Origin of the sequence: Methyloterricola oryzae, from assembly GCF_000934725.1 — a bacterium.
Classification (GTDB): domain Bacteria; phylum Pseudomonadota; class Gammaproteobacteria; order Methylococcales; family Methylococcaceae; genus Methyloterricola; species Methyloterricola oryzae.
The window spans coordinates 56,716-112,454 of record NZ_JYNS01000010.1; the positions used below are offsets into that span (position 1 = coordinate 56,716).

At 61.2% G+C, this 55,739-nt stretch carries 59 protein-coding genes and 2 tRNA genes (1 of these 61 running past the window's edge); 14 read left to right on the forward strand and 47 right to left on the reverse strand.

Features of this window, described 5'->3' with window-relative positions:
- The first annotated feature begins 51 nt into the window (after nt 1-51).
- The 3 genes from EK23_RS13870 to EK23_RS13880 all read left to right on the forward strand — a co-directional run bounded on the left by EK23_RS13870 (nt 52) and on the right by EK23_RS13880 (nt 4,189).
- Nucleotides 52-1,464: an aldehyde dehydrogenase family protein gene (locus tag EK23_RS13870; RefSeq protein WP_045225983.1), complete on the forward strand. Its 1,413-nt coding sequence runs from the start codon at nt 52-54 to the stop codon at nt 1,462-1,464.
- Between the two features lie 278 nt (nt 1,465-1,742).
- On the forward strand, nt 1,743-3,362 hold the full coding sequence (locus EK23_RS21815; protein WP_145998664.1) for an EAL domain-containing protein: 1,620 nt from the start codon (nt 1,743-1,745) through the stop codon (nt 3,360-3,362).
- 71 nt (nt 3,363-3,433) lie between these two features.
- Entirely contained in the window at nt 3,434-4,189 is a 756-nt protein-coding gene (locus tag EK23_RS13880) for a MinD/ParA family ATP-binding protein (protein WP_045225984.1), read from the forward strand.
- Between the two features lie 19 nt (nt 4,190-4,208).
- On the opposite strand, the gene EK23_RS21820 is transcribed toward EK23_RS13880, so the two are convergent.
- Together EK23_RS21820 and EK23_RS13890 are read right to left on the reverse strand one after the other, a co-directional pair.
- Complete coding sequence (locus EK23_RS21820; protein WP_052808180.1) at nt 4,209-4,895, reverse strand: cyclic nucleotide-binding domain-containing protein; 687 nt, start codon at nt 4,893-4,895, stop codon at nt 4,209-4,211.
- Between the two features lie 61 nt (nt 4,896-4,956).
- A complete protein-coding gene (locus tag EK23_RS13890; protein ID WP_200892162.1) occupies nt 4,957-6,246 on the reverse strand; it encodes an arginase in 1,290 nt (429 codons plus the stop codon).
- 94 nt (nt 6,247-6,340) lie between these two features.
- Here EK23_RS13890 and EK23_RS13895 point away from each other — a divergent pair, with 94 nt between their 5' ends.
- The gene (locus tag EK23_RS13895) at nt 6,341-6,814 is read left to right on the forward strand and encodes an ATP-binding protein (protein WP_052808181.1); all 474 of its coding nucleotides are present in this window, start codon (nt 6,341-6,343) and stop codon (nt 6,812-6,814) included.
- 30 nt (nt 6,815-6,844) lie between these two features.
- Here EK23_RS13895 and EK23_RS13900 read toward each other — a convergent pair whose 3' ends face one another.
- The 3 genes from EK23_RS13900 to EK23_RS13910 all read right to left on the reverse strand — a co-directional run bounded on the left by EK23_RS13900 (nt 6,845) and on the right by EK23_RS13910 (nt 9,768).
- Complete coding sequence (locus EK23_RS13900; protein ID WP_045225985.1) at nt 6,845-7,180, reverse strand: STAS domain-containing protein; 336 nt, start codon at nt 7,178-7,180, stop codon at nt 6,845-6,847.
- Between the two features lie 195 nt (nt 7,181-7,375).
- Complete coding sequence (locus EK23_RS13905) at nt 7,376-8,263, reverse strand: alpha/beta hydrolase (RefSeq protein WP_045226085.1); 888 nt, start codon at nt 8,261-8,263, stop codon at nt 7,376-7,378.
- Between the two features lie 323 nt (nt 8,264-8,586).
- The gene (locus tag EK23_RS13910) at nt 8,587-9,768 is read right to left on the reverse strand and encodes a pyridoxal phosphate-dependent aminotransferase (protein WP_235282069.1); all 1,182 of its coding nucleotides are present in this window, start codon (nt 9,766-9,768) and stop codon (nt 8,587-8,589) included.
- 279 nt (nt 9,769-10,047) lie between these two features.
- Here EK23_RS13910 and EK23_RS13915 point away from each other — a divergent pair, with 279 nt between their 5' ends.
- The 8 genes from EK23_RS13915 to EK23_RS13950 all read left to right on the forward strand — a co-directional run bounded on the left by EK23_RS13915 (nt 10,048) and on the right by EK23_RS13950 (nt 25,116).
- The gene (locus EK23_RS13915) at nt 10,048-10,968 is read left to right on the forward strand and encodes an NAD(P)-dependent methylenetetrahydromethanopterin dehydrogenase (RefSeq protein WP_045225987.1); all 921 of its coding nucleotides are present in this window, start codon (nt 10,048-10,050) and stop codon (nt 10,966-10,968) included.
- A gap of 201 nt (nt 10,969-11,169) precedes the next feature.
- Complete coding sequence (locus EK23_RS13920; protein WP_082054192.1) at nt 11,170-12,306, forward strand: glyceraldehyde 3-phosphate dehydrogenase NAD-binding domain-containing protein; 1,137 nt, start codon at nt 11,170-11,172, stop codon at nt 12,304-12,306.
- 433 nt (nt 12,307-12,739) lie between these two features.
- Nucleotides 12,740-19,000 carry a cupredoxin domain-containing protein gene (locus EK23_RS13925; RefSeq protein ID WP_045225988.1) on the forward strand — a complete coding sequence of 2,087 codons (6,261 nt, stop codon included), beginning with the start codon at nt 12,740-12,742 and terminating at the stop codon, nt 18,998-19,000.
- 108 nt (nt 19,001-19,108) lie between these two features.
- A complete protein-coding gene (locus EK23_RS13930; protein WP_045225989.1) occupies nt 19,109-19,735 on the forward strand; it encodes a hypothetical protein in 627 nt (208 codons plus the stop codon).
- A gap of 3 nt (nt 19,736-19,738) precedes the next feature.
- Nucleotides 19,739-21,625: a YncE family protein gene (locus tag EK23_RS13935; RefSeq protein ID WP_045225990.1), complete on the forward strand. Its 1,887-nt coding sequence runs from the start codon at nt 19,739-19,741 to the stop codon at nt 21,623-21,625.
- The gene (locus EK23_RS21825) at nt 21,625-22,209 is read left to right on the forward strand and encodes an SCO family protein (protein ID WP_052808184.1); all 585 of its coding nucleotides are present in this window, start codon (nt 21,625-21,627) and stop codon (nt 22,207-22,209) included. Before EK23_RS13935 ends, EK23_RS21825 begins: the two co-directional genes overlap by 1 nt.
- Nucleotides 22,206-23,615 carry a cytochrome c/ABC transporter substrate-binding protein gene (locus tag EK23_RS13945; RefSeq protein ID WP_045225991.1) on the forward strand — a complete coding sequence of 470 codons (1,410 nt, stop codon included), beginning with the start codon at nt 22,206-22,208 and terminating at the stop codon, nt 23,613-23,615. Before EK23_RS21825 ends, EK23_RS13945 begins: the two co-directional genes overlap by 4 nt.
- Nucleotide 23,616: 1 nt before the next feature.
- Complete coding sequence (locus tag EK23_RS13950; protein WP_045225992.1) at nt 23,617-25,116, forward strand: hypothetical protein; 1,500 nt, start codon at nt 23,617-23,619, stop codon at nt 25,114-25,116.
- 80 nt (nt 25,117-25,196) lie between these two features.
- On the opposite strand, the gene rplQ is transcribed toward EK23_RS13950, so the two are convergent.
- The 35 genes from rplQ to EK23_RS21830 form a co-directional block, all read right to left on the reverse strand.
- Nucleotides 25,197-25,568: a 50S ribosomal protein L17 gene (gene rplQ / locus EK23_RS13955; RefSeq protein WP_045225993.1), complete on the reverse strand. Its 372-nt coding sequence runs from the start codon at nt 25,566-25,568 to the stop codon at nt 25,197-25,199.
- A 37-nt stretch (nt 25,569-25,605) separates the two neighbouring features.
- Nucleotides 25,606-26,589: a DNA-directed RNA polymerase subunit alpha gene (locus tag EK23_RS13960; protein ID WP_045225994.1), complete on the reverse strand. Its 984-nt coding sequence runs from the start codon at nt 26,587-26,589 to the stop codon at nt 25,606-25,608.
- Nucleotides 26,590-26,608: 19 nt separating this feature from the next.
- On the reverse strand, nt 26,609-27,229 hold the full coding sequence (gene rpsD / locus EK23_RS13965; protein ID WP_045225995.1) for a 30S ribosomal protein S4: 621 nt from the start codon (nt 27,227-27,229) through the stop codon (nt 26,609-26,611).
- A gap of 17 nt (nt 27,230-27,246) precedes the next feature.
- Nucleotides 27,247-27,633 (reverse strand): 30S ribosomal protein S11, encoded by a 387-nt coding sequence (gene rpsK / locus EK23_RS13970; protein ID WP_045225996.1) that lies wholly within the window; start codon nt 27,631-27,633, stop codon nt 27,247-27,249.
- A gap of 19 nt (nt 27,634-27,652) precedes the next feature.
- Nucleotides 27,653-28,009 (reverse strand): 30S ribosomal protein S13, encoded by a 357-nt coding sequence (gene rpsM, locus EK23_RS13975; protein ID WP_045225997.1) that lies wholly within the window; start codon nt 28,007-28,009, stop codon nt 27,653-27,655.
- Between the two features lie 79 nt (nt 28,010-28,088).
- A complete protein-coding gene (gene rpmJ, locus EK23_RS22560) occupies nt 28,089-28,202 on the reverse strand; it encodes a 50S ribosomal protein L36 (protein ID WP_082054193.1) in 114 nt (37 codons plus the stop codon).
- A gap of 36 nt (nt 28,203-28,238) precedes the next feature.
- Nucleotides 28,239-29,567, reverse strand: coding sequence for a preprotein translocase subunit SecY (secY, locus tag EK23_RS13980; protein WP_045225998.1), 1,329 nt, complete (start codon nt 29,565-29,567; stop codon nt 28,239-28,241).
- Entirely contained in the window at nt 29,568-30,002 is a 435-nt protein-coding gene (gene rplO, locus EK23_RS13985) for a 50S ribosomal protein L15 (RefSeq protein WP_045225999.1), read from the reverse strand.
- 2 nt (nt 30,003-30,004) lie between these two features.
- Nucleotides 30,005-30,190 (reverse strand): 50S ribosomal protein L30, encoded by a 186-nt coding sequence (gene rpmD / locus EK23_RS13990; protein ID WP_045226000.1) that lies wholly within the window; start codon nt 30,188-30,190, stop codon nt 30,005-30,007.
- Nucleotides 30,187-30,705 carry a 30S ribosomal protein S5 gene (gene rpsE, locus EK23_RS13995; protein ID WP_045226001.1) on the reverse strand — a complete coding sequence of 173 codons (519 nt, stop codon included), beginning with the start codon at nt 30,703-30,705 and terminating at the stop codon, nt 30,187-30,189. Before rpsE ends, rpmD begins: the two co-directional genes overlap by 4 nt.
- Nucleotides 30,706-30,714: 9 nt before the next feature.
- Nucleotides 30,715-31,068 carry a 50S ribosomal protein L18 gene (rplR, locus tag EK23_RS14000; RefSeq protein ID WP_045226002.1) on the reverse strand — a complete coding sequence of 118 codons (354 nt, stop codon included), beginning with the start codon at nt 31,066-31,068 and terminating at the stop codon, nt 30,715-30,717.
- A gap of 9 nt (nt 31,069-31,077) precedes the next feature.
- The gene (rplF, locus tag EK23_RS14005) at nt 31,078-31,611 is read right to left on the reverse strand and encodes a 50S ribosomal protein L6 (RefSeq protein ID WP_045226003.1); all 534 of its coding nucleotides are present in this window, start codon (nt 31,609-31,611) and stop codon (nt 31,078-31,080) included.
- A 24-nt stretch (nt 31,612-31,635) separates the two neighbouring features.
- Nucleotides 31,636-32,031 (reverse strand): 30S ribosomal protein S8, encoded by a 396-nt coding sequence (gene rpsH, locus EK23_RS14010; RefSeq protein WP_045226004.1) that lies wholly within the window; start codon nt 32,029-32,031, stop codon nt 31,636-31,638.
- Between the two features lie 61 nt (nt 32,032-32,092).
- Nucleotides 32,093-32,398, reverse strand: a complete 306-nt coding sequence (gene rpsN / locus EK23_RS14015) for a 30S ribosomal protein S14 (RefSeq protein WP_045226005.1) — start codon at nt 32,396-32,398, stop codon at nt 32,093-32,095.
- 9 nt (nt 32,399-32,407) lie between these two features.
- Entirely contained in the window at nt 32,408-32,947 is a 540-nt protein-coding gene (rplE, locus tag EK23_RS14020) for a 50S ribosomal protein L5 (protein ID WP_045226006.1), read from the reverse strand.
- A 21-nt stretch (nt 32,948-32,968) separates the two neighbouring features.
- Entirely contained in the window at nt 32,969-33,286 is a 318-nt protein-coding gene (gene rplX, locus EK23_RS14025; RefSeq protein WP_045226007.1) for a 50S ribosomal protein L24, read from the reverse strand.
- 15 nt (nt 33,287-33,301) lie between these two features.
- Nucleotides 33,302-33,670: a 50S ribosomal protein L14 gene (gene rplN, locus EK23_RS14030; protein ID WP_045226008.1), complete on the reverse strand. Its 369-nt coding sequence runs from the start codon at nt 33,668-33,670 to the stop codon at nt 33,302-33,304.
- 40 nt (nt 33,671-33,710) lie between these two features.
- Nucleotides 33,711-33,968 carry a 30S ribosomal protein S17 gene (gene rpsQ / locus EK23_RS14035; protein WP_045226009.1) on the reverse strand — a complete coding sequence of 86 codons (258 nt, stop codon included), beginning with the start codon at nt 33,966-33,968 and terminating at the stop codon, nt 33,711-33,713.
- Nucleotides 33,969-33,973: 5 nt separating this feature from the next.
- On the reverse strand, nt 33,974-34,159 hold the full coding sequence (rpmC, locus tag EK23_RS14040) for a 50S ribosomal protein L29 (protein WP_045226010.1): 186 nt from the start codon (nt 34,157-34,159) through the stop codon (nt 33,974-33,976).
- On the reverse strand, nt 34,159-34,572 hold the full coding sequence (gene rplP / locus EK23_RS14045) for a 50S ribosomal protein L16 (RefSeq protein ID WP_045226011.1): 414 nt from the start codon (nt 34,570-34,572) through the stop codon (nt 34,159-34,161). The genes rpmC and rplP overlap by 1 nt, the downstream gene beginning before the upstream one ends.
- Nucleotides 34,573-34,583: 11 nt before the next feature.
- The gene (gene rpsC / locus EK23_RS14050) at nt 34,584-35,249 is read right to left on the reverse strand and encodes a 30S ribosomal protein S3 (RefSeq protein ID WP_045226012.1); all 666 of its coding nucleotides are present in this window, start codon (nt 35,247-35,249) and stop codon (nt 34,584-34,586) included.
- Nucleotides 35,250-35,260: 11 nt separating this feature from the next.
- The gene (gene rplV / locus EK23_RS14055) at nt 35,261-35,596 is read right to left on the reverse strand and encodes a 50S ribosomal protein L22 (protein ID WP_045226013.1); all 336 of its coding nucleotides are present in this window, start codon (nt 35,594-35,596) and stop codon (nt 35,261-35,263) included.
- Between the two features lie 18 nt (nt 35,597-35,614).
- On the reverse strand, nt 35,615-35,887 hold the full coding sequence (rpsS, locus tag EK23_RS14060; protein ID WP_045226014.1) for a 30S ribosomal protein S19: 273 nt from the start codon (nt 35,885-35,887) through the stop codon (nt 35,615-35,617).
- A 24-nt stretch (nt 35,888-35,911) separates the two neighbouring features.
- Nucleotides 35,912-36,733, reverse strand: coding sequence for a 50S ribosomal protein L2 (gene rplB, locus EK23_RS14065; protein ID WP_045226015.1), 822 nt, complete (start codon nt 36,731-36,733; stop codon nt 35,912-35,914).
- Between the two features lie 58 nt (nt 36,734-36,791).
- Nucleotides 36,792-37,085, reverse strand: coding sequence for a 50S ribosomal protein L23 (gene rplW / locus EK23_RS14070; RefSeq protein ID WP_045226016.1), 294 nt, complete (start codon nt 37,083-37,085; stop codon nt 36,792-36,794).
- Nucleotides 37,082-37,702 (reverse strand): 50S ribosomal protein L4, encoded by a 621-nt coding sequence (rplD, locus tag EK23_RS14075; RefSeq protein ID WP_045226017.1) that lies wholly within the window; start codon nt 37,700-37,702, stop codon nt 37,082-37,084. Before rplD ends, rplW begins: the two co-directional genes overlap by 4 nt.
- Nucleotides 37,703-37,714: 12 nt before the next feature.
- On the reverse strand, nt 37,715-38,353 hold the full coding sequence (gene rplC / locus EK23_RS14080; RefSeq protein WP_045226018.1) for a 50S ribosomal protein L3: 639 nt from the start codon (nt 38,351-38,353) through the stop codon (nt 37,715-37,717).
- 28 nt (nt 38,354-38,381) lie between these two features.
- Nucleotides 38,382-38,693 (reverse strand): 30S ribosomal protein S10, encoded by a 312-nt coding sequence (gene rpsJ, locus EK23_RS14085; RefSeq protein WP_045226019.1) that lies wholly within the window; start codon nt 38,691-38,693, stop codon nt 38,382-38,384.
- A gap of 6 nt (nt 38,694-38,699) precedes the next feature.
- Nucleotides 38,700-39,890, reverse strand: coding sequence for an elongation factor Tu (tuf, locus tag EK23_RS14090; protein ID WP_045225224.1), 1,191 nt, complete (start codon nt 39,888-39,890; stop codon nt 38,700-38,702).
- Between the two features lie 38 nt (nt 39,891-39,928).
- Nucleotides 39,929-42,022: an elongation factor G gene (fusA, locus tag EK23_RS14095; protein ID WP_045226020.1), complete on the reverse strand. Its 2,094-nt coding sequence runs from the start codon at nt 42,020-42,022 to the stop codon at nt 39,929-39,931.
- A gap of 48 nt (nt 42,023-42,070) precedes the next feature.
- Nucleotides 42,071-42,541 carry a 30S ribosomal protein S7 gene (rpsG, locus tag EK23_RS14100; protein ID WP_045226021.1) on the reverse strand — a complete coding sequence of 157 codons (471 nt, stop codon included), beginning with the start codon at nt 42,539-42,541 and terminating at the stop codon, nt 42,071-42,073.
- Nucleotides 42,542-42,560: 19 nt separating this feature from the next.
- Nucleotides 42,561-42,935, reverse strand: coding sequence for a 30S ribosomal protein S12 (gene rpsL, locus EK23_RS14105; RefSeq protein ID WP_045226022.1), 375 nt, complete (start codon nt 42,933-42,935; stop codon nt 42,561-42,563).
- A gap of 228 nt (nt 42,936-43,163) precedes the next feature.
- Nucleotides 43,164-43,239 (reverse strand) — tRNA-Asn (locus EK23_RS14110).
- 63 nt (nt 43,240-43,302) lie between these two features.
- A tRNA-Arg gene (locus EK23_RS14115) sits at nt 43,303-43,379 on the reverse strand.
- A 76-nt stretch (nt 43,380-43,455) separates the two neighbouring features.
- Nucleotides 43,456-47,385, reverse strand: coding sequence for an EAL domain-containing protein (locus EK23_RS21830; RefSeq protein ID WP_145998666.1), 3,930 nt, complete (start codon nt 47,383-47,385; stop codon nt 43,456-43,458).
- A gap of 177 nt (nt 47,386-47,562) precedes the next feature.
- On the opposite strand from EK23_RS21830, the gene rnd reads away from it, so the two are divergent.
- Nucleotides 47,563-48,726 (forward strand): ribonuclease D, encoded by a 1,164-nt coding sequence (rnd, locus tag EK23_RS14125; protein ID WP_045226023.1) that lies wholly within the window; start codon nt 47,563-47,565, stop codon nt 48,724-48,726.
- 70 nt (nt 48,727-48,796) lie between these two features.
- Nucleotides 48,797-50,293, forward strand: a complete 1,497-nt coding sequence (locus EK23_RS14130; RefSeq protein ID WP_158002508.1) for a bifunctional aminoglycoside phosphotransferase/ATP-binding protein — start codon at nt 48,797-48,799, stop codon at nt 50,291-50,293.
- Here the strand turns inward: EK23_RS14130 and EK23_RS14135 are convergent.
- From EK23_RS14135 to nqrE, 7 genes are all read right to left on the reverse strand, one after another.
- Nucleotides 50,290-51,270, reverse strand: coding sequence for a YVTN family beta-propeller repeat protein (locus EK23_RS14135; protein ID WP_045226024.1), 981 nt, complete (start codon nt 51,268-51,270; stop codon nt 50,290-50,292). The two genes, EK23_RS14130 and EK23_RS14135, sit on opposite strands and share 4 nt — an antisense overlap.
- On the reverse strand, nt 51,271-51,804 hold the full coding sequence (locus EK23_RS14140; RefSeq protein ID WP_235282071.1) for an SRPBCC family protein: 534 nt from the start codon (nt 51,802-51,804) through the stop codon (nt 51,271-51,273).
- A 63-nt stretch (nt 51,805-51,867) separates the two neighbouring features.
- Entirely contained in the window at nt 51,868-53,310 is a 1,443-nt protein-coding gene (gene sbcB, locus EK23_RS14145) for an exodeoxyribonuclease I (protein WP_045226091.1), read from the reverse strand.
- Nucleotides 53,311-53,340: 30 nt separating this feature from the next.
- Nucleotides 53,341-53,736: a CBS domain-containing protein gene (locus EK23_RS14150; RefSeq protein WP_045226025.1), complete on the reverse strand. Its 396-nt coding sequence runs from the start codon at nt 53,734-53,736 to the stop codon at nt 53,341-53,343.
- Between the two features lie 66 nt (nt 53,737-53,802).
- Nucleotides 53,803-53,994 carry a (Na+)-NQR maturation NqrM gene (gene nqrM, locus EK23_RS14155; RefSeq protein WP_045226026.1) on the reverse strand — a complete coding sequence of 64 codons (192 nt, stop codon included), beginning with the start codon at nt 53,992-53,994 and terminating at the stop codon, nt 53,803-53,805.
- A 155-nt stretch (nt 53,995-54,149) separates the two neighbouring features.
- Nucleotides 54,150-55,370, reverse strand: a complete 1,221-nt coding sequence (gene nqrF / locus EK23_RS14160) for an NADH:ubiquinone reductase (Na(+)-transporting) subunit F (RefSeq protein WP_045226027.1) — start codon at nt 55,368-55,370, stop codon at nt 54,150-54,152.
- A 12-nt stretch (nt 55,371-55,382) separates the two neighbouring features.
- Nucleotides 55,383-55,739, reverse strand: the 3' portion of a protein-coding gene (nqrE, locus tag EK23_RS14165) for an NADH:ubiquinone reductase (Na(+)-transporting) subunit E (RefSeq protein ID WP_045226028.1). 252 nt of this gene lie beyond the right edge of the window; the window shows 357 of its 609 coding nt (coding positions 253-609); its start codon lies off the right edge, out of view; it ends in the stop codon at nt 55,383-55,385.

A 55,739-nucleotide genomic window follows, 5' to 3' on the forward strand; every position in this document is an offset into this window, starting at 1 on the left:
CGCACCCAGCGCAACGACGCTTGCTAAATCCCCATTTCGACGAGGCCTAGCATGAACAACCCAATAGGCGAACACGCCGCCGAAATCGGCGCATTGGTAGCGCGTGCCCGCAAGGCGCAAGCGGGCATCGAGCACTACTCCCAGGAGCAGGTGGACGCGCTCACCACGGCCATCGCCTGGTCCGTCGTGCGGCAGGACCGCGCCGAGACTCTGGCGCGACTGGCTGTGGACGAGGGGGGATTCGGGAACTACCCGGACAAGGTGCTCAAGATCCGCAACCGCATCATGGGCACCTTGGCGGACATGGCGGACGTCAGGACCGTGGGCGTGGTCGAAGAAAGCCCCGACAAGGGCTTGATCAAGATCGCCAAGCCGGTGGGCGTGGTGGCCGCCCTGATCCCCACCACCGGCCCCGATGCCACTCCGCCATTGAAAGCACTTCTGGCCCTGAAGGGACGCAACGCCATCATCGTCGCCGCCCATCCGCGCACCCAGAAGACATCGGCCCTGGTGGTGGATTTCATGCGAGCCGCATGCGAACAGGTGGGCGCTCCGGCGGACCTGATCCAGTTGATCGAAAAACCCTCCCTGGCCAAGACCCAGGAACTGATGCGGCAGGTGGACCTGATCGTCGCCACCGGCGGCGAAGCCATGGTGAAGGCGGCCTACAGTTCGGGCACACCGGCCTATGGGGTGGGCGTAGGGAATTCCGTGCATGTGGTCGACGAGACGGCGGACCTGCAGGATGCGGCCAGATGCATCGCCGTGGCAAAAACCTTCGACTACGCCACCAGTTGCCTCGCCGACAACGCGGTGGTAGCGGCCGCGGCCGTGTACGATGCGCTCAAGAACCTGCTCATGGAACAGGGCGGCCATGTCTGCAATCCCGAGGAAAAACGCAGGCTGCAGACCGTGATGTGGCCAAAGCCCGGCGTGCCCATACCGGCCTTGGAAGTGATCGCCCGGTCGGCCGGCGAAATCGCGGCGCTGGCCGGAATACCTGTTAGCGAGGCCTGCCGGTTCCTCGTGGTGGAAGAATCCGGGACGGGCCCCGAGCACCCGTTTTCAGGCGAAAAGCTCTCGGTGGTGCTGGCCCTGTACCGCTACGAAGGTGGCATCGGGCAAGCGGTGGAGCAAGTCAACCGCATCACCGACTACCAGGGGCACGGCCATACCTGCGGCATCCACACCTGCAACGACGACCATGTGATGGCCTTGGCCATGGGCACGCGCACCGCGCGGGTGATGGTGAACCAGAACCTCAACGAGGGCGCGGGCAGCCCCCGCAATAGCCTGCCCTACACCCTGAGCCTGAGCTGCGGCACCTGGGGCGGCAACATCACCACGGAAAATGTCAACGCGCGCCACTTCGTCAACCTCACCTGGGTGTCCCGGCCGGTAAAACCGCGCGTGATAAACGAGGAAGCGTTATTTCGCGAGCACTGGCAGAAACATGGGCAATAGCCTTCGGTGGCTGCCGGAGCTAAGGGGCTTTCAATACGATTAACCCGCCCCTTAGTGGCCGGGCTAATGCGGGGCACGGATGGCCCGGCGCGGCCAGAAGCCGCGTCAGCCAAGGTCGAGCGCGCACCGACCTTGGCGTCGGCCCGAAATAACAGGAGGGCATTTTGGGGCCTGATCAATATTGGCGGAACGGGTGATATGATGCCCTGAAAAAACCTTAGCCTGAAATCCCCTCGCATAAGAGCCGACACTGCGTGCCCCGGACCAAGCCCCCCCGATTGAATAGACGTTTTCGCCGGCCCCGGCGGCTCCTGGCGAAGCACGAAATTTCCCTCGTCGTCCTGCTCGCGCTCGTCCCGGTTTTCCTCACACTCACCCTTTCCTTCCTCTGGACGGTGCGGCACATCGAACATCAGATGGCCTTCCTGGCGGACGCGACGGCGCGGCGCTCGGAAAAGATACTGAAGGTCACGGAAACCAATTTGCGCCAACTGGCCGAGCATACCTCGGCGCGCTGCGACCTGAACGCCCTCGCCTTCATGCGCGAAAAGGTGTTCAGCGTGCTGTATATCCGCGAGATGGGCATCATCAACGACAACCGGCTTACCTGCAACGATATCCAGCGATTTACACCGCCGGTACTCATCACCGACCGGGAGTCGAGCAAGATCTCCGAGAGCGACGGGGAAATCACCATCGTGCCGCCGGTTGCGACCCTGCAGGGCGGCAAATCAATGCTGGTCAATTACCGCGTCGATGCGCGCAACTACGTGAACGCGCTGATCGATCCCGACCTGTTTCAGGAGTTTCATGAATACGTGCGGCTGGGCGAAGTCAGCAGCGTGTTCCTGGTGCGCGGCGACGGCAAAGCCGTCATCAGCTTCGGCACCATGTCCGAGGGCGATCTGCCGCCCCTGATGGAGAGCATCCCGCACCAGCTGCAGCATCGCGGCAAGCTGTTCTCCGTCTACAAGTCCGGCGCCTTCCCCCTGTATGCGGTAGTGGCCAGTTCGCCCGCCTTCATACTGCGACAATGGCGGGACCAGTCGCTGCCCCTCGGGTTTAGCGGACTGTTCATCTCCGTCGCCCTGATCGCCCTGCTCAAGTCCAACCGGCGCCGGCGCAGCCTGCTGCAGGGGGAGTTATGGCAGGCCCTGGAAAACGACGAACTGGTGCTGCATTACCAGCCGGTGATCGACATGCACAGCCAGCGCTGCGTGGGCGCGGAAACCCTGGTGCGCTGGCAGCATCCGGAGCAAGGCCTGCTGATGCCGCTGATCTTCCTGCCGGCCGCGGAGCAGACCGGGGTCATCCGCGCACTGACCCACTGGGTGGTGCGGCGCGTGGAGTGGGAACTTGGCGCCTTTCTCAAGAACAATCCGGATATCTATGTCAGCATCAATCTCAGCCCATCCGACTTGGGCTGTGACGGCCACAAGGTAGGCTTCGAGGATCTCGTGATCGACCTGGTTCCCAACGGCCAGATTGTCTACGAAGTCACCGAGCAAAGCCTGATCCCCGACCATGTCACTAGCGCCAACGACATCATGCAGTCCCTGCGCCGGCGCGGCGCCAAGGTCGCCCTGGACGACTTCGGCACCGGCTATTCCAGCCTCAGCTACCTGCACCGTTTTCCAGTGGATTACCTGAAGATCGACAAAGCCTTCGTGGATGGCATCGAAGACGAGGCCGAGAGTGCCAGCCTGGTGGACCACATCATCGGCATCGGGCACAGCCTGCAGTTCCAACTCATCGCCGAAGGCATCGAGCACCTCTATCAGATGCGCTATCTGCTCAAGAGCGGCGTGCAGTTCGGCCAGGGCTTCTTCTTCTCCCGGCCGCTGGCGGTGGATGAATTCCTCGTGTTCGTGCGCGAGCGCAACAAGGAAGTCATGTGACTGGGCGACAGTGGAAGGCTACTGAAAAAGGCAAGCTCCGCTCGTTGAAGACGGCTTAAAGGGACAACGACATGGCGAGGACCATTTCGATCCATTCGTTTCGCGGCGGCACCGGCAAGACCAACACCACGGCGAATCTAGCCGCGCTTCTGGGCCGCGCGGGCAAGCGCGTGGCCGTGGTCGACACGGATATCCAGTCTCCGGGCATACACGTGCTGTTCGGGCTGGATGAGTCGGCGGTGCGGCATACCCTGAACGACTTCCTGTGGGGCGCCTGCGACATCCGCGAGGCGGCCCACGATGTCTCGGCGGTGGCTGGCGCCGCCGGGCCCGGCGCGGTTTATCTGGTGCCGTCCAGCACGCGCAGCGGCGATATCGCCCGCGTGCTGCGCGAGGGGTATAGCGTCGAAATGCTGACCGATGGTTTCCAGGCGATGATCGGCGATCTTGCCCTGGATGTGCTGCTCATCGACACCCACCCCGGCCTCAATGAGGAAACCCTGCTCGCCATCGCCATCTCGGACGTGCTGCTGGTCATCATGCGCCCTGATCAGCAGGACTACCTGGGCACCGGCGTCACCGTGGAAGTGGCGCGCCGCCTGGAAGTCCCACGCATGCTGATGGTGGTCAACAAGACCCCTGAGATCTTTGCGCCCACCGAGGTGAAGGCCAAGGTCGAGGATGCCTACGGCTGCCCCGTCGTCGGCGTACTTCCGCATTCCGAAACGATGATGCAACTGGCGAGTGGCGGCATTTTCGCCGTGCATCATCCCGATCATCCCCTGAGCGCGATCTACGCGAAGATCAGCAAGGCACTGCTGGATTGAACGGGTGCGACGCTCCGGATCATTCGCCTGATTCGCCAGACAGCTTGCCGCGCAGCGAACGCGCCTTGGCCCGCAACTCGCGGAAGCTGTCGGTTTCGGTGATCGCCGCCACGTGCCGGTGCTTCTTGCTTTCATCGATCTCGATGCGCAAGCGCCGCAGTTCATCCCTCAACTGCGCTTCACGCCGGCTCACATCCTCGGCCATGGCAAAAAAGGCAGCGATCAAAGACTCAATCCGGATCTCACGACCTTCCGCTGCATCCTGTCCGTGGTTCCTCTCGATCTCCAGATCGGACAGCGCTGAACCGTAATCGCCGCCCGCAATGCGCCGGCTCCAGGCGATGGACTTTTCGATATAGCCGGTCGCGAAGCGCAACTTGGCCGAGAGCCCACGGATGATCTCCAGCGCCAATTGCGGATGCTCGCCCAAGACCTTCAACCAATCCGGGCGCGTCAGCAGCAGGAGCACGGCGGGCGATTGCGTGACCGCGCCGGCCGAGCGCGGCGCGTCATCCAGCAGTGCCATTTCGCCGAAAACGTCCCCAGGCCCGAGCTGATTGACCACCAGTTCCGCCGCCTCATCGGCTTGCGACACGATCCTGACCTGACCCGATTGAACGATGTAAAGCACGTCCCCGGCATCTCCCTGCCGGAACAGCACGTGCTCGGCATCGAAGTGCCGGGCCTGTAGATGAGCGGCCAGCATGTCCAGGCTCTCCGCGTCGAATTCGCGGAACAGGGGAATGCGCTTGAGGAATCCCGAGTGGCTAGTTGTATTCAGCTGAAACCCGCCCCTTGACCCTGGATACCACGTCCAAGGCGTTCTCCACCGTTCGGTTGTCCTCCGCCAGGGTCGGATTGATCTCGCAGATTTCGAAACAGCAGATGCGTCGGTCCTGCAGCAGCGACGCGATGAGATCACCGGCTTCGAGCTCGGTCAGGCCGCCGGCCACCGGCGTTCCCGTGGCGTTCGCGACGGACGGGTCCATGCTGTCCACGTCAAAGGAGACATAAATGCGCTCGCAGGCATCGAGCAAGGCCAGGGCCTCGCGGGCGATACGGGCCGCACCCCGGCTCCTCAGTTCGGTGGTGGTGAAGTTTCGTATCCGGTGCTGCTCGATCAGGCGGTCTTCCGCGGGCTCGGTATCTCGCACCGCCACGTAGACCAGATCCTCGAACCGGATCTTGGGCTCAATCCCGCCGAGCCGCTTGACCGCATTCCAGCCCGCCGCCGTCTCCGCCGAAAGCGCGTTGATACGGGCCGGAAGATTGTCCTCCCCCAATGCGGCGGCCAGGGGCATCCCGTGCATGTTTCCGGAAGGGGTCGTGTAGGGTGAATGAATGTCGGCATGGGCATCGATCCAGACCACGCCAAGGCGCGTCTCCGGCAGCGCCTGCTTGAGCCCGGCCAGGGTACCGGTCGCCGTGCTGTGATCGCCCGAGACCACGATGGGAAAACGGCCGGCCTCGACCGTGGCGGCGACGGCGGTTGCGACCGCTTGGAAGAGCACGAGCAGCCCGGCCAGGTTCTTGGCGAAAGGCGAGTCGTCGCATGAAGTCTGCTTTGAATCGGCTTCAACGACTTCGGCGGGACCACTGGAGACGGCGAAACGGTCCAGCTGAAAAGCCGCCGCCTGGAGGGCTGCCGGACCGAGATCGGCGCCACGGGTTCCAGCCCCGAGATCCGAGCGAACTTCGATGAGCTGTACCGCCTTGCTTTGGATCAGCGCAGTTCTGAGGGCCTCTGGCCATTCCGCGCCGGGTTTGTGTCCGAACCGAATGCGGTAGTCCGCGTCACCGGTTTCGGCCGAGGGAGCGTACAGAAACCCCTTCTCCGCGAGCAGTTCGATCAAGGCCTGTGCTTGGCCTTCGACGAACCCAAAGTGCGCCGCGAGTTCGCTGGCCGCAATGGCACCTCCCCGCCCTTGCCGCATCAAACGCGTCATGAGGCCGGGCAAGGGCTCAGGCAGCGCGAGCATATGCGCAAGCACGAAGCCTCGGACTTTGGGCAAGGCGGAAACGGCCGCGTAAAGCTGATCGAAGGAGACCTGATTCATCCATTTGACCTGTTGGCATGACTTCGGGATAGTTTTGGCCTTCGAGGCCGGGATTACGCCCGGCTTGACGAAAACCCCACCGCAGACCCGAGGAATGAATCACACGCCTGAAATACCTGCCCCAGGGGGCCATTACGGAACCGCCGAGCGCGGCGAACTGGTCATTTCCGCCCGGCTGAGCGAGGTTTCCCGTGCGTCGCATTGGTTGCGGGCGTTTGCGGAACGCCTTGAACTGCCGGAAAGCCACTGCCTCCGGCTGGCGCTGCTGCTCGACGAAGCCCTGTCCAACACCATCCAGCATGGCTTTGACGATGACGGCCAGCACCCCGTCACGGTCCGGATAATCGCCGAACCCGGGGCGGTTCACCTGGAAATTGAAGATGCGGGGCGATCGTTCAATCCGCTGGAAGCGCCTCCGCCCGCGGATCTGCTCAACCTTGAGGAAGCGGAAATCGGCGGCCTGGGAATTCATTTCATACGCCATTACAGCGACGAATGCCGATATGAACGAGCCGGGGGCAGGAACCACCTCCGCCTCACCATATTCGTGTCGTCTCCTGCAGTGTGAACCGAAAGGCGCGGTGGCAAGACCGGCTGCCTAGTTGAACGCCTTCATGGCCTCGGCTTCGGTGGGGTAGAGTGAAATCAGGCTGGCGAATCCACTGGTGGCCAAGACGTCGTTGACGAAGGCATTGGCTTCGCAAAGTTTCATCTGCCCGCCGGCCCCTTGCAACAGCTTGGCACCCAGCAGCAATACCCGCAAGCCGGCGCTGGAGATGAATTCCAGCTTGCCCAAGTTGACCAGGATCTTCTTGTGCTCGCCCTTGACGATTTTGACCATCTCGTCGTTTCCATACCCTGCCGCCATGGAATCCAGCCGACCTTCCATATCGACTACTAACACTTCATAAACCGGGCGCGTCGAAATCTTCATGGGTATTTTCGCGAGGTTGTACGATCGTTATCGAGAATCTTTGCCAGAAAGTTTATGGCCCAGGCGAATGCAGTGTCAATTCAGACCGGACGCCGGTTTTAGCAATTGAGTCATTCCGGAGTTAAACCTTGAGAGGCGGCCATCATTGCCGGTAACCTCGGAGGGGAATATCAAATACCCCCAGGTTTTTCTCCATCAATCGGCGCGCGCAGTAATTGCCCCGGGCCCGGCCAACGCTTGCTGATGGCGTAGCCAATCTTCAAGTACACCGAGCCAACTTGGATTGTCCTGGAACACTGTCGGGCCGTGTCCGCCTGTTTCATAAACCACAAGGCGCGCAGGGACCTGATGTTTTACCAGTTGCCGGTAGTACTGCAGGCTATTCTCCACCGGCACCACGGTATCGTCGCCGGCATGTAAAAGGAATGTCGGAGGGGTTTGCGCAGAAACCTGTTGGTCATTGGAGTATCTCGCGATCAACTCCGGGGCTGGCGTGGGCCCCAAAAGGTTTCGGCGGGACGGCCCGTGGGTCACCCCCTCATCCATCGAAATGACGGGGTAAAACAGGATTGAGAAGTCCGGGCGGCTCGATTGTCGCTCAATCGGATCCGTGGCCGCCGGCTGCCCCGCATCGAACGCCGTGGACAGGGTGCTGGCCAGATGTCCCCCCGCGGAAAATCCCCACACACCGACGCGCTGAGGGTTGATATTCCATTCGGCGGCTCGCTGGCGGACCACACGAAGTGCTTGACGCGCGTCGTCCGCGGGAATCGTCGCATGCTGATTCGGTATACGGTACTTGACCACGATTGCCGCAATGCCGCGAGGCACCAAGAGGGCCGCAATGCCGCGAGGCACCAAGAGGGCCGCGATTTTTTCCGCTTCCATCTCGATGCAGACCACCTGGTAGCTCCCGCCAGAGAGCAGGACAATGGCGGCCCCCGTGGCTTTATTGGCCGGAGGCAAATACGCCGTAAGTGTCGGCTGGGTTATGTTCCCGGCACACTTTCCCGACCGCTCGGGACCTGAGAGTCCATTTGCCTGGGGCGCCCCCTGAGGCCACAAGGGCAGTTTGATCACCATCCCCGCCCTATCGGCCTGGATCGGCCCTACGTACCAGGAAAGGATCCCCAAACCGACAACCACCAAAGCGCACCAGCGGATCAGGCTCGACACTGAATTCCCAGAGAATAAAATGGAAAACTTTCAATACGATAAGGCGCTCGATGACCCTCGGGCGCCATCGCGAAGCAAGCATGCTCACCTATGAGAAACTTGTCAATGCTGAAGGGGCTATTGGGGGGGGGGGGAAACGCCCTCTGTCGCTTTGCGATCCATAGGACAGGCGGGCGAGATACCACTGACAGCGTCATGCTGCGTGGCGGCGCCAATCGGCGCGAGGGAGCCTATGACAGGCCCTGAGTGCGCCTGAGCCCATCGACTAGACGCCTCACACCTTCTACGGCGGTTTCGGGACGCAAGGCGCCATAGGAAATCCGAAAGCAGCATCGGTCACACAGTCCGAACGCCGCGCCGGGAATGACAGCCACGCCATGCTCACGAACCAGCTTCTCGGCCAGACGCTCGGAAGAAAGGTCGGTATCTACTTCCAGCATCAGGTAGAACGCTCCTTGCGTGGGTGTTACCCGGCAGAGGTCGTTCACGTGGTGCAGGGCAGCGAGGATCTGGTCCCGCGTCTGCTCCAAGCTCGCGAGGTGGGAACGGGCATAGCCGGGGCCCGCCTCCAGCGCGCCCATCGCCGCCTCCTGAGCAATGCGGGTGGCGCAGATCAGGTTGGTATCCTGGGCCTTGAGAACCGCCTCGTGCAAGTGCTCGGGAAACACCATGTAGCCGATGCGCCAGGAGGCGAAACCGTAGGCCTTGGACAAGGAATACAGGCTGATGGTGTGCGCCTGGCTGCGCGCGGCGGCCCCGGGCGAATAGTGCCTGGCGTCGCCGTAGGTGAAGTATTCGTAAGCCTCGTCGCAGATGTGGTAGATGCCGCGCTCGGCGCACAGGGCGTTGATGGCGCGCAGCACCGCTTCCGGATAGACGGCGCCACTGGGATTATTGGGCGACACCGTGACCACCGCCCGTGTCCTGGGCGTCAGGGCCGCCCGTATACACTCCGGATCGGGCTGGTAGGCCGCATCGGTGGGCACACAGACCGGCGTGCAACCGAGCATACGTATGGCCATTTCCTGATTGAAGTAAAAGGGCGTCGGCAGGATGACTTCATCCCCCGGGTCGGCGATGGCAAAGAGCGCGTTGAGAAATGCCATGTTCGCCCCGGCGGTCACCACCACGCGCCGCCCATCCAGATCCAACCCATTTTCCGAAACCAGCTTGGCGCCAATCAGTTTGAGCAGTTCCGGTTGCCCCTGAACGGAACCGTATTTGTGGCAGTCCGGCTGATCACCGAAAGCACGGGCGCGCTCCAGCGCCTGAGGCGGCGGGCCATAAAACGCAACCCCCTGACCCAGAGAAATGCAACCCGGCGTTTGCCGTATCCATTCTCCGACCACGGGGATGATGGGCGACTGAACTTCCGCCATGCGGCGGCTGGCAGGCGGCAGGGACGATTTCAAGCAGTTCACCTTTATTGGGCTATAAGCGGGCAGTCTAGTGGCAAGCGACGGGAACTGTACAGGCAAATCCCGAAGGGCTGCGGAAGCCGCGTCAAGCCTCGACGTTGCCGCATCCAGCAAGCGCACGTCGGTCCATTAGCGTTTTTTAATACGCATTTTTCCCATTAAAGCTTGCCGGCTGCGCGCCGCTGAAACGGGAACTGACGTTCCGCCGCTTGACAAATATCAAGACAGCGGTGCGAAAGACTTGAATCGACGAGCATTTTATGGAGAAAACGTATGGCGCAACGTGTCTTGTACTTTCTGGTTCCCGGCCAAAATATCAGCCCATTCGACGTCACACTGGCCGCCGATGCCGGCTTTGACCAGGTGATCCCCTTGACAGGCATACAGCCGGCAGACGTGACTGGCATCGTGCAAGACGCTATCTTCTGCCGCCCTCCCAACCGGTTCAACGATACCGGCATCTTCATCGGGGGGCGGGACGTCCACCTGGCCACGGACATGTTCCAATCCGCGCGGAAAGCGATGGTTGGCGATTTCCAGGTCGGCGTCTTTGCCGATCCCAATGGCGCCTACACCACCTCGGCCAGTGTGGTGGCCCTGGTCGAGCGCGCCCTGTCGGACAGCACGGGCAAGGGGCTGGATCAGCGCAGTGTCGCCGTCTTCGGCACCGGGCCGGTAGGTCTGTGCACCGCCGTGCTGGCCGCACGCCAAGGTGCCAAGGTCCGCATCTGCCAGCTCACCGCGGATGACGACCAGAAGGCTGCACTTCGCTTCGGCGAGCGCTACGGCGTCGATCTAGAGTGGGTTTCCGCGGTAACCCTGCGCGAGAAATCCAGCGTCATGGAGGCGACCGAGGTGGCACTGTGCGCCGCCAAGGCGGGCATTCGCATCCTGGACCGGGAGGTACTGGATGCCGCGGCAAGCCTGCGGGTCGCCGCCGATACCAATGCCGTGCCGCCCAGCGGCATCGACGGCGTGGGCGTCAATGACCGGGCCGTCGCCGTGCAACTGGCCAAGTCAGAATTCCTCAGCATTGGGCCGCTGGCGATCGGCAACCTCAAGTACAAGACCGAATTCGGCCTGTTTAGAACCCTGCAGACCTCCAGCACACCGGCCCTGCTGGATTTCCCTGACGCCTTCACCTTCGCCACCGCCGAACTGGCGCAAGCGACAACATCGGCGAAAGCAGCTTGAGGGCACGAGACACCCCGTGCAGGACTCGCCTTGGGTCCAGCGGCGTCCGGGCGCTGCGGCCTATGGAGCACGCGTGACGCAAGGCGGAGTGGGCGGCCAGAGCCAACTGGCCCGCTGATCAGGCAGGAGCTCCGTCGTCTGCCAAGCCGCCCTTCCTGTCGCCCCTCAGGTTTTTGAACGCTTCAATGGAGAACCTCAAACATGGCACTGGTAGCTGGAATTGCGGGACTTGGACGCGTCGGGCGTGGCGTGCTGCGGGCAAATTTCTCGCAGGCGGCAAATGGAAGGTTCGACATTCGGGTGGCTTGCGATGTGATGCCCATCGATCAGATCGCCTACCTCCTGGCGCACGACAGCACCTATGGCAAGCCTCCATTCTCCGTCGACTGCGATGAGGACAGCCTGATCCTCGGCGGCAAGCGCGTGCGATATGAACAAGTGGATCGCCGGCGGGGAGTTGGGGAAGAGCAGCCCGTGTCCAGACTGCGTGACTATGGACTGGATGTCTTCATCGACGCGACAGGCACGGCCAGCGCCGACCACCTCCGCTCCTTGATACGCCAGGGGGTAGCCCGCAAGACCCTGTGTACCTGGAACGTGGAAGGTCACGACATCAGCCTGGTTTACGGCGTCAACCACGCCGACTACGATCCCGATCGCCACCATGTCCTCACCTCCAGCACCTGCACCGGGAACGCCCTGGTGCCGGTATTCTTTCCACTGGAAAAGCATATTGGCATTGAATACGCGCGGATCGTCACCATCCATCCGGTATTGTCCGATCAGCGCGCCCTGGACGGCTACCACAGTTCCCCGCAACTGGGACGCTCCTTTACGGATTCCATCGTGCCCACCAGCACCAATGTCGGCAAGTCGGCCGCCTTGGTGCTGCCGTCCCTGAACGGGAAGTTGGATTGCGTCTCCTACCGTGTTCCGACCGCGATCGTGTCCGCCATGGACATCACGCTGGAACTGTCCCGCCAAACCTCGCGCGAACAGTGCCTGCGGATACTGGAGGACTATGCCGCCACCTCACTCTCCGGAATCATCCGCTGCGATTACGGTGCCTGGGGCCACCCGCGTGCCAGCATCGATTTCCTGGGCGATGAATGCTCCTCGCATATCCTGATGTCGCACCTGACGGTTCACGGCGGCCGCCGCCTGGGCCTTTCTCTCATGCACGACAACGAATGGGCCTATTGCTGCCGCGTACTGGACATACTCGGCGTCATAGAACAGGCCGGAACCGGGCGCAGCCTTGAACGCCGCCCCAAACGCGGGCTGCGCGCGAGGAACCGCGGCCGGCGGGCTATCGTGCCGGCTTGCGCGCTGGCCTAGAAGTCCGCTGAACGCGGGGCTTCCTTACCCGCCGCCTCATCCTCGAAATCCACGGAATCCGCTTGAGAAAAGGCGGGAGTCCCCTATCTTCAAGCGCCTAAGCGCTTAGCGCACGACCGCGTGCGACGGCGCGAGCCGGCTCATTCCGTGCGTGCCGACGACCCCAACCCCTCCTGCAATTGTCAACTTCCGGGAATTCGCTCAGGTAATATTTCCTGGAACGGCGATCCCGTCGGTGCTTTACTGGCGCCCACATCAAGGTTTCTATCGAGAGCCAACTGCAACCGCCTGAGGTAATGGCACTCACTCGGTCGGTTTGCAGCCGGATAGCGTTGCCCATACGGGGATGAGCCAGCCGGGGATTCAGACGAAATCACTGGCTGCGCGAGCGTCAAAGCCCGCCACGGCCGACCAACGGAGAGGAGCAGGACCCATGAAGAAGTCCAACGGGATGAGCTTTCGAGCTCTCGGGCCGGCAGCACCCAAAGCGGTTTTTGTGGCGATGGGGGTTGCCGCCTCCGTGATTCTGCTCGCCAGCCTCGCCATCTCCTGCGCCCGTCAGAAGCCATCAGGGACGCAGAGTCCGCCGCCAGTCAGCCAGCCCGCGCCTGACACGCCTTGGGCCTGTGACGAGAACTCCACGATCAAGGCCGATGTGGTCGCGCTGGAACAGGCCTATCTGCTCAACCGCTTCGCCGCCTTTGTCCCCGCCGGCATGCTTTACGCGCTGAGCCACGACGTGGTCTATGACGACCCGGACACCCGCGAGGTGGAGTCCCAAGCGCTGAGCCGCGAGTTGCTGGAAAAACCCGGCTTCGCCCGCAAGATCGCCGGGCATGTGCGCCTACGGAGCGACAAGCGCCCGCGTCCCCTGGTACTTCGAGTTCACGAGCGCGAATGCCTGGATGTGACTTTCCACAACTTGCTCTCGCCACAATGGACCGAGGAGGGCGGCATCCCGCCGGAGTATGGCGACAAGCTGACCCAGCACGTGGAAGCCCAGGCCGGCGCGCCCGCCTCGCGCCAGTTGGTGTCTGCTGAGAAGGTGAGCAAGGACGCGCCCTTCACCCGCGCCGCGTCCTTTCATGTCAACGGACTGGAATATGCGCCCATTAGCGCCAGCGAATGCCCCAAGGATTACGTGTGTGGCGGCGACGGCTCGAATGTGGGTCTGAGCGGGCGACAAGGCCTGGTCTTCAGCCCCAAAACCGGTTCCCCAAAAAAGGCGGAATTGACGCGGCTGGGGTCCCTGGTGGCACCCGGCGATCATGCCATGATCCGCCTGCGCGGGAGCAAGGAAGGCACTTATTTCGCCCATTCCACCGCAGCCCCGGTGGGGGGTGAAGGGGATGGCGGACAGATCGGCCTCGGTCTGTTCGGAGCGGTGAATGTGGAGCCGGTCGGCTCGCGCTGGTACCGCTCGCAGGTCACGGGACAGGAGCTTTCCCAGGTGACCGGAAGCGGTGCGACCCACCATCCCTATGCCCGCATCGATTACGAGGAAACCCGTCATGGCTTGCCCATCCTGAACATGCTGGATGATGACCGCAACCTGGTGCACGGCGACCTCAATGCCGTGATCGTTCAGGACGAACTCCACCGCAGCAGCTGCGGGCTGAACAAGCACGGGCTGCCCGACCGGGTCTACGGCGACACCAACTGCCTGTCCTTTCGCGAATTCACCGTGATCATGCACGACGAGGTGCATGCCCAGCAGGCCTTCGCCGAGTTGGAGGACGAGGGCAATCCGCTGCACTACATCAAGGACGGCATGGGCATCAATTACGGGGTGGCCAGCATGGGATCTCTGGTGATGGGCACCCAGTCCCAGCGCGGCGTCGGGGTAGTGAAGGATTGCGCCGAGTGCCGCGCCGAGGAGTTCTTCCTCAGCTCCTGGGCCAATGGCGACCCGGCGCTGATCCTGAAGTGGGATGCCTCCGGACAGAAGCCCATCGGCGCGATGTATCCCGACGATCCGTCCAACGTGCACCACTCCTATCTGGGCGATCCGGTACGCTTTCGCAACATCCACGCCGGCCCCAAGGAAACCCACGTCTTTCACCTGCACGCCCACCAGTGGGTGATGGACGGCAGTGAGCCCAATTCCACCTACCTGGATTCGCAAACCATCTCGCCCGGCGCCACCTTCAGCTACGGCATCGAGTTCGGGGGCTCCGGCAACCGTAATTACACACCCGGCGATTCGATCTTCCACTGCCACCTCTATCCCCATTTCGCCCAGGGCATGTGGGAACTCTGGCGCGTGCACGACAGCTTCGAAGACGGTGGCAAGGGCGTGTTCGACCCGGTCAAGAACCCGCGCGGACGCAACCTGCCGGATGCCGAGGTGAAGGAAGGGATCGAAAGCCCGGCGCTGGTGCCCATTCCCGGAATGGCCCTGGCACCCATGCCTGGCCCGCAATTCGGCGGCTACCCCTTCTACATCGCGGGTGAGGCCGGGCACCGCCCGCCGCAGCCGCCCCTGGACATGGACGTGCTGGCGCCCGGCTACCAGGCCTCGCTGGACCTTGAGCCCGCCGCGGACCAGATCGTCAATGGCGGCCTGCCCCGGCATCACATCACGAGCTTCGACGCACAGGGCAACCGGGTGGCAAGCCGCTTGAAGGGGCCCGAAGATCCCGCCGTGGTGGCTGCGGCCCTGGAAAAAGGCGGCGAGGCCGCCCGGCTCATCGCGCAGAAGGTTTACGCCCAGAACCCCACGTCGGTGGAAGCCCTGGCGCGCAATTGGGACACGATCCAGATCAAGCCCCTGGAGCACCGCGGAGAACCGCAAGAACGGAACGCCATGAAATTCCACGAGGGCGAACTGGACGACGAAGCAGGCCCGGCCCGCCGCATCAAGGTGGAGCATCCACCAGCGCCCGAGGCACATCCGACCTGGTACCAGGGCTTCAAAGCCTATCGCACCGCTTGGTCAAACTCGGTGGAGAACCAGCACGAGCGGGACGAGGACAAGGGCGAGGACCCCCTGTTCTACGTCAACGGTCTGCAGCGCGCCGCCGGTGCCCCTTTCGCCAACCCCTGCCCGGCCGAAGCGCCGACGCGAAACTACCGCGCCGCCTTCATCCAGACCGAACTGACCGTGAACCGCCATGGCTGGTTCGATCCCCAGGGACGCATCGTCATCCTGGAAAATGACATCAAGGACATCATCGATCCCAATACCCGTAGCCGTCTGCCGGAACCCCTGTTCTTCCGCGCCAATTCCGGGGAGTGCATCAACTTCAAATCCAGCAATTTCGTGCCCAGTGCCCTGGCGGTGGACGACTTCCAGGTATTCACCCCCACGGACACCATCGGCCAGCATATTCACCTGGTGAAGTTCGACGTCACCGCCTCCGACGGCTCCGGCAATGGCTGGAACTACGAGGACAGCACCTTCTCGCCCGACGAGGTGCGCGAGCGCATCTTCGCCCACTGGCGCACCACCGGCGACAAGCGCTGGAAACCGCAGCCGCATCCGCTGTTCCGCCCGGGTGGCGACATCTACGAGCACCGCGCGGAAGCCCGCTACGCGAAGCTATTCCAGAAAGGCATCTGCCCTGCGCAGGATCCGGGCGAAAGCGATCATGCCTACGAACTCAGGCTCGAGCATGAACACCCCCTCTGCGGCGCCCAGCGCACCACCCAGCGCTGGTGGGCCGACTCCATCCTGGTGCGGCAACCGACCGGGGAAGGCATCTACCGCGACAACACCCTGCGTACCGTCTTTACCCACGACCACATGGGACCCAGTTCCCACCAGCAGCACGGGCTCTACGCCGGCCTGGTGATCGAACCGCCCAACTCGGTGTGGACACGACCCGGCACCCCGCCCGAAACGGCCGCCCAACGCCTGGCACAGCTGCGCGCTTGTGCGGAGCGCTCCGACCCTCAGTGCTTGAAAGCCCGGGATGAGGCCCAGTATCTGCTGCTGGGAGGCGCCGATCTGCTGATTCCAAGCCCCCATGAGATTCCCCTGAATATCATCAAGCCGAGTCGTCCGCTGCAGGTACGCGAAGACGGTGGCCCCACCGCGACCCAGGCCAACATCATCGCGCCGCAATGCCTGGGCGCTCCGGGCTCCAACCCGCTGGCTGGCCCAACCCAACCCTGCCCGCATGGCGAAGCTGATCAGACCCGCCGGGAATTCACCGTCGCCATCGCCGATTTCGCCGGCGTCTATAACACCGCGCTGGAGCCCATCAATCCCGAAACCCGCGATGTCTCCGCGCGCCGCTTCGGCCAGCGCCAGGTGGCAAGCCAGGTGCCAAGGCCTTTAGCCATCTCCTCGGAGGACCCTGGCACGCAGCTGGTCAACTACCGCCAGGAACCTGTCGCCCTGCGTATCACCGAGGTCAAAGGCAACCCGCGGCTAGGCGGCTTCGACTACTCCCAGACCCGCTGCAAACCGGGGCAGTTGGATTGCACCGGCGACCTGGCCAACAGTCTAGCCACGGAGCCCCATGCCAAGCGCGACCGCAAGCTCGCCACCGCGAGCTACGCCAGCTTTGCCCACAGCAAGGACGCGCTGGAACTGGTTTCGCCGGTGACCCGCGCCATTCTGCGGAACCAGGGCAAGAGCGGCGAGCTGAAACAGGTGGTCAGCGAGGTGGAACAGTGGCGGCGTGACTTCAACTGCGCGCTTTACAACGATGAAGAGCGCGGGAAGTCCAATATCTGCGTAAGATCGGGTGGACCTGGGGCACAGATTGCCAATGCCGATCCCTGGCGTGTGATGGGCGATCCGGCCACCCCCATCCTGGCGGCCTACGAGGGAGACCCGGTGCAGATCCGCCTGATCCAGGGCGCCCAGGAAGCCCAGCACGTCTTTGCCATGAATGGAATCAAGTGGCACCGCATGCCGGGCAATCCGAGCTCCGGCTACGTCAACGCGCAGCCCTTGGGCATCTCGGAACATTTCGAGTTCGAAATACCCGCCCCCGGCCTGGATGCCTCCTACGTGGACTACCTGTATTACGGTTCGTCCATCGATCAACTTTGGGACGGCATGTGGGGCCTTATGCGGATCTGCGGCGCGAAGCGCGAAGGGGCCGACGCCAGCGAAAACTGTCCTGCCGAATGGGTCGAGCGCGTGGCGCAACTGCCTAATATTCCTGCGCCACAGCGCAACGACGCGGCGGCCGATAACCTGTGTACACCAGACAAAGATGCGCATCCCCGCCAATTCGATGTCAGCGCCGTCCGCGTGTGCGACCTGTACGAAAACTGCGACAGCCGCGCACCGACTGGCCTCAGCTACAACCAACGCTTCGGCATCGAGGACCGGAATGCCCTGATCTTCGTGGCTTCCAACACCGAAAACCCGGACCAGGCCCTCAACTCGGAGGTTCTCTCGGCATTGAGGAAGGCTTTCAAATCACGCCAGCGGCGGCCGGAACCCTTGGTGCTCAGAGCCCAGGCCGGCGACTGCATCAAGCTGACCTTGCGCAACCTGCTGCCGGAGGATCTTCGCGACGGCCCGAACATCGCAACCGGTGACGCCGTGACCGAGGCGCAGGCCTATTTCAATTTCCTTCCCATGATCGCTGATGGCTTCAACCTCAATCAGTTCCGCATGTCGTCCAGCGTCGGTTTGACTGTCCCCCGCCTTGCCCAGCATCCCCTTCACGCGTCCGGTGGCAATTTCGGCCACAACGGACGCATAGCATCGGCTGCACCAAATAGCTCGTTGCACAAAGCTCCAGTCACCGTCATGGGTGCCAGGCCAGCCGCAATGGAACCGCAGTCGCAGGGCAACCTCGTCCCAGCTTGTCCATCCGGACATCCCGATGAAGATCGTTGCCGGACCACCTACATGTGGAGTGCAACCGAGTTCCTGGCCGACTCCAACAAGCCGGTGGAATTTGGTGCGCTGCCGCTGACCAGTTTTGGCGACCCGATCAAGCATGTGACCCACGGTTTGATCGGCGCACTGGTCATCGAGCCCGAGAACGCCAAGGTCTGCCCCGCCACGACCCCGGCGCGGCAATGCAGCGGCGAGCAGCCACCGGACTTGCTCCACAGCCAGCTCAGCGCACGGGTGTGCAAGCCGGGCGGCGATTGCTTCTTGGAGCACGTGTTCGTCATGCAAGACGCGGTCAGCGCCACCCAGGGGGGCTTCCCGGTGCCGGACCTCTCGGGTGCCGAGGAGCCCGACGACTACGGCGTCAAGGCCATCAATTACAAGACCGAACCCCTATGGGCGCGCCGCGGCAACGACCCTTCCCTGGACTTCGGCAGCCGCAATGAGCAGGACTATGCGCAAGTCTTCAGCTCTCGCCCGGAAGGGAAGGGCTGCGCCAGTGGTATCACAAAGCTCAAGGGGCTGGTCTGTGACCCAGAGACACCCATCTTCAAGGCGCAGGCAGGCGACCACGTGCGCTTGCACATCGTCCACCCCGGCGGGCATACGCGTCAGCAGGCGCTGACACTGCACGGCCATCATTGGAACCCCTACCCTTGGAGCGCCGACGGACGGCGCTTTGAGGCCCATCCCGGAACGCAGATCGATCAGGGCAGCTTCAACGGCTTCGGTCCCATGATGGGCATATCCCTGGAAGTCACCGCCGGAGGCGCGGAGCAGGTAGCCATGGACTACCTGTTCCATAGTCAGGCAAGTTTCCTTTGGGACGGTGGACTGTGGGGAATCTTCCGGGTGGAACCAAGCCCATCCGGGTCGCGGCTGCAATAACAGTGGCCCTAAGGCTCGGACGGGAAAGCATGACCGCAGTATTCGCCACGCCGCCTCACGCCATGGGTACTGAACTGAGTCCAGCTTCCAGCGCAAAGGAGAAACGCGATGACCGTCAAGAATTTGGTTCAAGTGGATACACACACCCTATTCACCCACATCATCAGTTGGAACATCAACCCAGAAACCGGCCAACTGCGCCCGCCAAGAACCGTGTTCAATGCCGGCAACTCCCGCTTGGACTTCGGCGACGGATTCGTCGTCCGGCTCGATACCTCGGGCCGTCAGATCACCCTGCATGAGGCCTCGCGAAACGATGTGGATCTCAACTTCTGGACCGGCGACGCGTTGCTGGTAGCCGTCAACCCAGACGATGTGCCCGACCCGTCCCATGCCGTCATCCGTATCCACCTGCCGCCAGGCGTGCGCGGTGTTGGCGCCTTTGTTAGCGGTTACACCCAGGGCATACCCACTCGCACCGTGCAGACGCCCTTCATCGCCCAGCTCTGGCTTCGCCTGGGCGGTGCCCCACAAAGCGAGTTCAGTCTGCCGATGGTCAAATCCGGCATCAACGGCAGCGTCCTGTCCACACGTAGCCCACCCGCGGCACCCTTCGTCGGCGCCAGGGCCCTGGGACAGGCGGAGATTGCCGAAGCCTGTTTCGACGTGTCCCTGTTAGGCAACCGGCGTTTTTCCCACGTGGCCATCAGCGACCTATGGCTCCTGAGGAGTTGAAGGATGCGCCTTTACCGCCCGGCTCAGACCTTTATGTTCGCCTTGCTTGCTCTGACGGGTATTGCCAGCGCGCAGGTCCAGACCAGCGTAAACGAAGGCGTCCGTGTCAGCTGGCAATACAATCCGCTTTCCAGTGAAACAGCGGAGCGCGGCATCGGCACCCTGGATGTTCAGTTGGCAGACGCCGTCACCGGCCAGCCGCTCCGTTATCAACGCGGACAATTGGCCGCCTGGCTGCGCCCCGAGCGGCATGCCCTGTCCGATGCGGAACTGGGTTGCCATGATCAGGTCCGCCATCTCGCAAGCCAGAAAATCGCCGGCGCCGCGGAAATCGACCTCAACCGCTGGCGCCTGCTGACCTTCAACGGCGACCGCAGCCTGGCCTTCATCAATCCCTTTGTGGGGATCAACAACGCCAAGCTGGAGTCCATCATCACGCTGCCGGGAGACGTCGGCCACTGGGCGCTGTTGCCTCGGCGCTTCCAACTGTGGGTGCATACCCGCGACAGCGACCATGGCCGGCTCTCACTGGTGGACACGCAGCGCCGCGCCGTCACCGCAACCCTGGATGTACCCGCGGGCCCGGCCGCCCTGGTCAAGTCCGGGGACGAACGCGGGCTTTGGATCGTTGCGCCCGATGCTCAAAAACTGGGCTGGCTGGATGCCGCCCATCCGGACGGCGCGCCCCGCTGGGCCAACGCACCTGCGGTGGTTGGCGCGATAGCCGCCGAAACGCAGGGCGTCTTTGCCTGGCATAACGGCGTACGGTCAGAAATCCAGCTCTGGCAAGCGGACCCATCCGGGCAGCCTGGGAGTGTCCGGCGCTGGCCGATGCCGGCGGCGATCCTGTCCGCACGCTGGAGCCGACAGGCTCAACGGCTGATCGTGGCGCTGGCCGATGGCAGGCTGGCCTGGCTCGACCCCCAATCCCCGAGCGAGCAAGCGGAGCGCATTCTGCAGATCGCGGGCGCAGAGTCCCTGAGCGCCGTGGAACTGTTTGACGGTGGCCGCCGCCTGCTGTGGCTGAGCCGGGACAGGGCTCAAGCCGGAGCGGTCGATGTCGCGACTGGCCGTGAACTGGGTGTCTCGACGGTGACTGCCGATGCGGACACGATCGCTTTCACCGACGATTTCGCCTATGTGCACAGCACCCGCAACGGGAAGGCGTCGCTGCTCTCTCTGACCGATTTGCGCACCGGGCAGGTGCACCCGGTGGACATCAGCACCGGTCGGCCTGCGCCGGACGCCCCGCCGGGGCTTCGCATCGCTCCGGAGCCGGCGGGCCAGGGCCTATTGGTTGCAAACCCCGCGGATGGCGTCATCTATCAGTACGCGGAAGGGATGATGGCTCCGTCCGGCAGCTTTTCCAACTACCGCCGCAGCGCGCTGGGTTTGATGGTATTGGACACCGCCCTTTCGGAAACCGCGCCGGGTCGCTACCAGGTGCCCGTGCGCAGCGAGCAGGCCGGTGCCCACACGCTGATCCTGGGGGGCGTCAACCCGCGGCTGGCCGCCTGTGTTTCCGTGAACCTGCCAGCCGCAGTGGCGCAAGCTTCAACCGCAGTTCCCCATCCCAAGGCGAGCCTGGAAAGCCTTTCCAGCCCGCCCGGTGCGGCACCCTTGACCCGCACGGTGCGGGTGCGTCTGGAACAGCCGTTGGACTCCGGAACACGGGAGCTGACCGGCGTGAAGGACCTGACCTTGCTGGTGTTCGATCGCCGCACGGCCTGGCAACAGAGGACCCCCATGCGGGAAGCGTCCCCAGGGCTCTACGCTGCCACGGTGACCTTGCCGCACGCGGGCCGCTACGACTGGCTGGTGTCCAGTGCATCCCAGAACCTCGCCTTCCGCGACGCCGGACTCGGCCGCCACGACGTAGGCAAGCCGTGATGACACCCCGTGGCCATCGCGTTCTCCTCTCGCGCCGCCAATTTCTAGGCTTCTTGGCCCTGCTGCCCTGGAGTCTCAAGATCATCGCGGCCGACGAAACCGCTGAGACGCCGGAAATCCCTGACGTGCGACTGATGGACAGCGGCGGAAGCGAACACCGGCTCCCTGAATTGCTGGCGCAGGGACCGGTGATCATCAGTTTCTTCTACACCCGCTGCACCAGTTTCTGTCCCATGCAGACCGCCCTGATGCGCAATGTCCAGGCGCATCTGCAACGGCGTCATGCACCGGGTCTACTTCTATCCATCAGCCTTGACCCAAGCAACGACACACCCGACGCCCTGGCGGCGTATGCCGCGAAGTTCAAGACGCAGGTGGGACTGCCCCAGCAGTGGTTGCTGTTGACCGGCGAAGAACCAGCCTTGAACCGCGTCTGGCGCGCTTTCGACAGCGCGACCGGCCGGCCCGAGGACCATGCGGCCACGCTCTGGATTGGATGCGCGGCCAAACAGCGCTGGTCGCGCCAGTTTGGCCTGCCGGGTGTCCAGCAATTGATGGCGGCTATGCAGGCGGTGAGCGCGTGAAATCCCGGGCCTTCAGTCGCGGTTGCGGTTACGCCCTGCTGCTTCTGTGCAGTGCCGCCCGCTGCTGCGAAGCGGCAATGCCGGCGGAATTGGGACGAGCCCTATATCAGGGACATAGGCCCTGGCAACTGGGCGCGGCCGCCACCACAGCCGGTCTGCCCGCGGAATTCAGTGCCTGCGCGCGGTGCCACGGCCCGCTCGGCGAAGGCGGCATAGAGGGAGGCCAACCTATCCCACCCCTGGATTCAGGCCGGCTTTTTCGCGAGGACGGCGGCTTGCCGGCCTTCGCCAATGACGAGGCGGTGCTGGCCGCGATCGAAAAAGGCGCGGGACGGGGCGGCCGCAGCCTTTCCATGGCGATGCCACGTTTCCGGCTGAAAGCGGCTGAACGCCGCGCCTTGATCGCCTACCTGCACCGTCTGGGCAGTCCCGCTGATCTGCCCCCCGGTGTCAGCCATGATCGCGTCCGCATCGGCGTGCCCATCCCGACACGGGCCGGTGACACTGCGGCCATGAGCATACAAAAAGGCTTGCTTGAAACGGTCGATGCCGCCAATGCCGCAGGCGGCATCCATGGGCGCCACGTGAGCTTGCACTTCGCCCCCCTGGGCGAAATTCAACGGCTCATGGCCGGCAATCAGCTATACGCCCTTGCAGGAGGCTGGCTGGGGAGCGAGGCGGGCGTCGAATCAGGCCGGGAATTAGAGGACTGGCAGCGGCGCTTTCGCGTCAGCCATGTTGCGAGCCTCACCCCCCGTGTTGAAACCGCTGATTTGAACACGTCGTGGACCGCCCCTCTGCTACCCAGCCTGAGGGAGCTTTACACCGGGTTAGTCCAGGCCATGCGCGACGCCTGTCCAGGCGTGGGAACGGAGGTCCTGCTGGGCAGCCGCAAACCATGGGACCGACTTGGAATTCCGACTTCAGCCTCCGTCGACAACTCAGGCGCCGTGCGTGTCTTCATGGTGGGCAAACAGGCTTCCGATAGCTTGCGACAGCTGCTCACCAACAAAACGCAGCGCGGTGCAGCCTGCCTCGGTTGCCTGACCCTGATGCACGCCATTCCGGCGGATGTTCCGCCAGGGTGGCGCGTGTTCGCCGCTTTGCCTGTACCCACGGCCATGCTGGCGGATCTGGCAGCCAGACGCGCGTCCATCTGGGAATCCTTGGGGCGGCTGGCCGGTACCGCCCTGGTCGAAAGCCTGGCCGAAGCAGGGCCGCGCTTGCATGAACGGTCGCTGCTCCAGGCGCTCGCCCGCTTCAATGGCCGCCCTTTGGAACCGGGTCTGCGACTCGTGTTCTCGCCCGCCCGTATGCATGGCTTCCCACCGGAGATCATCGAAAGCGCCCCTTCAACCCCGGCTTCCACTTCATTTACCGCCGTCCACTCGTCATTGGGAGATTGACATGAACCACCACGACCGAAAGAACACCCCCGCGCTGGCTGGTTTGCTACTGGCCGGACTGGTATCAATGCACAGCGGCGCAGCGCTATCCGCGCCGAATGGGTCCTTTAACCTAGTCGGGCATATCGAGGCGTTCACCCTTGCAAACCCTTCCGACCCTCTCAGCCGAGCGACCCTCACCATCCGCGGAATTCCGGTGACACTTCCGAAAAACCTGTTGATCGTCATGCCGGGACAATATCTGACGGCCCAAGAACTTTTCCGCTGGAATCCGGCCACTCACAGTTTTGCCGCCAGCGCCCAGGCACAAAGCGGATTGGCCTTGCGCGACAGTCCACCGCCCACCGTGCCCTTCGAGGCGGAAACCATCGGAAACATCGTCAATGGCGAGTACATTGCGGGCGTCGTCCACATTTCCCAGGGCGGCTTGCACATGACGGCCGGCCCAATTGCCAGCATCGACCGCAACACCTCTGAATTCACGGTAGGTGCGGCCGGCGCCGCCAAGGCGGTACGAGTGCGCCTCAACGACCCCGAGGGCATTTACTCCCTGCCCAGCACGACGCTGGATCAGCGCTTTGCCCTGGACCCGGACAACTCGCCGGTGCACGCGAAGACTGGATTTCCTGTCTGCATTCCGCACAACGCCGACCCCGACAAAAGGTGCCCCGCTAGCAACCGCCCGGCGGCACCCAATCAGTTCCGCTTTACCTGTGCGGGAACCGGCAACCCGCTCGGCCCGCCCGCGTCACCGGATGCTCCAGCGGTGAACTGCGACCCCAGTAAGCCTGTGCCCTTGGCCGAAGGAGACTACGTAACCGTGGTCGGCATGATTGCCCGCGACGATCATGGGGATTTCCTGGTGGCGGCGCACGGGCTGGACGCTGAACTGGGCATCTATACCTCACCCGGCGCCCCCGACGCCTATGTCTACATCGAAGAAGCGCTACAAGGCAGCAAGGGTGAACCTTTCGACGTGTCACAGGAAGAAACGACCCGCTTCCGCATCGTCGGCTTCACCACTGATCCTTCAAGGAACGTCGAAATCCGACTGATCGATACCGGCCTCGATGAAACCGGAACATCCATCAGTGGCCCGGTCGGACTGTTTCCGTCCAATGGACCCCAACTCGGGCGCTTTCGCAATACCTGGCCGGCCAAGGATGACGCGCGCGCAGTTCGCCGCGATGTCCGTGCCCAGATCATCGGCCACGCGCCCGTGAAACTGCCCTCGGGCCTGACCACCGGCAGCTATACCGCGCCGATCGGGGAATACATTTATCCGGAAGTGACCCGCTTCGGCCAGAAGCCAGCAGGCGTCAACGCCCCTATCCCGGTGCCGGTGCCTTTCGAGAACTTTTGTTTCCTAAGAACCCAGGCCACCATCAGTACCCTGGACGAACATACCCTCGGGGCCTTGACGCCATTTCCGGCTTCAGGACACGACAAGTCCCAGTTGACGGGACTTCCGGGGAAACATGCCTGCAGTCTGGATGACTGAGAGCTTGTGAAAAACAAAAAAGGCGGCCGGGAAAAACCCGACCGCCTTTTGCGCGCGCCCCACTTGGGGCCTTGCGAGGATTACTCTGGCTGTTCCGGACGGTCCACCAGTTCCACATAGGCCATGGGGGCCGAATCGCCAGCCCGGAAGCCGCACTTCAAGACCCGCAGGTAACCACCCGGCCGGCCCGCATAACGCGGTCCCAACTCGTTGAATAACTTGGTGACGGCCTCACGGTCACGCAAACGCGCGAACGCCAAGCGCTTCGCAGCCAACGTATCGTTCTTGGACAGCGTGATCAAAGGCTCGGCATAGCGCCGGATTTCCTTTGCCTTAGGCAAGGTGGTCTTGATGATCTCATTCTGGAACAGCGAGACCATCATATTTCTAAACAGCGCCTTCTTGTGGCTGCTGGTGATGCTGAACTTTCTGCCGGAGTTACCGTGACGCATTGCAATGCCCTATTCTTTTTAACGATGATCTGCCAAATCAGTCTTTCCTGAGCCCTTCCGGCGGCCAATTCTCCAGCCGCATCCCCAGGGACAACCCCTTGGTGGCGAGTACATCCTTGATCTCCGTGAGAGACTTCTTACCCAGGTTCGGGGTTTTCAGCAAATCGACCTCGGTCCTCTGAATCAGATCGCCGATGTAGAAAATGTTTTCCGCCTTGAGGCAGTTCGCTGAACGCACCGTCAGTTCCAGATCGTCCACCGGACGCAGAAGCAGAGGATCGAACGACGGCTTCTCTTCCGCCACGCCCTTGGCCACAGGCCCCTTCAGATCCACGAAAATGGAAAGGTGGTCATTGAGGATCGAGGCAGCATGCCGCACGGCCTGCTCTGGGTCGACCGTACCGTTGGTCTCAAGCTCAATGATCAGCTTGTCCAGATCGGTACGCTGCTCCACACGGGCGCTTTCCACCACGTAGGACACCTTCCGTATCGGGCTGAACGACGCATCCAAATGCAACGATCCCACCGCCGTTTCCGAACCAGCCGCCAGACGCTGCGCCACCGGCTGGTAACCGCGCCCTTTCTCGACCTTCAGGTTCATGTTCAATTTGCCACTGGAGGTCAGGTTCGCTATCACCAGCCCCGGGTTCACGATCTCGACGTCGTGTGTCGTTTCGATATCCGCTGCGGTCACCGCCCCAGGCCCGGTCTTGTTCAGGCGAAGATTGGCACTATGGCCGTGCTCCACACGGATAGCCAGGTTTTTCAGGTTGAGCAGGATGTCGATGACGTCCTCCTGCACACCCTCGATGGTGGAGTACTCATGCAGGACACCTTCAATGGCTACTTCCGTGACCGCACAGCCCGGAATAGCCGAGAGCAAAACTCGCCGGAGTGCGTTGCCCAAGGTATGGCCAAAACCTCTCTCCAGAGGCTCAATCACAATCCGTGCGCTGTTTTTGTCTACGGGACTGACGTCAACTAAGCGGGGTTTGATCAGGTCTGCAAGAAAACTATGCATCAATTAACCTTCAAAAGTCTTATTTCGAGTACAACTCGACGACCAGCTGTTCATTCAGCTCGGAGCCCAATTCGGCGCGATCCGGCGTGGACTTAAAGACGCCGGACATCTTCTGCGTGTCGACATCAACCCAGGACGGGAAGCCATACTGCTCGGAAACCTGCAAAGCGTCCTTGATACGCTGTTGCGCCTTGGACTTTTCCCGAATGCTGATCACATCCCCGCTACGCACCTGGTAGGACGGGATGTTCAACACTTTGCCGTTGACCAGGATCGCCTTGTGGCTCACCAACTGCCGAGCCTCGGAACGAGTGGAGGCAAAGCCCATCCGGTAAACCACGTTGTCCAGGCGCGATTCCAAGATACTGAGCAGGTTCTCCCCGGTCGAGCCTTTCTTCTGCGCCGCCGTAGCATAGTAGTTGCGGAACTGGCGCTCTAGCACACCGTAGATACGGCGCATTTTCTGCTTCTCGCGCAACTGAACGGCATAGTCCGACAGCCGGGCGCGCTTGGAGCCATGCTGCCCCGGCTGCTGATCCAGCTTGCACTTTTCCGTAATGGACTTGCCGCGTGCCTTGAGGAAAAGATCTGTGCCTTCCCGTCGGCTCAGTTTACACGTGGGACCTAAATACCTTGCCATCTATCAATACTCCAGACTCAGACGCGACGCTTTTTCGGCGGACGGCACCCGTTGTGCGGGATGGGTGTGCCGTCAATGATGTTGGTGATCTTGAAACCGAGGTTGTTCAAGGAGCGCACCGCGGATTCCCGACCCGGGCCGGGACCTTTGATGCGAACATCCAGGTTCTTGATCCCGTACTCCTTGGCTACACTGCCCGCCTTCTCGGCGGCAACCTGTGCAGCGAACGGGGTGCTCTTGCGCGAACCACGGAATCCGGAGGCGCCGGCGGTGGCCCAGGCCAAGGTGTTACCCTTGCGGTCGGTGATCGTGATGATGGTGTTGTTGAACGAAGCACTGATATGAGCGATACCGTCGGAGATATCCCTCTTGATGCGCTTAGCGGAGCGACTGGCTTGGGCCATTATCCTGCAACCTCAAAACTTATTTACGAATGGGACGGCGCGGCCCCTTGCGGGTACGAGCGTTGGTGCGGGTACGCTGGCCGCGAACCGGCAAGCCCCTGCGATGACGCAATCCCCTGTAGCAGCCGAGATCCATCAAACGCTTGATATTCATGGCAACCTCTCTTCTGAGATCGCCTTCCACGACGAACTTGCCGACTTCCTCGCGAATGCGCTCGATCTGATCGTCGGTAAGTTCCTTCACTTTCTTGGAAGGCTCAACCCCGACCCTGTCACAGATCTTCGCCGCCCGCGTACGGCCAATACCGTAAATCGCAGTAAGCGAAATCACAACGTGCTTATGATCGGGAATGTTAATCCCGGAAATGCGTGCCATCTAAACTATCTCCAGACCTGACCGGCGGGTTATCGCCGAATTTCGAATGTTAACATCTTTAACTATTGAGAGGCAAACTCTAGCCCTGACGCTGCTTGTGACGAGCGTCTTTGCAGATGATCCGGACGGTGCCTTTTCTCTTGAGAACCTTGCAGTTTCTGCAGATCTTCTTTACGGATGCGCGAACTTTCATGACGATATCTCTTAACGTGCTTGAACTAAATCCTGCTTACTTGCCGAACTTGATATTCGACTTCTTCATCAGCCCTTCGTACTGGTGCGAGATGATGTAGGTCTGGACCTGCGACATGAAATCCATCACCACCACGACGATAATCAGCAAGGAGGTACCGCCGAAGTAGAACGGCACATTCCAGTATACGATCAGAAACTCCGGCAACAGGCAGACCAAGGTAATGTAAATGGAGCCTGCCATGGTCAACCGGGTCATTACCCCATCGATATAGCTGGCGGTCTGCTGCCCTGGCCTAACCCCAGGAATGAAGGCTCCGGACTTCTTCAGGTTCTCCGCCGTTTCATTCGAATTGAAAACCAGAGCGGCGTAGAAGAAGCAGAAGAACACGATCGCTGCCGCATAGCAGAGAACATACAGAGGCTGACCGGGAGACAGCGTCGTGGCTATGTCCTGCAACCAGCCCAGGCTTTCCGAATTGCCAAACCAGCCGGCAATCGTGGCCGGAAAGAGGATGATGCTGGACGCAAAGATCGGCGGGATCACGCCCGACATATTCAGCTTCAACGGCAGGAAGCTCTTGTGAGCGGCGTACATGCGCCGGCCCTCTTGGCGCTTCGCATAATTGATGGTGATGCGGCGCTGCCCACGCTCGACAAAGACGACCACCGCCGTCACGCCAATAGCGATGGCGAACAGGGCAATGATGCTGAACGTGCCCATCTCACCGGTACGAGCCAGCTCCAAGGTCCCACCAATGGCGGTCGGCAGGCCTGCGACGATACCTGAGAAGATGATGATGGAAATGCCATTGCCGATTCCGCGCTCGGTGACCTGTTCACCCAGCCACATCAGGAAGATCGTGCCGGCCACCAACGAGATCGCAGTCACAAAGACGAAGTGGAAACCGGGGTTGGTCACCACCGGGATTCCCGAGGCCGTCTGGTTCTGCAGGGCCATGGATACACCGACCGCCTGAAAGCTCGCCAACACGACGGTAGCGTAGCGGGTGTACTGGTTGATCTTCTTGCGCCCCGACTCGCCTTCCTTCTTGATCTGTTCCAGGGTCGGAATGACCACTGCCATCAACTGCAGGATGATGGACGCGGAAATATACGGCATGATTCCTAGGGCAAAGATACTCAGGCGCTTCAGCGCGCCACCCGAGAACATGTTCACCATGTCCAGGATGCCGCCGCCCTGCTGCTGGAACATGCTGGCCAGGGCCTTGGGGTCCACACCCGGAATGGGAATGTGTGCACCGACACGGTATACGAACAAAGCCCCAAGGACGAAAAGGAGCCGCTGCCGCAGCTCCGTCAATCGTCCGAATCTGTCAGAGAGCGCCGACGTCGTAGTGTTCACTTAAGCCTCGACTTTGCCGCCGTTCTTTTCGATGACTGCACGCGCACCCTTGGTGGCCAGAATCCCTTTCAACGTAACAGCCCGCGTCAACTCGCCAGAGTCGATCACCTTAACCTTCTTGACCTGCGCAGCGACGAGATTGGCTGCCTTCAGCACCGCCAAGTCCACCACCTCGGAAGACAGCTTCTCAATTTCCGATAGGCGCACTTCGCTTACAAAAGCCTTCTTACGTGAGCGAAAACCCACCTTGGGCAGTCGGCGCTGCAGCGGCATCTGGCCGCCTTCGAATCCGACCTTGTGAAAGCCGCCAGCGCGGGCATGCTGGCCCTTGTGGCCACGACCGCAGGTCTTGCCCAGGGTCGAGCCAATGCCGCGTCCGACGCGCTTACGTTTCTTCTTGCTACCTTCGCCAGGTGCTATGGTGTTGAGAAACATATTCAAACTTCCTCAATCTTCAACAGATACGAGACTTTGGCAATCATCCCGCGGATCGACGGCGTATCAGCCACCGTCACCGTATGGTGCATGCGGCGGATGCCAAGACCAGCCAGACACTGGCGGTGCGATTCCAGACGCCCGAACTTGCTTTTGATCTGGGTAACTTTCAGTCGCTTTTCGCTCATTTGCCCTGCCCCGTCAATTCGCCGGCGCTCTTGCCGCGCTTGGCCGCGATGAACTTGGGATCGCGGATTTCGGTGAGACCCTTGATCGTTGCGCGCACCACGTTGATTGGATTGTTGGTGCCGATGCACTTGGCCAGCACGTTATGCACGCCGACCACCTCGAATACAGCGCGCATGGCGCCACCCGCGATGATGCCCGTACCTTCCGACGCCGGTTGCATGTAGACCTTGGCCGCTCCGGTGCTCGCCATGATGGAGTAGTGCAGGGTGTCACCGTTCAGATGCACCTGGCGCATGTTTTTGCGGGCTTGCTCCATGGACTTCTGGATTGCAACCGGCACTTCGCGAGCCTTGCAGAGGCCATAACCCACGCGGCCATTGCCGTCGCCAACCACCGTCAACGCCGTGAAGCCGAATTGCCGGCCGCCCTTGACCACCTTGGCGACGCGGCGCACCGCCACGAGTTTCTCCTGGAGGCCGTCGGTGTTGCTGTTCTGTGCAGAAATGTTTGCCATTGTAATCCTCTAGAAACTCAGTCCCGCTTCGCGCGCCGCATCCGCCAGGGCCTTCACGCGCCCATGGTACTTGAAGCCGGAGCGATCGAACGCCACGCTGGAAATGCCGGCTGCCAGGGCCCGCTCGGCAATGATCTTGCCAACGGCTTTCGCCGCATCGACATTGCCTGTGCCCGACACACTGGCCTTGACATCAGCCTGCAGCGTGGACGCGGCAGCCAGCACTTGCGCACCGTCGCTAGAGAACACCTGGGCGTAAATGTGGCGCGGAGTCCGGTGCACGGTAAGGCGATGGATGCCGTTCTCGCGGATAATGTGCCGCGTCTTGGCCGCTCTTTTGAGTCGTGATGCTTTCTTGTCCATTGCCGTACCTTACTTCTTCTTCGCTTCTTTTCTGATGATCTCTTCGTCGGAATAGCGGATTCCTTTTCCTTTGTAAGGCTCCGGCGGACGATACGCGCGGATATTGGCGGCTACCTGGCCGACCACCTGCTTGTTGCAGCCCTTCACCAGAATCTCGGTCTGGGTCGGCGTCTCCAGAGTGATGCCTTCCGGCGCTGCGAAGTCAACCGGGTGTGAAAAGCCCAAAGACAGGCTCAGCACGTTACCCTTGACTGCGGCGCGGTAACCGACGCCCACCATGGTCAGCTTGCGCTCGTAGCCGGCGCTGACGCCGACGACCATGTTGTTGATATTGGCTCGGGTGGTCCCGGCCAGGGCGTTGACCGTCTTGTTAGTGGGATCCGACTTAACGGTGATGACACCTTCAGCGACATCGACCGACACATTTGGATGCAGGTCACCAACCAGGGTCCCTTTCCCGCCTTTCACGGTCAGGCGACGGCCCTCGAGCTTCACCTCGACGCCTTTCGGCAGGTTGATGGGATTCTTAGCTACTCTCGACATTGAAATAAGCCCTTCTCTTGAACCTTAGGAGACCAGGCACAGCACTTCACCACCGTGCCCCTGTTCACGAGCATTCTTGTCCGTCATGACTCCCTTCGACGTGGAGACAATCGCCACGCCCAAGCCCCCGAGTACGGACGGAAGGTCCTCCTTCGGCTTGTAGATGCGACGCCCAGGCTTGCTCACCCTGCTCAGATACTCAATGACCGGCACACCCTTGAAGTACTTGAGGGAGACGGTCAGATCGGTCTTACCGGCCTCCTGGGCCACATGGTAATCCTCGATATAGCCTTCCTCCTTGAGCACCTTGCAGATCGCGACCTTTACCTTCGATGAAGGCAGGGTAACGTCCTTCTTACCCGCGGCTTGCCCATTCATGATCCGGCTAAACATATCCGCCAACGGATCGCTCATGCTCATACTTGGTCTCTCTCAAATCTAGGATGTAACGGTATTTAGAAATTCCCGGTAAGCCGGAAAATCACCAGCTCGCCTTAACCACGCCGGGCACGTCGCCCCGCATCACCGACTCGCGCAACTTGTTGCGACCCAGGCCGAACTTGCGGTAGTAGCCGTGCGGACGGCCGGTCAGGTTGCAGCGGTTCCGGCCACGCGAAGGGGCTGAGTCACGCGGCAACTTCTGCAGCTTCATGCCTGCCTCGAAACGATCGTCGTCGCTCAGGTTCGGATTCTTCACGGCGGCCTTCAGCTCCTGACGGCGCTGGTAAAGCTTGTCGGCCAGTTTCTTGCGCTTCAGTTCCCGCGCGATCATCGATTTCTTTGCCATGAGACTTCCTCAGGTCCTGAACGGAAATTTGAACTGCTCCAACAGCGCGCGCGCCTCATCGTCGGTCTTCGCGCTGGTGGTTATCGTGATGTCCATGCCGCGCAGCGCATCGATCTTGTCGTAATCGATCTCGGGAAAGATGATCTGCTCACGGACGCCCATGGAATAGCTGCCACGGCCATCAAAGGCCCGCGGGTTTAGGCCGCGGAAGTCACGGATACGCGGAATGGCGATGGTGATCAAGCGATCCAGGAACTCGTACATCGTGTCCCGGCGCAAGGTTACCTTGCAGCCGATGGGCATGCCCTCGCGAATCTTGAAGCCGGCGATGGACTTCCGCGCGAAGGTGATCACGGGCTTCTGCCCGGAGATCTTCTGCATGTCCTCAACGGCATTCTGCAGAATCTTCTTGTCCGCGACCGCTTCGCCCACGCCCATGTTCAAGGTGATTTTCTGAATCTTAGGCACCTGCATCACCGAAGCGTAATTGAACCGCTTCACCAGCTCAGGGACGATCTGCTCTTTGTAAATCTGTTGCAATCTGGCCATGGTTGGAGACTTCTTACTACGTTAGAGGTCGACGACTTCGTTGGTCGCCTTGAAGAAGCGAACCTTACGGCCGTCGGCGAGCAGGCGGAAACCCACCCGATCCGGCTTGTTGGTACCCGGATTGAACAGCGCCACGTTGGACACGTGAATGGACATGGACTTTTCCACGATGCCGCCGTTGATGCCGCGATTGGGATTTGGCTTCTGGTGCTTACGCACCAAGTTCACACCCTCGACCACCAAACGATCCTCGCCATCGAAAGAGAGCACGGTGCCGCGCTTGCCCTTGTCTTTACCGGTCAGTACGACGACCTGGTCGCCTTTCTTGATCTTACGCATCTTAATAACCTTGCCTTACAGTACTTCCGGCGCCAACGAGATGATCTTCATGAACTTCTCGGAGCGCAGCTCGCGTGTCACCGGCCCGAAAATACGTGTGCCCAGTGGCTGGTGCTGATTGTTCAGGATCACGGCGGCATTGCCGTCGAAGCGGATCAGGGAGCCGTCCGGACGGCGCACGCCCTTACGGGTACGCACCACCACCGCGTTGTATACCTCGCCTTTCTTGACGCGGCCGCGGGGGATGGCGTCCTTCACGCTCACCTTGATGATGTCGCCGATGTTCGCATAGCGGCGATGGGAGCCGCCCAGCACCTTGATGCACATCACTTTCCGGGCACCGCTGTTATCTGCGACGTCCAGGGTCGTCTGCATTTGAATCATGTGGGTTCCTCGCTATTCGCAATATTCAGGGCGACCGGCGCTATCTCGCCTTCTCGACGATCTTGTGCAGCATCCAGACCTTGTTCTTGGATAGCGGGCGACAGGACGTGATCTCGACCAGATCGCCTTCCTGGCACTCGTTGTTCTCGTCGTGTGCCATCAGCTTGGTGCTACGCTTGATGTATTTCCCGTAAACCGGATGCGGAACCAGGCGCTCCACTTCCACGGAAATGCTTTTGTTCATCTTGTTGCTGACGACCCGCCCGGTGATCGTCCGTACCTTTTCGTTTTCACTCATGACAGTTAACCCTTCTCAGAAATGATGGTGTTGATGCGCGCGATGTCGCGGCGGACCTTTCTGATCTGGTCAGGCTTGGACAACTGCCCGGTGGCCTTTTGCATGTGCAGATTGAACTGTTCACGATAAAGGGCCAACTGAGCTTCCTTCAGCTCCTGCACAGTCTTCTGTCTAAGTTCTTGGGCTTTCATTACATTACCGTACGATGGGAGAACGTTGTCTTAACGGGTAGTTTCGCGGCCGCCAGCCTGAATGCCTCACGTGCCAGCTCTTCGCTCACACCATCCAGTTCATAGAGCATGGTGCCCGGCTTAATCTGAGCAACCCAGTATTCTACACTACCTTTGCCGCTACCCATACGAACTTCCAAAGGCTTCTTTGAAATGGGCTTGTCCGGGAAGATGCGGATCCAGATTTTGCCGCCGCGCTTGACGTGACGGGAAATCGTTCGACGCGCCGCTTCAATCTGCCGTGCGGTGATACGGCCGCGGTCGACGGCTTTCAAGCCGAACTCACCGAAGCTCACCTTGCTTCCCGACTGGGCGAGACCGCGGTTGTCGCCCTTCATCTGCTTTCTGTATTTGGTTCTCTTTGGCTGCAACATTGTGATTCACCTTACGCTTCAGCAGGGGTGGCACCCTTGGTTTCGGCCATGTCGAAGATTTCGCCCTTGAAGATCCACACCTTGACGCCGATCACGCCATAGGTAGTGCGAGCTTCGGCGAAACCGTAATCGATGTCGGCACGGAAGGTGTGCAACGGCACCCGGCCCTCGCGATACCATTCGGTGCGGGCAATTTCAGCACCGTTCAAACGGCCAGCCACGTTGATCTTGATACCCTCTGCTCCCAGGCGCAGTGTGTTCTGCACGGCACGCTTCATGGCGCGGCGGAACATGATGCGCTTTTCCAACTGCTGAGCGACGCCTTCGGCAACCAGCTGCGCATCCAGTTCGGGCTTGCGGATCTCCTCCACATTCAGCTGAACCGGAACACCGATCATGCCGGCGATCTCGCGGCGCAGGGCATCGATGTCTTCACCCTTCTTGCCGATGACCAGTCCCGGGCGCGCCGTGTGGATGGTGATATGCGCGTTGTTGGCCGGGCGATTGATCTGAATGCGGCTGATGGACGCGTGGCCCAGCTTCTTCTTCAGAAACTCGCGAACCTTCAGGTCTTTATGCAGGAACTCGGGATAGTTCTGGCTGCTGGCATACCAGCGCGAAGTCCAGTCTTTGATGTATCCCAGCCTGATGCCGGTAGGATGTACTTTCTGTCCCATGATAAAGAACCTTATTTCTGCTCGGAAACTTTGACGGTGATGTGGCAAGTGCGCTTTTCGATGCGATTGCCGCGGCCCTTGGCACGTGCTTTCATGCGTTTCATGGTCGGGCCTTCATTCACGAACACCGATGAAACGTGCAGTTCGTCGACGTCAGCCCCGTCGTTGTGCTCAGCATTGGCAATGGCAGATTCGAGAACCTTCTTCACCAATTTCGCAGACTTCTTCGTGCTGAACGTTAATAAATCGATCGCCTTTGCTACGTCCATACCGCGGATCTGGTCTGCCACCAGTCTGCACTTTTGCGCTGAGACGCGAGCGTTGCTGAGCTTCGCTGAGGTTTCCATCGTATTCACCAAACCACGTTATTTAGATTTCTTGTCCGCCTGGTGACCCTTGTAGGTGCGGGTCGGGGCGAACTCGCCGAGCTTGTGACCCACCATGTTGTCGGACACCAGGACCGGCACATGCTGCTTGCCGTTGTGTACGGCGAGAGTCATGCCAATCATCTCGGGTATCACCATGGAGCGCCGCGACCAGGTCTTAATCGGGCGCTTCACGCCGGATTCAGCAGCGTCCAGCACTTTCTTCAAGAGCTGATGATCAATGAACGGGCCTTTATTAATTGAACGTGGCACAGGTGATACCTCTTGTCTTGATCGTTACTTGCGCTTACGGACGATCATGTCGTCGGTGCGCTTGTTGTTGCGAGTCTTGTAACCCTTGGTCGGGGTGCCCCAGGGCGATACCGGATGACGGCCACCGGAGGTGCGGCCTTCACCGCCACCGTGCGGATGATCCACCGGGTTCATGGCCACACCGCGGACGGTCGGACGCACACCGCGCCAGCGTTTCGCGCCGGCCTTGCCCAACGAGATCAGGTTGTGCTCGGCATTGGATACCTCTCCGATGACCGCTTTGCAGTCGATCAGAACCTTGCGCATCTCACTGGAGCGCAGCCGCACCGTGGCATAGGCTCCCTCTTTAGCCACCAACTGAACCGACGCGCCGGCGCTGCGTGCCAGCTGTGCACCCTTGCCGGGCTTCAATTCCAGACAATGGATCAAAGAACCCACTGGGATGTTGCGCAGGGGCAGGCAGTTGCCTGTCTTGATCGGTGCGAACTCGCCGGAGATCACTTCCTGACCCGCCGCCATACCCTTAGGGGCGATCATGTAGCGGCGCTCGCCGTCCTTGTACACGACCAAGGCAATATGCGCGGTGCGGTTTGGATCATACTCGATCCGCTCGACGCGACCCGGCACATCGATCTTGTCTCGCTTGAAATCGACGACACGGTAGTGCTGTTTGTGACCGCCACCTTTGTGGCGCGTCGTAACGCGGCCTTGGTTGTTACGGCCGGAGTTCTTGGATTTCTTCTCCAGCAGACCAGCAAAAGGCTTACCCTTGTGCAGACCCTCGGTTTTTACCCGGATGACGAATCGCGCGCCCGCCGATGTAGGTTTGGATTTGATAAGAGCCATGGTAGTGTTTCCGCAGTAAATTCTTCGGCCGTCTTCAGAGCTTTAACAACTCAACCGATCAAGCCGCCGACAGCTCGATGTCGAAACCGGGCTTCAGCTTAACGTAGGCCTTCTTCCAGTCCGAGCGCGCACCCATGAAGCGACCAAAGCGCTTGACCTTGCCTTTCACGTTGAGCACATGCACAGAGTCCACCTGCACATTGAACATCAGTTCTACGGCACGCTTGATTTGTTCCTTGTTGGCCGATTTCTTCACCCGGAACACAAACTGCTTGTTCTGCTCGGAGGCCACGGTACTCTTTTCGGAGATCACCGGTGCCTGCAATATCCGCATGAGTTCCTGCTGCTTCATCCCAGTTTTACCTCGATATTCTTGACAGCCTGCGTCGTCACGATCACCTTCTCGCTGTGAACCAGGGAGACCGGGTTAACGGAATCCGCGGTGCACACCTCGACGCCAGGCAGGTTGCGCGCCGCCAGGCACAGGTCGGAGTTCAGCGCGTCGGTAATGATCAGCGCACTCTCCGCCCCAAGGGCTTTCAGCTTCCCGACCAGTTCCTTGGTCTTGGGCGCACCGGGGAACACGTCGTCGGTCACCAGCAGGCGATCCTGACGCAGCAACTCGGAGAAAATCGAGCGCATGCCCGCGCGGTACATCTTCTTGTTCAGCTTCTGCTTGTAAGAGCGGTTGCTCGCGGCGAAGGTGACGCCACCGGTACGCCACAGCGGACCACGGGTGGTGCCGGCACGGGCGCGGCCACCGCCCTTCTGACGCCACGGCTTGGCACCGCCGCCACTGACATCGGCGCGGCTCTTCTGCCCCTTGGTTCCGGCACGTCCCGCTGCCAGATAAGCCACAACCATCTGATGCACCAGCGGCTCATTGAAGTTCTGCCCGAAAACAGCTTCGGAGACTGCGACCGGCTCTTCGCTGCGTCCGTTTTTTAACACCGGTATCTGTAGAGTCATGGTTCTTACCTGTTACTTCTTCACTGCGGGCTTGACGACCACGTCGCCGCCCTTGGGGCCCGGGATGGCGCCCCTGATCATCAACAAGGAACGCTCCTTGTCGACGGCCGCCACTTTCAGGCTCTGTACGGTCTTGAATTCGGCGCCCATATGGCCAGCCATTTTCTTGCCCTTGAACACGCGGCCCGGGGTCTGGTTCTGACCAATGGAACCCGGCGCGCGATGGGACAACGAGTTACCGTGGGTCGCATCCTGGGTCCGGAAGTTATGGCGCTTGATCACGCCGGCGAAGCCCTTGCCGATGGTGAAGCCGCGCACATCCACGTACTGGCCTTCCTCGAACTGGTCCACGCCCAGTTCGCTACCCACCGCGTACTCCGCGCTATCGCTCTCTTCGAGACGGAACTCCCACAATCCACGCCCGGCCTCGACAGCACCCTTTGCATAGTGGCCGGCCATGGGCTTAGAAAGACGGGAGCGCTTCTTGCTGCCCGAGGTGACCTGCACCGCGCGGTAACCGTCGGTCTCGACGGTCTTGACCTGCACGACCCGGTTCGGGTCCACGTGCACCACGGATACCGGTATCGCCGACCCATCCTCGGTGAAAATTCGGGTCATGCCGCATTTGCGGCCTACCAGACCAATTGCCATCGCTAAACTCCAGGAAGCTTTTTCGTTTTTAGTTCAGTTTGATCTGCACATCCACGCCGGCGGCAAGATCAAGCTTCATGAGCGCATCCACTGTCTTGTCGGTGGGCTCGATGATGTCCATCAGGCGCTTGTGGGTGCGCAATTCGTACTGGTCGCGGGCATCCTTGTTGACGTGCGGCGAAACCAGCACCGTGAAGCGCTCTTTCTTGGTCGGCAATGGGATCGGCCCGAGCACCTGCGCACCGGTGCGCTTCGCAGTCTCCACGATTTCCGTCGCGGACTGGTCGATCAAGCGATGGTCGAATGCTTTCAGACGGATTCTGATTCTTTGCTTGGACATGATCTATTACTCGATAACCTTGGAAACGACGCCGGCACCCACGGTGCGACCACCTTCGCGGACCGCGAAACGCAGACCTTCTTCCATGGCGATGGGCGCGATCAGCTTCACCGTGATCTTGATGTTGTCGCCCGGCATCACCATCTCCACACCTTCCGGCAACTCGACGGAACCGGTCACGTCGGTGGTGCGGAAGTAGAACTGCGGGCGGTAGCCATTGAAGAACGGCGTGTGACGACCGCCTTCTTCCTTGGACAGCACGTAGATTTCCGCTTCGAAATGGGTGTGCGGAGTGATGGAACCCGGCTTCGCCAAAACCTGACCACGCTCCACGTCCTCGCGCTTGGTGCCGCGCAGCAGCACGCCCACGTTGTCCCCAGCCTGACCTTCGTCCAGCAGCTTGCGGAACATTTCAACGCCGGTGCAGGTGGTCTTGACGGTGGCCTTGATGCCCACGATCTCGACTTCCTCGCCCACTTTGACTTTGCCGCGCTCGATACGGCCGGTCACCACGGTGCCACGACCGGAGATGGAGAACACGTCTTCGATGGGCATCAGGAACGGCAGATCCACCGGACGCTCGGGCAGCGGGATGTAATCGTCCAGCGCCTGCACCAGCTTGTGGATAGCCGGCACACCGATGTCGCTCTGATCACCTTCCAGCGCCTTCAGCGCGGAACCGATGACGATCGGGGTGTCGTCGCCCGGGAAGTTGTAGGTGCTGAGCAGTTCGCGGATTTCCATTTCCACCAGCTCGATCAGCTCGGCGTCGTCCACCATGTCGGCCTTGTTCAGGAACACGACGATGTAGGGCACGCCCACCTGACGGGCCAACAGGATGTGCTCGCGGGTCTGCGGCATGGGGCCGTCAGCAGCGGAACAGACCAAGATCGCGCCATCCATCTGCGCGGCGCCGGTGATCATGTTCTTCACGTAGTCGGCGTGACCCGGGCAGTCCACGTGAGCGTAGTGACGGCTCGGGGACTCGTATTCCACATGGGCGGTAGCAATGGTGATGCCGCGCTCGCGCTCTTCCGGTGCCGCGTCGATCTGATCGTACGCCTTGAACTCACCACCGAAGCGCTCCGCACCGATCTTGGTCAGAGCCGCCGTCAGCGTGGTCTTGCCGTGGTCGACGTGACCGATCGTGCCGACGTTCACATGCGGCTTGGTGCGCGAAAATTTCTCTTTTGACACGGCTAATTACCTCGATGATCTGGGTGAGTTAATCTGCTTCAAAACACTTTCTTGATGATGGCATCAGCGACATTCGATGGCGCTTCCGCATATTTCTCAAACTGCATACTGTAGGTCGCGCGGCCCTGCGTCGCCGACCTGAGGTCGGTGGCGTAACCGAACATCTCCGACAAGGGAACCTCACAGCGGATGATCTTGCCCGACGGCGCATCGTCCATCCCTTGTATGAGCCCACGACGGCGGTTGATATCACCCACCACGTCCCCCATATAATCCTCGGGAGTCACCACTTCGACCCGCATGATGGGCTCTAGCAAGGCCGGAGCGGCTTTGCGAGCACCTTCTTTGAAACCCATGGATCCGGCGATCTTGAATGCCATTTCGCTGGAATCGACATCGTGGTATGACCCGTCGAACAGAGTGACTTTGACATCAACCACCGGAAAGCCGGCAAGTATACCATTCTGCATCTGCTCTTGGATACCCTTATCCACGGCGGGCACGTATTCCCTCGGAATCACACCACCGACGATGCCGTTCACGAACTCGTAGCCGGTGCCCGGCTCGCGCGGCTCGATGCGCAGCCAGACATGACCGTACTGGCCGCGGCCGCCGGTCTGGCGCACGTATTTGCCTTCCTGCTCCACCGATTTCTTAAGGGTCTCCCGGTAAGCAACCTGCGGCGCGCCCACATTGGCGTCGACGCCGAATTCACGCTTCATGCGGTCGACGATGATCTCCAGGTGCAACTCACCCATCCCAGAGATGATGGTCTGGCCGGTTTCCTCATCGGTGTGCACACGGAAGGAGGGATCCTCCTGCGCCAGCTTGTTGAGGGCAATACCCATCTTTTCCTGGTCGGCCTTGGTCTTGGGCTCGACCGCCACGGAAATCACCGGCTCGGGAAAGTCCATCTTCTCCAGGGTGATGATGCCCTTCTGGTCGCACAGGGTGTCGCCCGTGGTGACATCCTTCAGACCAATGGCGGCAGCGATGTCGCCGGCACGGACTTCCTTGATCTCCTCGCGGTTGTTGGCATGCATCTGCACAAGACGACCGATGCGCTCGCGCTTGCCTTTGATCGGGTTGTAGACCGTATCGCCGGAAGACAGCACGCCGGAATAGACCCGCACAAAAGTCAGCGCGCCCACAAAAGGATCGGTGGCGATCTTGAACGCCAGCGCCGCAAACGGCTCGTCATCCGAAGGATGGCGCTCGCCCTCGCTGTCATCTTCCAAATGCCCTTTGATGGCCGGAATGTCGGCCGGAGAGGGCATGTATTCCACCACCGCATCCAGCATGGCCTGGACGCCCTTGTTCTTGAACGCAGACCCGCACAGCGTGGGAACGATCTCGCTGGCAATGGTGCGCGCACGAAGACCTTTCTTGATCTCCTCGACGCTGAGCTCACCACCTTCCAGGTACTTGTCCATGAGTTCTTCGCTGGCCTCGGCCGCCGCCTCCACCAACTTGGCGCGCCAATCCGCACACTCAACTCTCATCTCGGCGGGAACTTCCCTTTCTTCGAAACGCATGCCCTGGGTACTGTCATCCCAAAAGATGGCCTTCATCTTGATGAGATCGACCACCCCCTGAAACTTTTCCTCAGCCCCGATAGGCAACTGCAGGGGAACCGGATTGCCACCCAGCCGGGTCTTGATCTGACCGACGACGCGCAGGAAGTTGGCGCCCGCACGATCCATCTTGTTTACAAAGGCCAGACGCGGAACATGATACTTGTCGGCCTGCCGCCATACCGTTTCCGACTGGGGTTCGACACCGCCCACCGCGCAAAAAACGGCACATGCGCCGTCGAGCACACGCAGGGAGCGTTCCACTTCAATGGTGAAATCCACATGCCCGGGCGTATCGATAATATTGATCCGGTGCTGCGGAAAACCGCCATCCATTCCCTTCCAAAAGCAGGTCGTGGCCGCGGACGTGATGGTGATGCCGCGCTCCTGCTCCTGCTCCATCCAATCCATGGTGGCAGCACCGTCGTGCACCTCTCCAATCTTGTGCGACACGCCGGTATAGAACAGGACGCGCTCGGTCGTCGTGGTTTTACCCGCGTCGATGTGCGCCATGATCCCGATATTCCGGTATCGCTCGATGGGAGTGGTGCGTGCCACAGCCTCAGATCCTTGCCGTCTGTTAAAGAGCAATCAACTGGTACGAAGTTACCAGCGGTAGTGGGAGAAAGCCTTGTTGGCCTCAGCCATCTTGTGGGTGTCTTCGCGCTTCTTCACCGCAGTGCCACGATTCTCGTTGGCATCCATGACCTCGGCCGCCAACTTCATGCCCATACCCTTCTCGCTGCGCTTGCGTGCCGCATCGATCAGCCAGCGCATGGCCAGGGCGGAACGGCGGGCGGGACGCACTTCGACCGGCACCTGATAGGTCGCGCCACCCACTCGGCGGGACTTCACCTCGACCACCGGCTGCACGTTCTCCAGGGCCTTAGTCAGCACTTCCAGGGAGTTCTGGCCGGTCTTGCCCTCAATGAAGTCGAGCGCACCGTAAACGATCTTTTCCGCGACGGACTTTTTGCCGTCCTCCATGAGCATGTTCACGAAGCGCGCCAGCGTCTGGCTGCCGAATCGCGGATCCGGGTTGATTTCTCTTCTCTCGGAATTTCTTCTTCTGGACATCTTCGACCCCTGACCTCAATTAGCTCTTCGGACGCTTGGCGCCATACTTGGAACGACCCTGCCGGCGCTTCTGCACACCCGCGGTATCCAGGCTGCCGCGCACAATGTGGTAACGCACACCCGGCAAGTCCTTCACACGGCCACCACGAATCAGGACCACGGAGTGCTCCTGGAGGTTGTGCCCCTCGCCGCCGATATAACTCGTCACTTCGGCACCGTTGGTCAGACGCACGCGAGCGACTTTACGCAGCGCGGAGTTCGGCTTCTTCGGCGTGGTGGTGTAAACACGGGTGCACACGCCACGACGCTGAGGACAACTGTCCAGAGCCGGAACATTGCTCTTGTCTATCTTTCTAACTCGCGGCTTCCGAACCAATTGGTTGATTGTGGTCATTACCGAACTCCAAAAATTTCGCTTAACTTGGGCACAAATCGGACTCCAGACCCGCCCATTAACCACCACCCGGCGGCCGGCAGGAGCCTGGTAAAGCGGGCAAAAATAAAACATTACCCACCACCTGTCAACAATCGAGACCAAGAACCGCACTGGATCGGGCTTCCGGCAACGCCTGACGACAGCCCAAAAAAAAGGCCTACATTTCCGTAAGCCTTTTTGAAGAGATGGCTCCCCCGGACGGGCTCGAACCGCCGACCCAGTGATTAACAGTCACTTGCTCTACCGACTGAGCTACAGGGGAAGAATCTGAATGTCAAAGCCGCCATGAGATGGAACACACGGCCGCCAAAAGCTTACAAAAAAATGGCGCGCCCGGAGAGATTCGAACTCCCGACCACCTAGTTCGTAGCCAGGTACTCTATCCAACTGAGCTACGGGCGCGCTGCAGAAACGGCATTATGCAGTAAAGCACAGCCCACGTCAAACCTGATGTAGAAAAAATTCCGGTGCGCCGACTTCATTCCGGCAGGGAAACGCCCCTGCGGAGCAACTCCAGGACATCGGCGGCCGGCACCGGTTTGCTGAACAGATAGCCTTGGACCTCCTCGCAATCCCGCGACCTCAGGAACTTGAGCTGGCTCGGGGTTTCGACGCCCTCGGCGATCACCTTCAACTGCAGGTTGTGCGCCATGGCAATGATCGCGGCGATGATACTGGCATCGTTGGGGTCGGTGGTGATGTCCCGGATAAAACTGCGGTCAATTTTGAGTACCTGGATCGGCAGGGTACGCAAGCGCGCCAGGGACGAATAGCCGGTACCGAAGTCGTCGATCAGGATCTGGATACCCATCTCGCTCATCTCGTTCAGGCGCGCAATGGTCTCCTCCTCATCCTCCATGAAGGCGCTCTCGGTCACTTCCAGCGCTAGCACCGACGCATCCAGTCCCGCATCGAACATTACCTGACGGATCACATTCATCAGATCACGGTGGCGGAACTGGCGCAGGGACAGGTTCACCGCGACGCGCAGGTGCCCGAAGCCGGCCTGGCGCCATTGAGCCACCTGACGCACCGCCTCCCGCAATACCCACTCGCCGATGGGCACGATCAGGCCGCTTTCCTCGGCGAGCGAGATGAACTGCTCGGGCGCCACCACCCCCAGATCGGGATGGCACCAGCGAATGAGCGCTTCCAGGGCGTCGATGCGCCCTTCGCGGATGTTGACCGAGGGCTGGAAATAGAGCTCGAATTCCGAGCGTTCCAGCGCCCGGCGCAGACTGTTCTCGATCATGAGGCGATCCGCCGCGGTGGCGTTCATGTGCGCCTCGTAGAACAGGAAGTTGTTCCTTCCCTTCGCCTTGGCGTGGTACATGGCGGTATCCGCGTTCTTCACCAGTTCGGCCACATTGCCGCCGTCGTTGGGATATACCACGATGCCGATGCTCGCGCTGATGAACACTTCATGCCCCTCCAGATCGAAGGGGTTGCCCAGATTTTCCAGGATGGTGCGGGCGACGCGGCTACCGATTTGCACCACGTCCACCCCGGGTGAATGGCCCGGACCCAGGATGACGGTAAATTCGTCGCCGCCCATGCGAGCGACGGTATCGGACTCCCGCACGCACTGCCGCAACCGCTCGGCTACCTGCTGCAGGAGCAGATCGCCCACCGGATGCCCGAAGGAGTCATTGATCGGCTTGAAGCGGTCGAGATCGAGGTAGAGCAGCAGCAGCGGGTATTCGCCGCGCTTGGCCGACAGCAAGGCCCGGTCCAGGCGATCCTGGAACAGCACGCGATTGGGCAAGTCGGTAAGGACGTCGTAGTGCGCGAGATGGTAAATGCGCTGTTCCGACAGCTTCTGGTCGGTGATGTCGGTGAACACGCCGACGTAGTAGATGGGTTGCCGCCGCTCGTCATACACCGTGCTGACGCCCAGCCATTCCGGATACACCTCGCCGTTCTTGCGCCGATTCCAGATCTCGCCCTGCCACAGCCCGGCTTCCTTGATCGCGCTCCACATGGCGGCGAAGAATTGCGCGTCATGTTTCCCGGAGCGAAGAAACGAGGGATTCCGCCCCACCGCCTCCTGCGGCGAGTACCCGGTCATCAGGGTAAACGCCTTGTTGGTCCTAAGGATGGTACCTTGGGGATCGGTCACCAGTATGCCCTCGATGCTGTTCTCGAATACCGAGGCAGCCAGTTGCATCTCCTGCTCGGTGCGGCGCCGCTCGGAGACATTCTGCAGCACGCCAAGGCTGATACTGGAACCCTTGGGGTCGGTGCTGAGACTGCAGTCCATGAGGATGTCGATGACGGTCCCGTCCTTGCGAGCCAGTTGAAAGGACACATCCTTCAGATAGTCCTGGCGCCGCAGCGCGGGCAGGACTTCGCTCGCGGCTCGCTGCGCGGACTCCGGAGTCATGAACGAGATCAGGGCGCGTCCCATGACTTCCGCCTTGGTGTAGCCGGTCTCCTCCGTCCATTTGCGATTGACCCCGATGATGCAGCCGTTCTCGTCCAGCGAGTGCATCATCACCGGTGAGTTTTCGTAGATTCGGCGGAACCGGATTTCGCTCTCGCCCAAAGCCTCTATAGCACGCCGCCGGCGCGAGATATCATTGCCGAAGGACAGGATCTCCACCACCTGGCCCTTCTGATCGAGAATGGCCTTGTTGGCCCACGCCACCCAGACACGCGAGCCGTCGCTGCGCATGTTTTCGTTTTCGTTGTTCTGGTAACTATCGGGCCGGCGGATGACATCCTGCATCAGCTCCACCATGTTCCGCCCGCTGCTGTCCACATCCGGAACGATCGTGCCGATCAGCGCGCGCCCAACCAGCTCACGGCCCTCGAAGCCGAAAAAGCGGGCGCCGTAGCCATTGATGAATTGGATGACCCCCTGGGTATCCCAGCGCAGGACGATACTGTTTGCTGTTTCGACCAGTTGCCGGTAGTTCAGCTCGCTCGCATTCAGCGCCTCTTCGGCCCGCTTGCGCTCGCTGACGTCGAAGAAGTATTCGATAATCTGCTCGATCTCACCCTGGCCGTCCATGACCGGATAGGCATGGACTTCATTGATCTGAATGCGTCCATCCGGCAGTGTGTGGCGGTGCTCGACCGTGACGGGCATCCGCGTCCGGAACATCTCCTGCAGCACGCACGGCATGTCGCGCCCCTGGCACGGATACTTGCGGCCGTAGATCAGGCCGTGGCAGCTCAGCACGCCGCCCGTCTGCTCGGCGCCGGCCAGGGCGCTCTTGTTGGCCAGCTTGATGCCGAAATCGCGCGCGTCCACGACGATGAACGGATAGGCCAGGGAATCCAGCACCGTCAGCAGGAACATCTGTTGCCGCAGCAGCTTCTGCTCGGCCTGCTGGCGCACATCCACTTCGTGCTGCAGGCGGCTGTTCACGGTCGTCATCTCCTGTGTGCGGCGCTCTACCTCATCCTCTAACTGGCTGTTGCTGTCAATCAGCATGCGGTGCGCGATGGTCAAACGATGCTCCACGGGCCGCAGACCAATCAGGATCAGGGAGCCGGTCATGCCCGCCAAAGCCAGTATTACCAAGCCGCTCCACAGCAGAACGGGACGTCCTGCCACCTCCAGAGGCGTGACGTCAACCAGGGCAAGCAGCTTGCAAAGCGGGCCCGCCGCTTTGTTCCCCAAATCAAACGCCAGCGCGCGCAGAGGTCTGCCAGCTAGCTCCAGCCTGAGCGGAATAGAAGGGTCGGACTGAGCCAGAACCTCCTCGAGGAGCTTCGCCGGGGCCGGTCCATTCCAGTCCTCTCCGGCAGCAATCAGTTCCCAATTACTCTGCGTCTGCGTTGCACTGCGAGCCACCACGCCAGCAGCGGGAGCCAAGGCGAACAGGCGCATGCCGTGTGCTTCGCCAGCAGAGTCCAGCCAGGACGACAGGTCAAATCCCAGACTTACCGCGCCAATGGCTGAGCCATCCAGGCTGGCGGTCAGCGTTGCATAAACGCTGGATGGCCGTCCAACCGGAGAAGACACGTGCAAGGAAGTCACGCCAGACCCGTTGCCGTCGAGAGTCTCCGAGCGCTCCATCGGATTCGCCCCGGCCGCGTCGACCCGAACCCAATGTCCCGGAAGCGGCCCTACCGGGTACTCAAAGGTCAGCTGACGCCCTCCCAAACGCTGCCCCCATTCGTTGGCAAGGCTCTGCAAGGCCTGGATATCGGTTCGCTGCAAAGCGGCGACGACCATGGGATCTGAACTTGCCAGCTGCAATCCGAAGCGCAGGGCATCGGCTTCCTGCCCCAGGGCCTGCTCAAGCGCCGCCTGAACCTGGACCGCGCGCCCGTACGTGGCTTGATCCACCTGGCGCTCCTGCACCCGATCGATCACCATCCAGAGCACGCCGGTCGCCGCCAGAAAGATCAGCAGCAACAGAAACAGCAGTCTCGTTTTGAAAGATCGAAGTTTCAAATACGAACGTCCCGTTCACGATGAACGCAGTCGCGCACATCGCTTTGCGTGCCGCGCCCGCCAACTGGTTGAATATGTCGCTCGCGCCAGTCCGGTCCGCTGAGGGCCCGTTATCCAGCCGCAACATGTGGCTATATAATAGGTTATAGTCGACCAACCCACAGACACGCCCGCCCCATGAGCCATCGAGAATCCCCCCTCTACATCGACACCTCTGCCGGCCTCGAACAATTCTGCCTCGAGGTCCAAGGCGCTGCCTGGCTGGCCATGGACACGGAATTCCTGCGGGAGAAGACCTATTTCCCCAAGTTCTGCCTGCTGCAAGTGGCAACGGACCGCGCCGTGGCCTGCATCGACCCGCTGGCCCTGAAAAGCCTGGAACCTTTGACGGATCTGATCTATTCCCCCGCCGTGGTCAAGGTGCTGCATTCCGCCCGGCAGGACCTGGAAATCTTCTTCCATCTTTACGGCAAGGTGCCCGCGCCGATCTTCGATACCCAGATTGCAGCCCCCCTGCTGGGATTAGGAGAGCAGATCAGTTATGGCGCGCTGGTGGCGGAAACCCTGGGCATCCATCTGAGCAAGGCCCACTCGCGCACCGACTGGTCACGGCGCCCCCTCACGCCCGAGCAACTGCGCTACGCCGCCGATGACGTGATTTATCTGGCACAGGCCTACCAGCAGATGCGCAAGCGGCTGGACACCCTGCAGCGGACCCAATGGCTGGAACAGGAATTCTCCGATCTGGTGCAGCCCGAAGTGTACGAGGCCAATCCGGATTCAGCCTGGCAGCGCATAAGCGGTTGCCTGCAACTGAAAGGTCGCCAGCTATCCGTGTTGAAAGAACTGGCCGCCTGGCGTGAACAGGCGGCGCGCAAACAAGACCTGCCCCGCGGCTGGTTGATCAAGGACGAGGTTCTACTGGATCTGGCGCGCCAGCAACCTCAGGACCCCGATGCCCTCAGCCATGTAAGAGGCCTGGACGAGCGTACCCAGAAAAAGCATGGCGCCACCCTCTGCGGACTGGTCAAGGAGGCCCTGGAGCGCGGGCCCATGAACCTCGACCTCAAGGCACGTCCAACAAAGCGGACGCCGGAGCAAGAAGCGCTGCTGGACTTGATGATGGCGGTGGTGCGTCTACGCGCCGCCCAGCACACGCTCAGTCCCAGCGTACTCGCCAGCCGCAAGGATCTGGAGCAGTTACTGGATGGCCACGAGGACGCCAAACTCAGCAAGGGCTGGCGCCACAGCATGGCGGGAGAGGAACTGGCAGCCCTGCTCCGCGGCGAACTGGGCCTGAAGGTACTGGACGGCAACCTCCGCCTGTTTGCCCATGCATGACCCGGCGCAGCTGATCGCCGCCCTCTGCGACCCTCAGGTACACGGTCCTCGCTGCCAGGGAACCCGGCTGATGGAAACCCATATCTCCTGGGTCATCCTCACCGGCGAGTTCGCCTACAAGATCAAGAAGCCCGTGGACTTCGGCTTCCTCGACTTTTCCACCCTGGCCCAGCGCCGCTTTTTCTGCCACGAAGAACTGAGGCTCAACCAACGGCTTGCCGCGCCCCTTTATCTGTCCGTGGTTCCCATCACCGGCATAGCCGAGCGGCCGCAACTGGGCGGCGCAGGCCCTGTCCTGGAATATGCGGTCAAGCTGCGGCAGTTTGAGGATTCAGCCCTGGGCGACCGGCTGGCCCAAGCCGGCCAGCTTGAGAATCCGCTCCTGGACGATCTCGCCTCGACGCTGGCGCGGTTCCATCAAGACACGCCGCGCGCGCAAGCGATGGATGATCACGGGACGCCTTCGGCGATCGCGGCGGCAGCCGAACATAATTTCACCCACCTGGAGACCGCGCAGGCGTCTGCCGGGGGCGATCGCCTCGACCGCTTGCGGAACTGGACCCTTGAGAACGCCCGAAGGCTCGCAAGCGCTTTTCAAGACCGCAAGCAGAAGGGATGTGTGCGGGAATGCCACGGCGACCTGCACCTCGGCAACCTGGTGCTGTTCGACGGCCGCCTGATGCCCTTCGACTGCATCGAATTCAGCGAGGACCTGCGCTGGATCGACGTCATCAGCGAGGTGGCGTTCCTGCTCATGGACCTTGAGGTGAACGCCGGCACCGCGCCTGCCTTCAGGCTGCTGAACCACTATCTGGAAATCACCGGCGACTATGCGGGACTGGCGTTGCTGGATTTCTACCGGGTCTACCGCGCCATGGTGCGCGCGAAGATCGCCAGCCTCAGCCTGGCTCATTGCGAGGCCCCCGCGGAAGAACGGGCCGAACGGGTGCGGCGCCGGGACGCCTATCTGGACTATGCGGAGCGCGCCGCACAGCCGCGCAAGCCCACGCTGATCATCACCCATGGCTACTCGGGCAGCGGCAAATCGCTCTTGTCGAAGAGCCTGGCCGAGCATTTGCCGGCCATACGCCTCAGTTCCGATGTGGAACGCAAGCGCCTGGCCGGATTGGCGGCGGATGCCCGAACCGCGGCGGGACCGCTGCAAGGCATCTATTCAAACGAATTCACCCGGCGCACCTACCAACACCTGCTGGACATGGCGCGCACCCTGCTGGAATCAGGTTGCAACGTGGTGGTGGATGCCACCTTTCTTCTGCGAGATCACCGCCGCGCACAAGCAAACCTGGCCGATGCTTGTGGCGCGCACTTCCTGATCCTGGACCTGCAAGCGGAGAAAGTCCTGCTGCGGCGACGCGTCGAAGCCCGCGGGCGGGAAGGCTCCGATCCCTCGGAAGCCGATACCGGCGTGCTGGAGCGGCAGTGGGCCTACGCGCAGGCGCTCGATAGCGGCGAGCAGGCCCAGGCGCTGGCAGTGGATGCCAGCAGCGACTTCAACATCGGCGAAGTCGTCGCTGCCATCGGACACCGGCTTGTCCTGGACGCCTAGGGCGCCTTCTGCCCGATAAAGCTTCCGAAAGCGCGGCTGCCGTTACCGGTCTCAATGGTATCCAGCACCGTCAGCGACTGGGCATCGACCACCGAAACGCTGTTGCTGAACCAGTTGGCCACATAGACCTGGCGGCCATCCGGGTGCGACGCGATGCCTTCCGGATACTCCCCCACCGGCACGGTCCCGGCTACCGTGAGAGTGCCCAAGTCGATGGCCGAAATACTGTTGTCGTACTGGTTGGTCACGAACAGCCGACCGGCCGCTTCCGCCACGGCGTAAGGCCGCTCGCCCACCTTGATCGTCTTCAGCACGCTGAAGCTGCCCACGTCCACCACGGAGACGTCGTTGCTCTCCACATTGGCGGAGTAAAGCCGCGTGCCGCCGGTGGACAGCAGGATGCCGAAGGGATGCTTGCCGACCTTGACGGTACGCGTCACCTGCAGGCGCTGGGCGTCGATTTCCGAAATGGAGTCATCATCCCGGTTCGCCACGTAGACCTTGCTGCCGTCGGCGCTGACCACGAGGCCTGCGGGTGAACGACCCACCGGCACCCGCCACAGCACAATACGCCGCTCGGGATCGAGCACCGCCACCACGTTCTCATACCAATCGGCGGCGTAGACCCGCTTGCCCGCGCTGTCCACGGCGATGCCCACCGGCCCCGATCCCACCGGGATGCTGCCCATGATCGACCGGCTCGCGCCGTCGATCAGGGTGACCTGGCGGCTGGTGGGATTGGCAATGGCGATGAGGTGCCCGTCATGGCTGACGGCCACGCCGGCGGGCTCGGAACCGGCGGGCAATTCGACTGTCGCAGCGACTTGTCGGGCCTGCGTATCGATCACCGAAACCGTATTGGCCTTCTGGTTGGTGATATAGGCGAAGGGCTCGGCCTTGACACCGCCCCAAACGAAAAAGGCGGCGGTGATGACCGCCGCCTTTCGCGTCAAGGCGCAGATTTTCCGCGCCGGCATTTACTTCTTCTCGATCACGGCCTTCAGATTGGCCAGGCTTTCCTTGTAGACCGCCTCGATGGCCTTGTTGGCGGCTTCTTCGTTCTGATCCGGCGGCGGATTATTAGCCAGGAAGCAGCGGTAATAAGCGCCGTTCCACGTCACCTTGGAGCCGGACCCGGCCGCCTCGACAGAAATGTTGGAGGAATAGTTGTTGACCGGGAGGATGCCGCAATCCGGGTTTTCCATCTTATAGGAGAAGCTCATCTTCTCGGCTTCATAGGTCTTCAGTTCTTCCTTGAGCACGCCGCCCTTTTTCAGGGTCAGTTCGCGGGTCGCGCCGGGTGCCGTGCCACCCTGTGAAGTGGTGCTGGCCACCGCGGGCATCCAGGCCTCGGGCTTACCGAATTCCTTGACCACCTCCCAGACCGCGGCGGGCGCCGCATTGATCTCGATGGTTTCGGTGAGCTTCTGGCGCGAGGGCCCGTGAGCGCTGGCGGCGCCGGCCCAAGCAACTGTCAGGGCCACGGCAATGGACAAGGATTTCTTCATCATTCCTCCAATCAAGGTCTCGAGGTGAAATTCGCGCTGCATTATAAAGGACAAGTTCCGCAGGGGCTAACGGATAATTTCCCGCCCATGGGCCCTCAGGCTGGCGAGCACTTCACGCTGGCTGGCCGGCCGACCCGGTTCGGCCTCCAGCGCGTCGATGCTCTGGTTGAACTGCTCCAGGGTCAGGCTGCCGCCGCCTTCGGGATCGGTCAGACGCCGCCGCCGGTAATCATCCCAACGGGTTCGTTCCTCGGCGTTCAGCGACTGCGGCCAGTTGCGGGCCCTGTAGCGGAAGAGCATCTCCGGCAGACGTGGATCGTCGAATTCCGGGTCGAAAGCCGCAAGTTTTTCCGGACTCATGTCCCGGATAGTCTCCATGCGCCGCTTGTCCTGGTCACTGAAAAATCCCCCGCCGTAAAGCATCAGGTCGGGGTCACGGCATTCCTGCCCGTCCCAAGGGCTTTCGGCGAACACCTCCGCGACCTTCGCGGCAAGCCCCGGTGCCGACTTCAGGCGGTCCAGATGCCGTTCCCAAAGGGCAGGCCGCAGTTGCAGGCGCTCGATGTCGGGTGGCCGGGCGACCTTGAGGGGCGCGATGATGGGGCAGCGATTGAGGTGTACCGTTTTCAGCGGTATGCGCGCCACCCCTTCGGGCAATTGGGCCGCGGGGGTGTAAAGGCGCTTGCGCAATTCATCGGCGCTCAGCGCCAATAGTGGTTCCGGGTCCACGGACAGGTCATAGACGATCACGCCGTTCTGATTGACCGGGTGACGCGCCAACGGCACCACCACGGCCAGGCAATGGCGTTCCGCCGGGTATTTTTCCGACACATGGATCACCGGCTGGAAAGCCCCTACCGGCAGCATGTCCGCCACCTGGCGCTTACCGCGGTTGTCCCAGACAAACTGATACAGCTTCGGTTGTCGGGTCTTGATGAGCCGCGCCAGTTCAATGGTGGCGCGCACGTCGGCCAGGGCGTCGTGGGCACCCTCGTGGGCAATGCCGTTGGCGGCTGTCAGCTTTTCCAGGCGAAAACTGGGGCGGCCCTGTTCATCTTTGGGCCACTCGATGCCATCCGGACGCAGGGCCGCCGTCAGGCGGACCATGTCGATCAGGTCCCAACGGGAATTACCGTTGCGCCACTCCCGCTCGTAGGGATCGAAGAAATTGCGGTAGAGGCCGTGACGGGTGATTTCGTCGTCGAAACGCAGGGTGTTGTAACCCAGGCCGCAGGTACCGGGAAACGCCAGCTGCTCGTGGATGGCGGCCATGAACTGCGCCTCGGGCACCCCCTCGGCCAGAGCCTTTTGCGGTGTGATGCCGGTGATCAGACAGGCCTCGGGAGCAGGGACCATGTCATCCGCCGGCCGGCAATAGATCAGCAATGGCGCGCCGACCGGATTCAGGTCCTCATCGGTCCTCAGTCCGGCAAACTGTGCCGGCCGGTCACGGCGCGGATCGGCGCCGAAGGTCTCATAGTCGTGCCAATAAAGGCTGACCGGCGCCACCGGATTCAATCCGTCCCTGGTTGAAGCGCGTCAACGAATGGCAATGAGCGCCTTGAGCACATCCACGCGACTGATGACTCCCACCAGCTTGCCTTCGTCAATCACGGGGAAGTGCCGCAGGGTCGACTTGGCGAACAACTCCGCCACTTCCACGATGCTGGCCTCGCTATCCACGACCGTGACGTCGTTGGTCATGAATTCGGACACCTTGCCGCCCATGTCCTCGTAGTAGGACGAATTGACCACCATACGCAGGCAGTCCAGTTCCGAGAAGGCACCGACCACCTTGCCGTGATCGTCTACCACCGGGGCACCGGTGGACTTGATCTCCAGCAGTTTGCGGATGGCCTCATACACATCCATGTCCGGCTTGAACACCACCGGGTGAGGGGTCATGTATTCACTGACGCTGATTTTGGCAAGCATGCTGGCTATCTCCTTAACCTGTTGTTCTTGTTGGTACGGTCCCTGAGAGCCTGGACTGGAATGGGATCAGGGGGCCGATTCCTGCTGTTGCGCGGCTTCGAACTTCTTGCGCTTTTCGCATTTTTCCACGCAGACGCAGTCCGCCGCACCGGGCCCGCCGCAACTGCCCTTGATGGCATGACGTCCGAACATCACGCCTACGGACATGATGAAGATGACGACAGCAATGACTGCGAAGGTGATCAGAAAGAGTGTCATGGTTCTTGACTCCTGACGCCTGACATAGGCATTCATGATGTAAGACCGGTCCGGCAGGTGAAGTATCCCGCCGCGCCGGCCGAATTTGCAAGCTCCGTAAAAACGGCGAGGAGCCCGAAAGCTCCTCGCCGTGCCTTTTGCGATGCGCGAACTGACTAACCGCCGAAGTCGTCCAGCATGATGTTCTCCCGCTCGACCCCGATGTCTTCCAGCATCTTGATCACCGCGGCGTTCATCATGGGCGGGCCGCAGAGGTAATACTCGCAGTCCTCTGGCGCCGGGTGGTTCTTCAGATAGTTCTCGTAGAGCACGTTGTGGATGAACCCGGTATAGCCGGTCCAGTTATCCTCCGGCTTCGGCTCGGAAAGGCCGATGTGCCAGGTGAAATTGGGATTTTCGGCCTGCAGGGTGTCGAAGTCGTTCACGTAGAACATTTCCCGGTAGGAGCGTGCGCCGTACCAGAAGGTCATCTTGCGCTTGGACTTGAGACGGCGCAGCTGGTCGAAGATGTGCGAGCGCATGGGCGCCATGCCGGCGCCGCCGCCCACGAACACCATCTCGTTGTCGGTCTCGCGGGCGAAGAACTCGCCGAAAGGACCCGAGACCACCACATCGTCACCCGGCTTCAGGTTGAAGATGTAGGAGGACATGATGCCCGGCGGTATATCGTCGCGGCCCGGGGGCGGCGTCGCGATACGCACGTTGAGCATGATGATGTCCTTCTCTTCCGGATAGCTGGCCATGGAGTAGGCGCGAATGGCCGGCTCCTTGACCACGGACTCGTACTTCCACAGGTTGTACTTGTCCCACTCGTCGCGGAACTTCTCTTCCACGTCGAATTCCGAGAACTTGGCGTGATAGGCCGGGCACTCGATCTGGATGTAGCCGCCGGCGCGGAAATCGATGGTTTCCCCGGCGGGCAGTTCCAGCACCAGCTCCTTGATGAAGGTGGCCACGTTGTGGTTGGAACGCACCTTGGCGTTCCACCTCTTCACGCCGAAGACTTCGTCGTGCACGTGGATCTTCATGTTCTGCTTGACCGTCACCTGGCAGGCCAGACGGTCGCCTTCGGCCGCCTCGCGCTTGGTGATGTGCGACAGCTCGGTGGGCAGGATGTCGCCGCCACCTTCGGTCACCTTCACCCGGCACTGGGCGCAGGTGCCGCCGCCGCCGCAGGCGGAGGACACGAACAGGTTGTTCTCCGCCAGCGCCGTCAGCAGCTTTGAGCCGATGGGCACCTGGATCTTCTTTTCGTGGTTGATCTCGATCTCGACATTACCCTCGGCTACCAGCTTGGACTTGGCGCCCAGGATCACGAACACCAGGGCAATCACGATGGCCGTGAAAAATGTGACTCCCAGAATAATTTCCAACATCGCGAGCGATCCTTAGAGTTGAATGCCGGAGAAGGACATGAAGCCCAGGGCCATCAGTCCGGCAGTGATGAAGGTGATGCCCAGGCCCCGCAGGCCCGGCGGCACATCGCTGTACTTCAGCTTCTCACGGACGCCCGCCATGGCGGTGATCGCCAGCGCCCAGCCGAAGCCGGAGGAAACGCCGTAGACCACGCTCTCGTTGAAGTTGTAGTCGCGCTCGATCATGAACAGCGAACCGGCCAGGATGGCGCAGTTCACCGTGATCAGGGGCAGGAAGATGCCCAGCGCGTTGTACAGGGCGGGGAAGAACTTATCCAGGGTCATCTCGAGGATCTGCACCATGGCGGCGATCACGCCGATGCAGCTCAT

Bases quoted from the DNA above. Each gene is read 5' to 3' on its own strand.
- EK23_RS13870 (WP_045225983.1), top strand. From the start codon at position 52: ATGAACAACCCAATAGGCGAACACGCCGCCGAAATCGGCGCATTGGTA.
- EK23_RS13880 (WP_045225984.1), top strand. From the start codon at position 3,434: ATGGCGAGGACCATTTCGATCCATTCGTTTCGCGGCGGCACCGGCAAG.
- EK23_RS21820 (WP_052808180.1), bottom strand. From the start codon at position 4,895: ATGCTGGCCGCTCATCTACAGGCCCGGCACTTCGATGCCGAGCACGTG.
- EK23_RS13890 (WP_200892162.1), bottom strand. From the start codon at position 6,246: ATGAATCAGGTCTCCTTCGATCAGCTTTACGCGGCCGTTTCCGCCTTG.
- EK23_RS13895 (WP_052808181.1), top strand. From the start codon at position 6,341: ATGAATCACACGCCTGAAATACCTGCCCCAGGGGGCCATTACGGAACC.
- EK23_RS13900 (WP_045225985.1), bottom strand. From the start codon at position 7,180: ATGAAGATTTCGACGCGCCCGGTTTATGAAGTGTTAGTAGTCGATATG.
- EK23_RS13905 (WP_045226085.1), bottom strand. From the start codon at position 8,263: ATGGTGATCAAACTGCCCTTGTGGCCTCAGGGGGCGCCCCAGGCAAAT.
- EK23_RS13915 (WP_045225987.1), top strand. From the start codon at position 10,048: ATGGCGCAACGTGTCTTGTACTTTCTGGTTCCCGGCCAAAATATCAGC.
- EK23_RS13920 (WP_082054192.1), top strand. From the start codon at position 11,170: ATGGCACTGGTAGCTGGAATTGCGGGACTTGGACGCGTCGGGCGTGGC.
- EK23_RS13925 (WP_045225988.1), top strand. From the start codon at position 12,740: ATGAAGAAGTCCAACGGGATGAGCTTTCGAGCTCTCGGGCCGGCAGCA.
- EK23_RS13930 (WP_045225989.1), top strand. From the start codon at position 19,109: ATGACCGTCAAGAATTTGGTTCAAGTGGATACACACACCCTATTCACC.
- EK23_RS13935 (WP_045225990.1), top strand. From the start codon at position 19,739: ATGCGCCTTTACCGCCCGGCTCAGACCTTTATGTTCGCCTTGCTTGCT.
- EK23_RS21825 (WP_052808184.1), top strand. From the start codon at position 21,625: ATGACACCCCGTGGCCATCGCGTTCTCCTCTCGCGCCGCCAATTTCTA.
- EK23_RS13950 (WP_045225992.1), top strand. From the start codon at position 23,617: ATGAACCACCACGACCGAAAGAACACCCCCGCGCTGGCTGGTTTGCTA.
- rplQ (WP_045225993.1), bottom strand. From the start codon at position 25,568: ATGCGTCACGGTAACTCCGGCAGAAAGTTCAGCATCACCAGCAGCCAC.
- EK23_RS13960 (WP_045225994.1), bottom strand. From the start codon at position 26,589: ATGCATAGTTTTCTTGCAGACCTGATCAAACCCCGCTTAGTTGACGTC.
- rpsD (WP_045225995.1), bottom strand. From the start codon at position 27,229: ATGGCAAGGTATTTAGGTCCCACGTGTAAACTGAGCCGACGGGAAGGC.
- rpsK (WP_045225996.1), bottom strand. From the start codon at position 27,633: ATGGCCCAAGCCAGTCGCTCCGCTAAGCGCATCAAGAGGGATATCTCC.
- rpsM (WP_045225997.1), bottom strand. From the start codon at position 28,009: ATGGCACGCATTTCCGGGATTAACATTCCCGATCATAAGCACGTTGTG.
- rpmJ (WP_082054193.1), bottom strand. From the start codon at position 28,202: ATGAAAGTTCGCGCATCCGTAAAGAAGATCTGCAGAAACTGCAAGGTT.
- rplO (WP_045225999.1), bottom strand. From the start codon at position 30,002: ATGTTTCTCAACACCATAGCACCTGGCGAAGGTAGCAAGAAGAAACGT.
- rpmD (WP_045226000.1), bottom strand. From the start codon at position 30,190: ATGAGCGAAAAGCGACTGAAAGTTACCCAGATCAAAAGCAAGTTCGGG.
- rpsE (WP_045226001.1), bottom strand. From the start codon at position 30,705: ATGGCAAACATTTCTGCACAGAACAGCAACACCGACGGCCTCCAGGAG.
- rplR (WP_045226002.1), bottom strand. From the start codon at position 31,068: ATGGACAAGAAAGCATCACGACTCAAAAGAGCGGCCAAGACGCGGCAC.
- rplF (WP_045226003.1), bottom strand. From the start codon at position 31,611: ATGTCGAGAGTAGCTAAGAATCCCATCAACCTGCCGAAAGGCGTCGAG.
- rpsH (WP_045226004.1), bottom strand. From the start codon at position 32,031: ATGAGCATGAGCGATCCGTTGGCGGATATGTTTAGCCGGATCATGAAT.
- rpsN (WP_045226005.1), bottom strand. From the start codon at position 32,398: ATGGCAAAGAAATCGATGATCGCGCGGGAACTGAAGCGCAAGAAACTG.
- rplE (WP_045226006.1), bottom strand. From the start codon at position 32,947: ATGGCCAGATTGCAACAGATTTACAAAGAGCAGATCGTCCCTGAGCTG.
- rplX (WP_045226007.1), bottom strand. From the start codon at position 33,286: ATGCGTAAGATCAAGAAAGGCGACCAGGTCGTCGTACTGACCGGTAAA.
- rplN (WP_045226008.1), bottom strand. From the start codon at position 33,670: ATGATTCAAATGCAGACGACCCTGGACGTCGCAGATAACAGCGGTGCC.
- rpsQ (WP_045226009.1), bottom strand. From the start codon at position 33,968: ATGAGTGAAAACGAAAAGGTACGGACGATCACCGGGCGGGTCGTCAGC.
- rpmC (WP_045226010.1), bottom strand. From the start codon at position 34,159: ATGAAAGCCCAAGAACTTAGACAGAAGACTGTGCAGGAGCTGAAGGAA.
- rplP (WP_045226011.1), bottom strand. From the start codon at position 34,572: ATGTTGCAGCCAAAGAGAACCAAATACAGAAAGCAGATGAAGGGCGAC.
- rpsC (WP_045226012.1), bottom strand. From the start codon at position 35,249: ATGGGACAGAAAGTACATCCTACCGGCATCAGGCTGGGATACATCAAA.
- rplV (WP_045226013.1), bottom strand. From the start codon at position 35,596: ATGGAAACCTCAGCGAAGCTCAGCAACGCTCGCGTCTCAGCGCAAAAG.
- rplB (WP_045226015.1), bottom strand. From the start codon at position 36,733: ATGGCTCTTATCAAATCCAAACCTACATCGGCGGGCGCGCGATTCGTC.
- rplW (WP_045226016.1), bottom strand. From the start codon at position 37,085: ATGAAGCAGCAGGAACTCATGCGGATATTGCAGGCACCGGTGATCTCC.
- rplD (WP_045226017.1), bottom strand. From the start codon at position 37,702: ATGACTCTACAGATACCGGTGTTAAAAAACGGACGCAGCGAAGAGCCG.
- rplC (WP_045226018.1), bottom strand. From the start codon at position 38,353: ATGGCAATTGGTCTGGTAGGCCGCAAATGCGGCATGACCCGAATTTTC.
- rpsJ (WP_045226019.1), bottom strand. From the start codon at position 38,693: ATGTCCAAGCAAAGAATCAGAATCCGTCTGAAAGCATTCGACCATCGC.
- rpsG (WP_045226021.1), bottom strand. From the start codon at position 42,541: ATGTCCAGAAGAAGAAATTCCGAGAGAAGAGAAATCAACCCGGATCCG.
- rpsL (WP_045226022.1), bottom strand. From the start codon at position 42,935: ATGACCACAATCAACCAATTGGTTCGGAAGCCGCGAGTTAGAAAGATA.
- rnd (WP_045226023.1), top strand. From the start codon at position 47,563: ATGAGCCATCGAGAATCCCCCCTCTACATCGACACCTCTGCCGGCCTC.
- EK23_RS14130 (WP_158002508.1), top strand. From the start codon at position 48,797: ATGGAAACCCATATCTCCTGGGTCATCCTCACCGGCGAGTTCGCCTAC.
- EK23_RS14135 (WP_045226024.1), bottom strand. From the start codon at position 51,270: ATGCCGGCGCGGAAAATCTGCGCCTTGACGCGAAAGGCGGCGGTCATC.
- EK23_RS14140 (WP_235282071.1), bottom strand. From the start codon at position 51,804: ATGATGAAGAAATCCTTGTCCATTGCCGTGGCCCTGACAGTTGCTTGG.
- EK23_RS14150 (WP_045226025.1), bottom strand. From the start codon at position 53,736: ATGCTTGCCAAAATCAGCGTCAGTGAATACATGACCCCTCACCCGGTG.
- nqrM (WP_045226026.1), bottom strand. From the start codon at position 53,994: ATGACACTCTTTCTGATCACCTTCGCAGTCATTGCTGTCGTCATCTTC.
- nqrF (WP_045226027.1), bottom strand. From the start codon at position 55,370: ATGTTGGAAATTATTCTGGGAGTCACATTTTTCACGGCCATCGTGATT.